50 protein-coding genes and 1 pseudogene (1 of these 51 running past the window's edge) are annotated in these 57671 nt (G+C 72.9%); 27 read left to right on the top strand and 24 right to left on the bottom strand.

The window, feature by feature from the left end:
- Positions 1-461, bottom strand: the 5' end (the start) of a protein-coding gene (locus ABT158_RS46740; RefSeq protein WP_352365176.1) for a sensor histidine kinase. It extends 772 nt beyond the left edge of the window; only the first 461 of its 1233 coding nucleotides appear in the window; the start codon lies at positions 459-461; its stop codon lies off the left edge, out of view.
- 212 nt (positions 462-673) lie between these two features.
- Between ABT158_RS46740 and ABT158_RS46735 the strand changes: the two genes are divergently transcribed.
- The 5 genes from ABT158_RS46735 to katG all read left to right on the top strand — a co-directional run bounded on the left by ABT158_RS46735 (position 674) and on the right by katG (position 6653).
- Entirely contained in the window at positions 674-1231 is a 558-nt protein-coding gene (locus tag ABT158_RS46735) for a GlcG/HbpS family heme-binding protein (RefSeq protein ID WP_352365174.1), read from the top strand.
- A 56-nt stretch (positions 1232-1287) separates the two neighbouring features.
- Positions 1288-1962 (top strand): ankyrin repeat domain-containing protein, encoded by a 675-nt coding sequence (locus tag ABT158_RS46730; RefSeq protein WP_352365172.1) that lies wholly within the window; start codon positions 1288-1290, stop codon positions 1960-1962.
- A 270-nt stretch (positions 1963-2232) separates the two neighbouring features.
- Entirely contained in the window at positions 2233-3858 is a 1626-nt protein-coding gene (locus ABT158_RS46725) for an ABC-F family ATP-binding cassette domain-containing protein (RefSeq protein WP_352365170.1), read from the top strand.
- Between the two features lie 94 nt (positions 3859-3952).
- Positions 3953-4390 carry a Fur family transcriptional regulator gene (locus ABT158_RS46720; RefSeq protein ID WP_352365168.1) on the top strand — a complete coding sequence of 146 codons (438 nt, stop codon included), beginning with the start codon at positions 3953-3955 and terminating at the stop codon, positions 4388-4390.
- A gap of 34 nt (positions 4391-4424) precedes the next feature.
- Positions 4425-6653 (top strand): catalase/peroxidase HPI, encoded by a 2229-nt coding sequence (katG, locus tag ABT158_RS46715; RefSeq protein WP_352365166.1) that lies wholly within the window; start codon positions 4425-4427, stop codon positions 6651-6653.
- A gap of 102 nt (positions 6654-6755) precedes the next feature.
- Here katG and ABT158_RS46710 read toward each other — a convergent pair whose 3' ends face one another.
- A complete protein-coding gene (locus tag ABT158_RS46710; protein ID WP_352365164.1) occupies positions 6756-7343 on the bottom strand; it encodes a TetR/AcrR family transcriptional regulator in 588 nt (195 codons plus the stop codon).
- Between the two features lie 110 nt (positions 7344-7453).
- Between ABT158_RS46710 and ABT158_RS46705 the strand changes: the two genes are divergently transcribed.
- Both ABT158_RS46705 and ABT158_RS46700 read left to right on the top strand, forming a co-directional pair.
- Positions 7454-9697 carry an arylsulfatase gene (locus tag ABT158_RS46705; protein ID WP_352365162.1) on the top strand — a complete coding sequence of 748 codons (2244 nt, stop codon included), beginning with the start codon at positions 7454-7456 and terminating at the stop codon, positions 9695-9697.
- 130 nt (positions 9698-9827) lie between these two features.
- Positions 9828-11012, top strand: a complete 1185-nt coding sequence (locus ABT158_RS46700) for an MFS transporter (protein ID WP_352365160.1) — start codon at positions 9828-9830, stop codon at positions 11010-11012.
- A gap of 20 nt (positions 11013-11032) precedes the next feature.
- Here the strand turns inward: ABT158_RS46700 and ABT158_RS46695 are convergent, their stop codons facing one another.
- The 3 genes from ABT158_RS46695 to ABT158_RS46685 are packed head-to-tail and all read right to left on the bottom strand — an operon-like array spanning position 11033 to position 13219.
- Complete coding sequence (locus tag ABT158_RS46695) at positions 11033-11365, bottom strand: ArsR/SmtB family transcription factor (protein ID WP_352365158.1); 333 nt, start codon at positions 11363-11365, stop codon at positions 11033-11035.
- Complete coding sequence (locus ABT158_RS46690) at positions 11352-11783, bottom strand: SRPBCC domain-containing protein (protein WP_352365156.1); 432 nt, start codon at positions 11781-11783, stop codon at positions 11352-11354. Before ABT158_RS46690 ends, ABT158_RS46695 begins: the two co-directional genes overlap by 14 nt.
- A 59-nt stretch (positions 11784-11842) precedes the next feature.
- A complete protein-coding gene (locus ABT158_RS46685; protein WP_352365154.1) occupies positions 11843-13219 on the bottom strand; it encodes an MFS transporter in 1377 nt (458 codons plus the stop codon).
- Positions 13220-13342: 123 nt separating this feature from the next.
- Between ABT158_RS46685 and ABT158_RS46680 the strand changes: the two genes are divergently transcribed.
- The 5 genes from ABT158_RS46680 (at position 13343) to ABT158_RS46660 (ending at position 20450) form a co-directional block, all read left to right on the top strand.
- On the top strand, positions 13343-14107 hold the full coding sequence (locus ABT158_RS46680) for an IclR family transcriptional regulator (RefSeq protein WP_352365152.1): 765 nt from the start codon (positions 13343-13345) through the stop codon (positions 14105-14107).
- Positions 14108-14132: 25 nt separating this feature from the next.
- Positions 14133-14981 carry a fumarylacetoacetate hydrolase family protein gene (locus ABT158_RS46675; protein WP_352365150.1) on the top strand — a complete coding sequence of 283 codons (849 nt, stop codon included), beginning with the start codon at positions 14133-14135 and terminating at the stop codon, positions 14979-14981.
- On the top strand, positions 14981-15994 hold the full coding sequence (locus ABT158_RS46670; protein WP_352365148.1) for a zinc-dependent alcohol dehydrogenase: 1014 nt from the start codon (positions 14981-14983) through the stop codon (positions 15992-15994). The genes ABT158_RS46675 and ABT158_RS46670 overlap by 1 nt, the downstream gene beginning before the upstream one ends.
- A 20-nt stretch (positions 15995-16014) precedes the next feature.
- The gene (locus tag ABT158_RS46665) at positions 16015-18804 is read left to right on the top strand and encodes an FAD-binding and (Fe-S)-binding domain-containing protein (protein ID WP_352365146.1); all 2790 of its coding nucleotides are present in this window, start codon (positions 16015-16017) and stop codon (positions 18802-18804) included.
- Positions 18805-18875: 71 nt separating this feature from the next.
- The gene (locus ABT158_RS46660; protein WP_352365144.1) at positions 18876-20450 is read left to right on the top strand and encodes a serine/threonine-protein kinase; all 1575 of its coding nucleotides are present in this window, start codon (positions 18876-18878) and stop codon (positions 20448-20450) included.
- Positions 20451-20499: 49 nt separating this feature from the next.
- On the opposite strand, the gene ABT158_RS46655 is transcribed toward ABT158_RS46660, so the two are convergent.
- From ABT158_RS46655 to thrC, 8 genes are all read right to left on the bottom strand, one after another.
- The gene (locus ABT158_RS46655) at positions 20500-21006 is read right to left on the bottom strand and encodes a DUF2690 domain-containing protein (RefSeq protein WP_352365142.1); all 507 of its coding nucleotides are present in this window, start codon (positions 21004-21006) and stop codon (positions 20500-20502) included.
- A gap of 98 nt (positions 21007-21104) precedes the next feature.
- On the bottom strand, positions 21105-22289 hold the full coding sequence (locus ABT158_RS46650) for a sensor histidine kinase (RefSeq protein ID WP_352365140.1): 1185 nt from the start codon (positions 22287-22289) through the stop codon (positions 21105-21107).
- Complete coding sequence (locus ABT158_RS46645) at positions 22286-22966, bottom strand: LuxR C-terminal-related transcriptional regulator (protein WP_352365138.1); 681 nt, start codon at positions 22964-22966, stop codon at positions 22286-22288. The genes ABT158_RS46650 and ABT158_RS46645 overlap by 4 nt, the downstream gene beginning before the upstream one ends.
- 107 nt (positions 22967-23073) lie before the next feature.
- Positions 23074-24051, bottom strand: coding sequence for a prolyl aminopeptidase (gene pip, locus ABT158_RS46640; RefSeq protein WP_352365136.1), 978 nt, complete (start codon positions 24049-24051; stop codon positions 23074-23076).
- Between the two features lie 64 nt (positions 24052-24115).
- On the bottom strand, positions 24116-25111 hold the full coding sequence (locus ABT158_RS46635) for an FAD binding domain-containing protein (RefSeq protein WP_352365134.1): 996 nt from the start codon (positions 25109-25111) through the stop codon (positions 24116-24118).
- Complete coding sequence (locus ABT158_RS46630) at positions 25108-25623, bottom strand: (2Fe-2S)-binding protein (protein WP_352365132.1); 516 nt, start codon at positions 25621-25623, stop codon at positions 25108-25110. Before ABT158_RS46630 ends, ABT158_RS46635 begins: the two co-directional genes overlap by 4 nt.
- A gap of 163 nt (positions 25624-25786) precedes the next feature.
- Complete coding sequence (locus ABT158_RS46625; RefSeq protein WP_352365130.1) at positions 25787-26209, bottom strand: nuclear transport factor 2 family protein; 423 nt, start codon at positions 26207-26209, stop codon at positions 25787-25789.
- 98 nt (positions 26210-26307) lie between these two features.
- A complete protein-coding gene (gene thrC, locus ABT158_RS46620) occupies positions 26308-27372 on the bottom strand; it encodes a threonine synthase (protein WP_352365128.1) in 1065 nt (354 codons plus the stop codon).
- A 55-nt stretch (positions 27373-27427) separates the two neighbouring features.
- Here thrC and ABT158_RS46615 point away from each other — a divergent pair, with 55 nt between their 5' ends.
- Entirely contained in the window at positions 27428-28240 is an 813-nt protein-coding gene (locus ABT158_RS46615; RefSeq protein WP_352365126.1) for a MurR/RpiR family transcriptional regulator, read from the top strand.
- Positions 28241-28367: 127 nt separating this feature from the next.
- Here ABT158_RS46615 and ABT158_RS46610 read toward each other — a convergent pair whose 3' ends face one another.
- Together ABT158_RS46610 and ABT158_RS46605 are read right to left on the bottom strand one after the other, a co-directional pair.
- The gene (locus ABT158_RS46610; RefSeq protein ID WP_352365124.1) at positions 28368-28556 is read right to left on the bottom strand and encodes a hypothetical protein; all 189 of its coding nucleotides are present in this window, start codon (positions 28554-28556) and stop codon (positions 28368-28370) included.
- 91 nt (positions 28557-28647) lie between these two features.
- Positions 28648-29478, bottom strand: coding sequence for a helix-turn-helix transcriptional regulator (locus ABT158_RS46605; RefSeq protein ID WP_352365122.1), 831 nt, complete (start codon positions 29476-29478; stop codon positions 28648-28650).
- Between the two features lie 84 nt (positions 29479-29562).
- On the opposite strand from ABT158_RS46605, the gene ABT158_RS46600 reads away from it, so the two are divergent.
- Positions 29563-31017, top strand: a complete 1455-nt coding sequence (locus tag ABT158_RS46600; protein WP_352365120.1) for an MFS transporter — start codon at positions 29563-29565, stop codon at positions 31015-31017.
- An 88-nt stretch (positions 31018-31105) separates the two neighbouring features.
- Here the strand turns inward: ABT158_RS46600 and ABT158_RS46595 are convergent, their stop codons facing one another.
- Entirely contained in the window at positions 31106-32038 is a 933-nt protein-coding gene (locus ABT158_RS46595) for a LysR family transcriptional regulator (RefSeq protein ID WP_352365119.1), read from the bottom strand.
- Between the two features lie 104 nt (positions 32039-32142).
- Here ABT158_RS46595 and ABT158_RS46590 point away from each other — a divergent pair, with 104 nt between their 5' ends.
- Positions 32143-32859 carry an MBL fold metallo-hydrolase gene (locus tag ABT158_RS46590; RefSeq protein WP_352365117.1) on the top strand — a complete coding sequence of 239 codons (717 nt, stop codon included), beginning with the start codon at positions 32143-32145 and terminating at the stop codon, positions 32857-32859.
- 58 nt (positions 32860-32917) lie between these two features.
- Here the strand turns inward: ABT158_RS46590 and ABT158_RS46585 are convergent, their stop codons facing one another.
- Genes ABT158_RS46585 through ABT158_RS46560 form a run of 6 tightly spaced genes read right to left on the bottom strand, consistent with a single transcriptional unit; the run spans position 32918 to position 41263 of the window.
- Positions 32918-34135 (bottom strand): alpha-L-fucosidase, encoded by a 1218-nt coding sequence (locus ABT158_RS46585; RefSeq protein ID WP_352365115.1) that lies wholly within the window; start codon positions 34133-34135, stop codon positions 32918-32920.
- Entirely contained in the window at positions 34132-36345 is a 2214-nt protein-coding gene (locus ABT158_RS46580) for a right-handed parallel beta-helix repeat-containing protein (RefSeq protein WP_352365113.1), read from the bottom strand. The genes ABT158_RS46585 and ABT158_RS46580 overlap by 4 nt, the downstream gene beginning before the upstream one ends.
- The gene (locus ABT158_RS46575; protein WP_352365111.1) at positions 36342-37712 is read right to left on the bottom strand and encodes a M1 family metallopeptidase; all 1371 of its coding nucleotides are present in this window, start codon (positions 37710-37712) and stop codon (positions 36342-36344) included. The genes ABT158_RS46580 and ABT158_RS46575 overlap by 4 nt, the downstream gene beginning before the upstream one ends.
- A 2-nt stretch (positions 37713-37714) precedes the next feature.
- On the bottom strand, positions 37715-39382 hold the full coding sequence (locus ABT158_RS46570; protein ID WP_352365109.1) for an extracellular solute-binding protein: 1668 nt from the start codon (positions 39380-39382) through the stop codon (positions 37715-37717).
- Between the two features lie 26 nt (positions 39383-39408).
- On the bottom strand, positions 39409-40296 hold the full coding sequence (locus ABT158_RS46565; protein ID WP_352365107.1) for a carbohydrate ABC transporter permease: 888 nt from the start codon (positions 40294-40296) through the stop codon (positions 39409-39411).
- Entirely contained in the window at positions 40283-41263 is a 981-nt protein-coding gene (locus tag ABT158_RS46560; RefSeq protein ID WP_352365105.1) for an ABC transporter permease, read from the bottom strand. The genes ABT158_RS46565 and ABT158_RS46560 overlap by 14 nt, the downstream gene beginning before the upstream one ends.
- 189 nt (positions 41264-41452) lie before the next feature.
- Between ABT158_RS46560 and ABT158_RS46555 the strand changes: the two genes are divergently transcribed.
- From ABT158_RS46555 to ABT158_RS46525, 7 genes are all read left to right on the top strand, one after another.
- The gene (locus ABT158_RS46555) at positions 41453-42472 is read left to right on the top strand and encodes a hydroxyacid dehydrogenase (RefSeq protein ID WP_352365103.1); all 1020 of its coding nucleotides are present in this window, start codon (positions 41453-41455) and stop codon (positions 42470-42472) included.
- Positions 42469-43548, top strand: coding sequence for a LacI family DNA-binding transcriptional regulator (locus ABT158_RS46550; RefSeq protein WP_352365101.1), 1080 nt, complete (start codon positions 42469-42471; stop codon positions 43546-43548). Before ABT158_RS46555 ends, ABT158_RS46550 begins: the two co-directional genes overlap by 4 nt.
- Positions 43549-43660: 112 nt before the next feature.
- Positions 43661-44980: a M60 family metallopeptidase gene (locus ABT158_RS46545; protein WP_352365099.1), complete on the top strand. Its 1320-nt coding sequence runs from the start codon at positions 43661-43663 to the stop codon at positions 44978-44980.
- A 9-nt stretch (positions 44981-44989) separates the two neighbouring features.
- Positions 44990-46627 (top strand): M60 family metallopeptidase, encoded by a 1638-nt coding sequence (locus ABT158_RS46540; RefSeq protein ID WP_352365097.1) that lies wholly within the window; start codon positions 44990-44992, stop codon positions 46625-46627.
- A complete protein-coding gene (locus ABT158_RS46535) occupies positions 46624-48981 on the top strand; it encodes a polysaccharide lyase 8 family protein (RefSeq protein WP_352365095.1) in 2358 nt (785 codons plus the stop codon). The genes ABT158_RS46540 and ABT158_RS46535 overlap by 4 nt, the downstream gene beginning before the upstream one ends.
- Before the next feature lie 3 nt (positions 48982-48984).
- Entirely contained in the window at positions 48985-50964 is a 1980-nt protein-coding gene (locus ABT158_RS46530) for a DUF2264 domain-containing protein (RefSeq protein WP_352365093.1), read from the top strand.
- On the top strand, positions 50961-52055 hold the full coding sequence (locus ABT158_RS46525) for a right-handed parallel beta-helix repeat-containing protein (protein WP_352365091.1): 1095 nt from the start codon (positions 50961-50963) through the stop codon (positions 52053-52055). The genes ABT158_RS46530 and ABT158_RS46525 overlap by 4 nt, the downstream gene beginning before the upstream one ends.
- 61 nt (positions 52056-52116) lie before the next feature.
- Here the strand turns inward: ABT158_RS46525 and ABT158_RS46520 are convergent, their stop codons facing one another.
- Positions 52117-52407 carry a hypothetical protein gene (locus ABT158_RS46520; RefSeq protein WP_352365187.1) on the bottom strand — a complete coding sequence of 97 codons (291 nt, stop codon included), beginning with the start codon at positions 52405-52407 and terminating at the stop codon, positions 52117-52119.
- On the opposite strand from ABT158_RS46520, the pseudogene ABT158_RS46515 reads away from it, so the two are divergent.
- The 3 genes and pseudogenes from ABT158_RS46515 to ABT158_RS46505 all read left to right on the top strand — a co-directional run.
- Positions 52363-52557 (top strand): annotated as a pseudogene (locus ABT158_RS46515) (transposase); the annotation flags it as partial. The gene ABT158_RS46520 and the pseudogene ABT158_RS46515 overlap by 45 nt on opposite strands.
- A gap of 561 nt (positions 52558-53118) precedes the next feature.
- A complete protein-coding gene (locus ABT158_RS46510) occupies positions 53119-53931 on the top strand; it encodes a GntR family transcriptional regulator (RefSeq protein WP_352365089.1) in 813 nt (270 codons plus the stop codon).
- A complete protein-coding gene (locus ABT158_RS46505; RefSeq protein ID WP_352365087.1) occupies positions 53924-54487 on the top strand; it encodes a GNAT family N-acetyltransferase in 564 nt (187 codons plus the stop codon). The genes ABT158_RS46510 and ABT158_RS46505 overlap by 8 nt, the downstream gene beginning before the upstream one ends.
- Before the next feature lie 316 nt (positions 54488-54803).
- Here ABT158_RS46505 and ABT158_RS46500 read toward each other — a convergent pair whose 3' ends face one another.
- Positions 54804-55055 (bottom strand): hypothetical protein, encoded by a 252-nt coding sequence (locus tag ABT158_RS46500; protein WP_352365085.1) that lies wholly within the window; start codon positions 55053-55055, stop codon positions 54804-54806.
- Between the two features lie 101 nt (positions 55056-55156).
- Here ABT158_RS46500 and ABT158_RS46495 point away from each other — a divergent pair, with 101 nt between their 5' ends.
- Both ABT158_RS46495 and ABT158_RS46490 read left to right on the top strand, forming a co-directional pair.
- On the top strand, positions 55157-56383 hold the full coding sequence (locus tag ABT158_RS46495) for a helix-turn-helix domain-containing protein (RefSeq protein WP_352365083.1): 1227 nt from the start codon (positions 55157-55159) through the stop codon (positions 56381-56383).
- 332 nt (positions 56384-56715) lie between these two features.
- On the top strand, positions 56716-57615 hold the full coding sequence (locus ABT158_RS46490; RefSeq protein ID WP_352365081.1) for a hypothetical protein: 900 nt from the start codon (positions 56716-56718) through the stop codon (positions 57613-57615).
- Positions 57616-57671 lie beyond the last annotated feature (56 nt).

Genomic DNA, 57671 nt, shown 5'->3' with positions numbered 1-57671 from the left:
CTCTCGCGCTGCAGCTCCCCGAAGATCACCGCCGTCATGGCCGCGATGCCGACCGGCGCGAGGATCAGGCTGACGTCGAGCTCGCGGGCGATCTCCAGCTGCGCCACGATCACCACCAGCGTCAGCGCCGCGGCGGCCACCGCGAAGCCGTGCGCGTTGAGCAGCCGCAGGCACAGGAAGAGCAGGGGGACCGCGCACCAGCTGAACGACGGCGCCAGCACCACCAGCGCCAGCCACACCGCCGCCACGCCGCCCAGCCAGACCAGCCGCCCCTGCCGGCCCAGCCGGTGCCACCAGACGATCCCGGCCGCGTACGCCAGCGCGAGCAGGCCGCAGACGGCCAGCGACGTCACCGTCTGGGCGCTCATGCCGTGACGGGACACCAGCCGCAGAGCCGAGGCGGCGAGCAGCAGGTAGAAGCCGACGTGCATGGCCCAGTTGAGCCAGGTGCGCTCCCTCATGGCCCTCCCCGTCGCCGCGCCCTTCGACACTATCCCCTGCCCGAGCATGGCCCCCACCAGGGCGGCCGCGCATCAACCGATCGGTTGACCCGGCCCTCGACCGCTCGGCGCGCGGGGATCGCCCGTGCTCCCGATGGCCCGCGGCGGCCCGCCCGGAAACCTGGAGGAGTCCGACGAGGTGTCCGACTTCGCCCTGACGAACTGGAGAAACCATGAACATCCGTACTCGCCTGGTCGCCGGCTCGCTGTCGGGGCTGGCCGTGCTGGCCGGCGCCGTCGCCGCCACCTCACCCGCCCAGGCCGCCGACGCCGCCCACAGCGCTCGCCTCGCCCGGGTCGCCGCGGCCGAGCCCGTCGTGCAGACCGGCACGCTCTCCGCCGACGCCGCGCTGAAGATCGCCGACGCCGCCCTGAAGGAGGCCGTCAAGCAGAAGCAGCGCGTCACCGTCGTGATCGTCGACCGGTCCGGCGCGACCCGGCTGGTGCTCAAGGGCGACGGCGCGGGCCCGCAGACCGAGGAGTCGGCCCGGCGCAAGGCGTTCACCGCGGTCTCCTTCGGCCGGACGACGTCCGAGCTGGGCAAGGGCATCAACGGCGGCGGGCCGTCCATCGCCGACATCCCGGGCACCCTCTTCCTCGGCGGCGGCGTGCCGGTCGCCTCGGGCGGCGCCCCCGTCGCGGGCATCGGCGTCGGCGGCGCCCCCAGCGGCGACATCGACGAGTCCATCGCCCAGGCGGGCCTCAAGGCGGTCGCCGGGCAGCTGCGCTGACCGGCTGGACCGGCCCCGGCGCGCCGCCGGGGGCGGGCGGACGGAAGGATGAGGGGATGAACCGCCGAGCCATCCTGACCTGGGGACTCGGTCTGATGCTCGCGGCCTGCGGCGGGCGCGAGGTGAAGGGAGCGGGAATGGCCGACGAGGAACTGCTGGCGGGAGCCGCGCGCGGGGACGCCGCCGCCGTCCGGGACGCGCTCGGCGCCGGGGCCGACGTGGAGGCCCGCGACGGGCAACGCCGTACGGCCCTGCTGCTCGCGGCGGCGGCCGACCACGTCGAGGTGGCCAAGGTGCTCGTCGCGGCGGGCGCCGACCCCGACGCCCAGGACGCCAGGAAGGACACCCCCTGGCTGGTCACCGGCGTCACCGGGAGCGTGGCGATGCTCAGGGCGCTGCTGCCCGCCGGGCCGGACCTGACCAGGCGCAACCGGTACGGAGGCGTCTCCCTCATCCCCGCCTGCGAGCGCGGGCACGTCGAGTACGTGCGCGAGGTGCTGAAGACCGGCATCGACGTCGACCACGTCAACGACCTGGGCTGGACGGGCCTGCTGGAGGCGGTCATCCTGGGCGACGGCGGCGAGCGCCACCAGGAGGTGGTCCGGCTGCTCATCGCCGCCGGCGCCGACGTCGACCTGGCCGACCGCGACGGCGTCACGCCGCTCGCCCACGCCGTCTCCAAGGGCCAGCGGGAAGTGGCCGCCCTGCTCCGCGCAGCCGGAGCCCACTGACACGGCGGGGCCCGGCGCCGGTGGGCGCGCGGGAGGCAGGCGTCCGGAGCGCGGCGGGCGCCTGCTAAGGTGTGAAATGCTTGTGATCCTCAGCTAGGAGACCAGACATGGCAGGTGACGACGACATCTCCGGGTGATACCGGAGGTCGATCGGCCCCGGCGTGAGCGCGTGAGCGCCGCCGGTGTGGCCGCGTTCGTCGTTTCCCGAATCCCTGTCCTTTCACCGGGCGGCTTCGGCATGCCCGCGTTCTCCGTCGAGGTCTTCTTCACATGTCCGACGCGTTCATCGTCTGCTCCAACCTGTCCTTCTCCTGGCCTGACGACACCCCCGTCTTCAGCGACCTGTCCTTCAGCGTGCCCGGCGGCCGTACCGGCCTGGTCGCCCCCAACGGCGCCGGCAAGAGCACGCTGCTCAAGCTGATCGCCGGGGAGTACCGGCCGCGCTCGGGCGGCGTGTCCGTCAACGGCGTGCTCGGCTACCTGCCGCAGAGCCTGCCGCTGGCCGGCGACCTGACCGTGGCCGAGGTGCTGGGCATCGCCCCGGTGATCGCCGCGCTCAACGCCATCGAGGCGGGCGACACCGCCGAGGAGCACTTCACCACCATCGGCAACGACTGGGACATCGAGGAGCGCACCCGTGCCCAGCTCGACCGGCTCGGGCTCGGCCACCTCGACTTCGCCCGCACCCTGCGCACGCTGAGCGGCGGGCAGATCGTCTCGCTCGGCCTGGCCGCGCAGCTGCTCCGGCGGCCCGACGTGCTGCTGCTCGACGAGCCCACGAACAACCTCGACCTCGACGCCCGCCACCGGCTGCACGCCGTGCTCGGCGACTGGAAGGGCTGCCTGCTCGTGGTCAGCCACGACCGCGCCCTGCTCGACCGCATGGACCGCATCGCCGAGCTCGACCGGGGCGAGGTGCGCTTCTACGGCGGCGACTTCACCGCCTACGAGGAGGCCGTACGCACCGAGCAGGAGGCCGCCGAGCGCAACGTGCGCACGGCCGAACAGGAGCTCAAGCGCGAGAAGCGGGAGATGCAGCAGGCCCGCGAGCGCGCCGAGCGCAGGGCCGGCAACGCCGCCCGCAACCTCAAGAACGCCGGCCTGCCGCGCATCTTCGCCGGGAACATGAAGCGCGGCGCCCAGGAGTCGGCCGGCCGGGCGGGCCAGACGCACGCCGCCCGCGTCAGCGACGCCAAGGCCCGGCTCGACGAGGCGGGCCGCGCCCTGCGCGACGATCAGCGCATCTCCCTGCAGCTGCCGGGCACCAACGTGCCCGCCGGGCGCACGGTCTTCCAGGGCGAGCACCTCATGGCCCGCGGCCTGTTCGCCGAGCCCGGCATCGACCTGGTCGTCCGCGGGCCCGAGCGCATCGCGCTGACCGGCCCCAACGGCGCCGGCAAGTCCACGCTGCTGCGCCTGATCACCGGCGACCTGGAGCCCGACGGCGGCACCGCCAGGCGGGCCGACGGCCGGGTGGCCTACCTGTCGCAGCGGCTCGACCTGCTCGACGACGAGCTCACCGTCGCCGAGAACCTGGCCGCCTTCGCCCCCGCGATGCCGGCCGCCGAGCGGATGAACCTGCTGGCCCGCTTCCTGTTCCGGGGAGCGCGCGCCCATCTGCGGGTAGGTGTGCTGTCGGGCGGCGAACGGCTGCGCGCCACGCTGGCCTGCGTGTTGTGCGCGGAGCCGGCGCCCCAGCTGCTGCTGCTGGACGAGCCGACCAACAACCTCGACCTGGTCAGCGTGGGCCAGCTGGAGAGCGCGCTCGGCGCGTACGAGGGGGCGTTCGTGGTGGTCAGCCACGACGAGCGGTTCCTGGCGGAGATCCGGGTGGGCCGCAGGCTGGAGCTGTCCGGCGGGCGGCTGCTGGAGGGCGGCGGGCCGGAGCTGGGGTGACGCCCTTCTAGGGGGCTATTTCCGGACATATTACTAAACTTGGATGGTTCGTTCTCTTGTGTCATTCAGGTTTGTATAGGTAGGTTTGGCGGCTATGACCGCATCGAACGCTCCGACGACCGCCGAGGAGCTGCGCGGCGCCGGGCTGCGGGTGACCGCCGCCCGGGTCGCGCTGCTGGAGACCGTCCGCGAGGGTGACCACCTCGGGGTCGAGGCGATCGCCTCCGGGGTGCGCGAGCGCGTGGGTCATATCTCGTTGCAGGCCGTGTACGACGCCCTCCACGCGCTCGCCGCCGCGGGGCTCGTCCGCCGCCTCGACCCCCCGGGCAGCTCGGCCCTGTACGAGGGCCGCGTCGGGGACAACCACCACCATCTCGTGTGCCGGTCCTGCGGCGCCGTGGCCGACGTCGACTGCGCCGTCGGCCACGCCCCCTGCCTGACCGCCTCCGACGACCGCGGCTTCGCCATCGACGAGGCCGAGGTCATCTATTGGGGCCTGTGCCCCGCCTGTTCCACCGGCAGCAGTTCCTGAGCACCCAGATTCCGCCTCGTCCGGAAGGATTCCCATGTCTGAGAACCATGATGCGATCGTCACAGACGCCAAGTCGGAGGACTCGGGCGGCTGTCCGGTCGCGCACGAGCGCGCCCCGCACCCGACCCAGGGCGGCGGCAACCGCCAGTGGTGGCCGGAGCGGCTCAACGTCAAGATCCTGGCCAAGAACCCGGCCGTGGCCAACCCGTTCGGCGAGGACTTCGACTACGCCGCGGAGTTCAGGACCCTCGACCTCGCGGCCGTCAAGCGGGACATCGCTGAGGTGCTGACGACCTCGCAGGACTGGTGGCCGGCCGACTTCGGCCACTACGGCCCGTTCATGATCCGGATGGCCTGGCACAGCGCGGGCACGTACCGCATCAGCGACGGACGCGGCGGCGCCGGGTCCGGGCAGCAGCGCTTCGCGCCGCTCAACAGCTGGCCGGACAACGGCAACCTGGACAAGGCCCGCCGCCTGCTGTGGCCGGTCAAGAAGAAGTACGGCCGCAAGATCTCCTGGGCCGACCTGCTGATCCTCACCGGCAACGTGGCCCTGGAGTCGATGGGCTTCAAGACCTTCGGCTACGCCGGCGGCCGCGTGGACGCCTGGGAGCCCGACGAGGACGTCTACTGGGGCCCGGAGTCCACCTGGCTCGACGACCAGCGCTACACCGGCGACCGCGAGCTGGAGAACCCGCTGGCCGCGGTCCAGATGGGCCTCATCTACGTCAACCCCGAGGGCCCCAACGGCAACCCCGACCCGCTGGCGGCGGCCCGCGACATCCGCGAGACCTTCCGCCGCATGGCGATGAACGACGAGGAGACCGCCGCCCTCATCGTGGGCGGTCACACCTTCGGCAAGACGCACGGCGCCGGCCCGGCCGACCACGTCGGCCCCGACCCCGAGGCCGCCCCGATCGAGCAGATGGGCCTCGGCTGGCGCAACAGCTTCGGCACCGGCAAGGGCGGCGACGCCATCACCAGCGGTCTTGAGGGCATCTGGACGAACACCCCCACGACCTGGGACAACAGCTTCCTGGAGATCCTGTACGGCTACGAGTGGGAGCTGTTCAAGAGCCCCGCGGGAGCCAACCAGTGGCGGCCGAAGGACGGCGCCGGCGCCGGCACCGTGCCCGACGCCCACGACCCGGCCAAGCGGCACGCCCCGACGATGCTGACGACCGACCTGGCCCTGCGCGTGGACCCGATCTACGAGCAGATCACCCGCCGCTGGCTGGAGCACCCCGACGAGCTCGCCGACGCCTTCGCCCGCGCCTGGTACAAGCTCACCCACCGCGACATGGGCCCGCGCGCCCGCTACCTCGGCCCGGAGGTCCCGGCCGAGACGCTGCTGTGGCAGGACCCGCTGCCCGCGGTGACGCACGAGCTCGTCGACGCGGCCGACGTCGCCGCCCTCAAGGAGCAGATCCTCGCCACGGGGCTGTCGGTGTCCGAGCTGGTCTCCACCGCGTGGGCCTCGGCCTCCTCCTTCCGCGGCAGCGACAAGCGCGGCGGCGCCGACGGCGCGCGCATCCGGCTGCAGCCGCAGAGCGCGTGGGAGGTCAACGACCCCGACCGGCTGGCGACCGTGCTGGGCACGCTGGAGGGCGTGCAGAAGGCGTTCAACGGCGCCCAGGCCGGCGGCAAGCAGATCTCGCTGGCCGACCTGATCGTGCTGGCCGGGTGCGCGGGCGTCGAGCGGGCCGCCAAGGAGGCCGGCTTCGACGTCCAGGTGCCCTTCACGCCGGGACGCGCGGACGCCACGCAGGAGCAGACCGACGTGGAGTCGTTCGCCGCGCTGGAGCCGGTCGCCGACGGGTTCCGCAACTACCTCGGCAAGGGCAACCGGCTTCCGGCCGAGTACCTGCTGCTCGACCGGGCCAACCTGCTGACGCTGAGCGCGCCGGAGATGACCGTCCTCGTGGGCGGCCTGCGGGTGCTGGGCGCCAACCACCGGCAGTCGACGCTCGGCGTCCTCACCACGACCCCGGGGACGCTGACCAACGACTTCTTCGTCAACCTGCTCGACCTGGGCACGACGTGGCACTCGACCGAGGACGCCAACCTCTTCGAGGGCCGCGACGCGGCCACCGGCGAGGTGCGGTGGACCGGCACCCGCGCCGACCTCGTCTTCGGGGCGAACTCCGAGCTGCGCGCGGTCGCCGAGGTCTACGCCGCCGACGACGCCAAGGAGAAGTTCGTCCGTGACTTCGTCGCGGCGTGGGACAAGGTCATGAACCTCGACCGGTTCGACCTGGCCTGAGCGTGACCGGAACGCCCGGGGCGGCCGCCCCGGGCGTTCCGCGTGCCCGGAGACTCGCGTGGCGGGGCGGGACGCCTTCCGGCGGGCCCTCGCTTCCGGGCGTCAGGCGGTGAGCAGGGCCTGGGCGGTGAGGCGCAGGTCGGCGACGGCCGACCTCGCCCGCCCGGCGTCGAAGGCGGGGTCGCCCAGGCGCTGCTCCAGGTCGGCCAGCACCACCACGATGTGCAGGTTGAGCACCCGCAGGCGCTCCCGCGTCAGGCCGGGCAGCCGCCGCCGCAGCAGGGCGGCCAGCTCGGCGACCCCGGGATGGTGGTCGCTGGAGTAGGGCCAGGAGCGGTAGCCGCCGGACAACACGTAACGGCTGGTGAAGCGCAGGTACCAGCTCGTGCCGGGATGGGCTAGCACGTGCTCGGCCAGCGGGGCCAGGTACGCCGCGACCAGGGCGGGAAGGTCCTCCTCCAGGCCGCGGGCGCGCAGGTCGCCGATCAGCTCGCGGCGGCGCTCGTTGAGGGGGGTCATGCGGTGGGCGTACAGGGCGTCGATCAGGCCGGCCTTGCCGTCGAAGTGGTACTGGACGGCCGAATGGTTGCCCTGCCCGGCCGCGACGGCGATCTCCCGGAGCGAGACGTCGAGGCCGCGCTCGGCGAAGAGCCGTTCGGCCGCCAGGAGAATCTTCTCTTTGGCCTGCATTCCCACCTTTTCCGGATCACCGAGGTATCGTCGCGGATTAAGACAACCTGTCTTACTCTCGTGCCGTCTGCTGTCCAAGACCGTACGCCTCTCCTGGCAGGAGCCTCGCCGTGACCGCAGAACCGATCTTCCGCCGGGCCGGCCGCCCGCCGGAGCACGCTCCGAACGTCCTCGCCGTCGTCCTGGACGACACCGGCTTCGCCCAGCTCGGCTGCTTCGGCTCCGGCATCGCCACGCCGCACATCGACCGGCTCGCGGCCGGCGGCCTGCGCTACAACCGGTTCCACGTGACCGCGCTGTGCTCGCCGTCGCGCGCCTGCTTCCTCACCGGGCGCAACCACCACGCCGTCGGCATGGGCTTCCTCGCCGACATCCCGCTCGACCACCCCGGCTACACCGCCCGCATCCCGCGCTCGGCCGCGACCCTGCCGCGCATCCTGCGCGACCACGGCTACTCCACCATCGCCGTCGGCAAGTGGCACCTCACGCCGCGCTTCGAGCGCTCGGCCGCCGGCCCGTTCGGCCACTGGCCGCTCGGCCAGGGCTTCGAGCACTACTACGGCTTCCTGCAGGGCGACACCAACCACTACGCGCCCAACCTCGTCCGGGACAACCACTACGTGGAGCCGCCCGCCACCCCCGAGGAGGGCTACCACCTCACCGAGGACCTCCTCACGCAGGCCGTCCGGCACCTCGACGACCAGCGCCACGCCGCCCCCGGCAAACCCTTCTTCCTCTACCTCGGCCTCGGCGCCACGCACTCCCCGCACCACGTCCCGCCCGAGTGGAGCGAGCCCTACCGGGGCCGCTTCGACCAGGGGTGGGACGCCTGGCGGGAGGAGATCTTCCGGCGGCAGACCGAGACGGGCGTCGTCCCGCCCGGCGCCGTGCTCACCCCGCGCCCGGAGTGGGTGCCCGCCTGGGACGGCCTCACCGCCGGCCGCCGCCGCCTGTACGCCCGCCAGCAGGAGGTCTTCGCGGGCTTCCTCACCCACGCCGACGCCCAGCTCGGCCGCCTGATCGCCCACCTGGAGGAGACCGGGCGGCTCGACGACACCATCGTCGTGATCTTCTCCGACAACGGCGCCAGCGCCGAGGGCGGCGTGGACGGCAGCGTCAACGAGCACCGCTTCTCCGCCGGCATCCGCGAGTCCCCGCAGGACAACGTGGCCCACCACGACGACTGGGGCGGGCCGCGCACCTACAACCACTACGCGTGGGGCTGGGCGTGGGCCGGGAACACGCCGTTCCGGCTGTGGAAGCGCTACACCTGGCTCGGCGGCACCCGGACGCCGCTCATCGTCCACTGGCCGGCCGGGATCGGCGGCGGCGGCGCGGTGCGCGACCAGATCGTGCACGTCAACGACCTGTTCCCGACCCTGCTGGACGCGATCGGCATCCAGGCGCCCGACGTCGTGGACGGGATCGAGCAGCAGCCGGTCGACGGGGCCAGCTTCCTGGCCACCTTCGCCGACCCCGGGGCGCCCGCGCCGCGCACCACCCAGTACTTCGAGATGCTGGGCTCGCGCTCCCTCATCCACGGCCGCTGGAAGGTCACCACCGACCACGTGTCCACGGGCGTCCTGGACGAGGAGGAACTGCTCACCGGCAGTCGCGACCTCGACGCCGACCACTGGGCGCTGTTCGACCTGGCGGCCGACTTCTCCGAGGCGGCCGACGTGTCCGCCGGGCATCCGGAGGTGGTCGCCGAGCTGCGGCGGTTGTGGGACAGGGAGGCCGGGCGCAACAACGTCCTGCCGCTGTACGACGGCCTCGTGGCCCGCTTCGGCGCGCTCATCGGGCCGGCCTGGCCGCCCGGCGACGACCGCACGTTCCGGCCCGGGGCCTCGCCCGTGTGCGACGAGTCGCTGCCGCTGCTGTTCGGCGGCTTCCGCTGGACGGCCGAGATCGAGGCGGCCCGCGAGCCGGAAGGCGTGCTGTTCGCGCTGGGCGACTGGAACGGCGGCTTCGCCCTGTACGTCACCGGAGGCCGCCTGGCCTTCGCCTTCTCCCGCGCCGGGGAGCCGCTGGAGCTCACCGCCGACCGCCCGCTGCCCGCCGGCCGCCAGTCCGTGGACGTCGTCCACACCACGGGCCCCGCGGGTTCGGCGTTCCACCTGTCGCAGGGCGGGGTCGTGGTGGGCACGCTGGCGTTCGACGGCCTGCTGCCGGTCGCGCTCCAGCACGGCGGGGCCGGGCTGCGGCTCGGCCACGACCTCGGGCTGCCCGTCTCCGGCCGGTACCGCGTCCCGGCGCGGTGGAACGGGCGGCTGTTCTCGGTCCGGCTCAGGACGCCGGGCGCCGCGACCCCCGACCTGCTCGCCGGCCTGCGGACCGCGCTGCACGCCGACTGACGGGCCCTTCCCGCGCATCGCGCCGTCGTCGGGGGCGGTTGACGGTGTGGTCCGAAATCGGCCGGTGGCGGGGACGTCGCGGCTGGTTGGCTGGTTCGCCGTAGATCAACCCCTGTCCTGGAACGGAACCATGGCCACCACCACCCTCGCCCCGCCGCGCCCGCCGCTGATCTCCTGGCTCGCGGTCGCCTCGATCACCCTCGGCATCTTCGCCATCGTCACCAGCGAGATCCTGCCCATCGGCCTGCTGACGACCATTGGCGCCGACTTCCGCGTCACCGACGGCACCGCGGGGCTGACCATGACGTTGCCGGGCTTCGTGGCCGCCGTCGCGGCGCCCGTCCTGACGGTGGCCACCGCCCGGCTGGACCGCCGGGTGATGCTCTGCGTCCTGATGGCGGTGCTGGCCGCCGCCGACGTGCTGGCGGCCGTGGCCGGGGCCTACTGGGTGGTGCTGGCCTCGCGGGTGCTCGTCGGGCTCACCATCGGCGGCTTCTGGTCGATCGCGGCGGGGCTGGCGTCCCGGCTGGTGCCGCCGGCCGCCGTGGGCGCCGCGACGGCGGTGATCTTCTCGGCCGTGCCGCTGGGCTCGGTGCTCGGCGTGCCGGCCGGCACCTTCGTCGGCCACCTGGCGGGCTGGCGGACGGCGTTCCTGGTCCTGGCCGGGCTCTCCGTCCTCGTGCTGGTCGCGCTGCTGCGCGTGCTGCCGCCGCTGCCCGCCCGTCAGGTCACCGGCGCGCGCGTCCTGCTGGACCTGCTGCGGGTGCGCGGCACCGGGATCGCCCTGCTGGGCACGTTCCTCGTCGTGCTGGCGCACTTCGGCACCTACACCTACGTCACGCCGTTCCTGGAGCACGTCACCCGGCTGTCCCCGGCCGCCGTCAGCGCCGTCCTGCTGGCCTACGGCGCGGCGGGCGTCGCGGGCAACTTCCTGGCCGGCCGGGCCGTGGCCACCGCCCCCCGCCTGGCCTTCGCCGTCTGCGGCGGCCTGATCGCGGCGGCCACCCTGCTGCTGCCCCTGGCCGGCGCCTCGCCGGCGGGCGCGGTCGGGCTGCTGGTGGTGTGGGGGCTGGCCTACGGGGGAGTGCCGGTCTGCTCCCAGGCGTGGTTCCTGCGGGCCGCGCCCGGCGCGCCGGAGGCGGCGACCGTCGTGTTCACCTCGTCGTTCCAGGCGACCTTCGCGCTCGGCGCGCTGCTGGGCGGCACGGTCGTCGACGCCTTCTCGGTCTCGGCCGCGATGGTCGCCGGCGGGCTGGTCGCGCTCGTGATGGCCGGGTCGTTCTCCTGGCTCACCCGTCCCCGCCGGGCCGCGTGAAGGGGGGAGGGGACGGGCGGTCAGCCGTCGAGGTGGTCGCGCAGGGCGTCGAGGCGGCCGTCCCAGTCGCTGGCCAGCGCGGCCAGGAACTGCTGGGCCACCCGCATCGGAGCCGAGCGCAGCCGGTAGCGGACGCGGCGGCGCTCACCGGGCTCGGCCGTCACCAGACCGGCCTCGCCCAGCAGCGTCAGGTGCTTGGCGATCGCCTGCCGGGTGATCGGCAGGCGGGCGGCCAGGTCGGTCGCCGTGGCCGGGCCACGCGAGGCCAGCTCGGCCAGGACGGCGCGCCGGCTCGGGTCGGCCAGGGCGACGAAGACCTGCTCGGCCACCGCCTCGATGTCAGGCGGCGTCAAGGTGCCCGGCCAGTTCGCCCAGCTCGCTCGCCCACCCCTCGGTGTGGGCGTCGTACGCCTTGCGGTGGTGGTCGTCCGGCAACTGGGCGAAGCCGGTCTCGACGACGGTGAGCCGGGTGCCCGTGCCGGCCGGTTCGAGGGTGAACTCGACGTACGTGCGGCGCGGGTCGCCCTCCGGCATGCCGAAGACCGGCCAGGTGAAGCCGAACACCGACGGCTCCTCCACGCGCTCCACGCGCAGGTCGACGGTGTGCCCGTCGCTCCAGCTCATCCGCGCCGGCCCGCCGGGACGCAGCTCGATCGCCGCCTCCTGGCCGAACCAGGCGGCCAGCCCCTCGGGGGTGGTGAGCGCCGCCCACACCTTGCCGGGCGGGTGGGCGAGCTCGACGGTGCGCTCGACCCGATCGGGGAATCCCATGACGACCTCCATATGCGGCAGGGAAAAGGTTGCCACACCTCGTGGCGACAGGTGGACGGTCATCGCTCCGGCCGCGGGTGCCGGCGCAGGCCGTAGGAGACGAGGACGACGGCCGCGAGCGTCACCGCGACGTCCACCAGCAGGGCCAGGCGGATGCCGGCCGGTTCCCCGGCGCGCGTGGCGGCGACCGCGCCGAGCAGCGGGATGCCGACGGTGACGGCCACCTGCTGTGTCATCGACGTCAGCCCGGTCGCCAGCCCCTGCTCCTCGTCCGGCAGGCCCGAGGTGCCGGTGACGGTGTAGGCGACGATCGCCGTGACGTGCCCGAAGAAGCCGACGAACAGCGCGGGGACCAGGATCGCCAGCACCGTCCAGCCGGTTCCGAGGAAGACGGCGGGAAGCGTCGCGAGCGCCTGGACCGTCATGCCGGCGACCAGGACGCGGCGGCTGCCGTGGCGTCCGACGAACCGCCCGGCGATCACCCCGGCGACCACCGAGGCCAGCCCCGGGATGCCGAACACCAGGCCGGTGACCAGCGGCGACAGGCCCAGCACCCGCTGGAGGTACACCGTCACCAGGAAGATCATTGCCGGCTCCATCGTGAAGATGACGAACCCGGCGAAGTTGCCCCACTTCACCGTGGGCCGCCGCAGGATGCGCACCGGCGCGAGCGGCGCCGGCGCGCGCAGCTCGATCAGCCAGAAAGCGCCCAGCAGCAGCACGCCCGCGACGGCCGCCAGGAGGTTCGTCTCGACGGCCGCGTAGATCACCGCCAGCAGGCCACCGGTCACGGTGACCGCGCCCGGCAGGTCGAGCCGCACCCGCTCGGGCAGCACGCTCTCCCGGATCAGGAACGGCGTCAGCACTGCGATCGCCACCGCGACCGGCACGTTGAACAGGAACGCCGCCCGCCAGCTCAGCAGGCTGACCAGGGCGCCGCCGAGCAGCGCGCCGACGGTGAAGCCGCCGGACAGCAGGGCGCCGTTCAGCCCGAGGACGCGGGCGCGCAGCGGGCCCTCCTTGAAGGTGGTGGTGAGCAGCGACAACGCGGCGGGCACCGTCATCGCCGTGGCCAGGCCCTGCAGCACCCGGGCGGTCAGGAGCGTCGCGGGCCCGCCGGCGAAGCCGCCGAGCAGGGAGGCGCCGGCCAGGACGACCATGCCGGCGAGGAACAGCCTCCGCCGGCCGAACAGGTCGGCCGTCCGGCCGAACACCAGGGTGAACCCGGCCGCCGGCAGCGCGTACGCCGAGGTGATCCAGGGCCACTGGGCCGGGCTCAGCCCGACGCCCGCGCCGGTCTGGGGAAGGGCGACGTTCAGGATCGAGAAGTCGACCGCCAGCATGAAACCGGCGCCGAGCAGGACGAACGCGATCAACCGCTGTCTGCCGTCGAGGCGCGGCGGGGCGGCCTCGACGGTCGCGACAGGAACACTCATTGCGGCCTCCAAGTAATAGCAACCAATCGGTTGCCATAGTATGGCAACCGATTGGTTGCGTCAACGCTGGGGTCGATCGGGGCAAACTTCCGTTTTCCGGAACGGTGGTCTAACCTTCGGAACATGTCCGACGGTGACGCCAAGCTGGTGGGGGCCGACCGCGTGCTGGCCGTGCTGGCCGAGCTCGCCCGGCACCCCGACGGCATCGGCCTGGAGGAGATGGCCCGCGCCGTGTCCAGCCCGAAGCCGACCGCCCACCGCGCCCTGGCCGCGCTGCGCCGCGCCGGGCTCGCCGCCCAGAACGGCCACGGCCGGTACGTACTCGGCGACGAGTTCCTGCGCATGGCCTTCGCCCACCACGAGGCCCGGCCCGACCACGTCCGGGTCACCCCGATCCTCCAGGCGCTGTGCGACCGCTACGGCGAGACCGTGCACTACGCCGTGCTGGAGGGCACGTCCGTGGTCTACCGGTCCAAGCTCGACCCGCCGTCCGGCGCGGTCCGGCTGACCTCGGTCGTCGGCGGGCGCAACCCGGCCCACTGCACCGCCGTCGGCAAGATGCTGCTGGCCGAGACGCTGCGGGACGAGGCCGCCGTGCGCGCCTGGGTGGGCAACCGGCGGCTGGAGCGGCCCACCGAACGCTCGGTCGGCACCGCCGAGGAGCTGCACGCCGAGCTGGTACGCGTCCGCGAGCAGGGCTACGCGGCCGACGACCAGGAGAACGAGCCGGGCGTCAACTGCGTGGCGGTCCCGGCGTACCTGACCTCGCCCACCGTGCCGAGCGGCGCGGTCAGCATCAGCGGCCTGGCCTACCGCACCCCCTTGAGCGTGCTCGTCGAGGACGTGCCGGCCATCCGCGCCGTCGTCGCCGGGCGCCACCTTCCCTGACCCGTACAGAACCGGAGAGATCCCCTTGTACCTCATGCGCATCGGCGCGCCCGGCGCCGAGAAGCCGGTCGTCCGCGTGGACGACGACCACTACGTCGACGTCTCCGACCTCACCCCCGACTTCGACGAGCGCTTCTTCGCCGCCGGCGGCCCCGCCCTGCTCGCCGAGCGGGTCGCCACGGGCCCGCGGCAGGCGTTCGCCGGCGAGCGCGTCGGCGCGCCGATCGCCCGCCCGCACCAGATCCTGTGCATCGGCCTGAACTACCGCGACCACGCCGCCGAGACCGGCCAGGCCGTGCCCGCCGAGCCGATCCTGTTCACCAAGTCGCCCAACACCCTGGTCGGCCCGGACGACGACGTGCGCATCCCGCGCGGCGCCACCAAGACCGACTGGGAGGTGGAGCTCGGCATCGTGATCGGCCGCCGCACCTCCTACCTCGACTCGCCCGAGGAGGCCGCGGCCGCGATCGCCGGCTACTGCGTGGTCAACGACGTCAGCGAGCGGGCCTTCCAGATGGAACGCGGCGGCCAGTGGAGCAAGGGCAAGTCGGCCGAGACGTTCAACCCCGCCGGCCCCTGGCTGGTCACCCCCGACGAGCTGGCCGACGTCCGCGACCTGGGCATGTGGCTCGACGTCAACGGCGTGCGCCGCCAGACCGGCAGCACCAAGACGATGATCTTCGACCCGTACGTCATCGTGCACCACCTGAGCCAGTTCATGGTGCTGGAGCCCGGCGACCTGATCAACACCGGCACCCCGCCGGGCGTCGGCATGGGCCACGACCCGCAGATCTGGCTGCGGCCGGGCGACGTCATGGAGCTAGGCATCGACGGGCTCGGCAGCCAGCGCCAGCGGGTCGTGGAGCCCCGGTAGTGCGGGCGCTCGTCCTGACCGGGCCGGGCGCGGCCGAGGTCCAGGAGGTCGAGCCCCCGTCGGCGGGGCCCGGCCAGGTGGTCGTGGACGTCGAGCGCGCCGGCGTGTGCGGCACCGACATGGAGCTGTTCAGCGGCGGGATGAGCTACCTGCGCACCGGCCGCTCCCGCTACCCGCTGCGCCCCGGCCACGAGTGGTGCGGGCGCGTCGCGGAGCTGGGCGCGGGCGTGGACCCGTCGTGGCTGGGGCGGCGGGTCGTCGGCGACACCATGCTCGGCTGCGGGCGCTGCGACCGCTGCCGCCAGGGCCGCCACCACGTGTGCCCCGACCTGGCCGAGCTCGGCATCAGCCGGGGCGCCGCGGGCGCGCTGGCCGAGCGGGTCGCCGTCCCGGTCGCGGCGCTCCACCGGCTGCCCGATACGGTGGACGCTACCTCGGGCGCGCTGGTCGAGCCCGGTGGCAACGCCTTACGCGCCGTTCGCGCGGCGGGGCTGGAGGCGGGGGAGCGGTTGCTGGTTCTGGGCACGGGCACGATCGGGCTGCTGGCCGCGCTGTTCGCGCGCGCCGGCGGCGCCGAGGTGCACCTCATGGGCCGCGCCGAGCCCGACCTGCGCCTGGCCGCGGGCCTCGGGTTCCGGCACACCTGGACGCGCGCGACGCTGCCCGCCCTGCCCTGGCACGCCGTCATCGACGCCACCAACGCCGCCGCGATGCCCGCCCTCGCCCTCGGCCTGGCCGAACCGGCCCGCCGCGTCGTCTACATCGGCCTGGCCGGCACGCCGTCCACGCTCGACACCCGCGAGCTGGTGCTCAAGGACGTCACCGCGGTCGGCGTCCTGGGCGGCTCGGCGGGGCTGGCCGGGGCCATCGACGCCTACGCCGCCGGCTCGGTGGACGCCCGTCCGCTGGTGGCCGCCACCGTCGGGCTCGCCGAGACGGCCGGCGTGCTGGCCGGACGGCGACCGCCCGGCGCCGGCCCGGGGCCCAAGATCCACATCGATCCCCGGCAATGAACCTGGAAGAGAGCACGAGCATGACCCACCGTGAACCGCGACGGCTGAACGCGCCGGACGCCGCCGTCCTGGCGGCGGTCGAGACGGCCGTCCCGGGGATCACCCGCGCCCGCGCGAGCGACCGGCTCGGCATGGCCCACGACGCCTCCCACTACCTGCTCACCCCGCAGGCCGTGCTGGTGGCCGAGAGCGCCGGCCAGGTCGCCGCGCTGCTGCGCACCGGCCTGCCGCTGACCTTCCGCTCCGGCGGCACCAGCCTCAGCGGGCAGGGCGTCAGCGAGCACCTGCTCGTGGACACCCGCCGGCACTTCCGCTCGATCGAGGTGCTCGACGACGGCGCCCGGGTACGGGTCCAGCCCGGCGCGGTGCTGCGGCAGGTCAACGCCCGCCTGGCCCCGTACGGGCGCAAGCTCGGCCCCGACCCGGCCAGCGAGTCGGCCTGCACCATCGGCGGCGTCGTCGCCAACAACTCCAGCGGCATGACCTGCGGCACGCACGCCAACACCTACCGGACGCTGGAGTCGATGACGCTGGTGCTGCCGAGCGGCACCGTCCTGGACACCGGCGCCCCCGACGCCGACGAGCGGCTGCGCGCCCTGGAACCCGACCTCGCGGCCGGTCTGGAACGGCTGCGCGACCGCGTCCGCGGCAACCCCGGCTCGGTGCGGCGCGTCCAGGAGCAGTTCTCGCTGAAGAACACCATGGGCTACGGCCTGAACAGCTTCCTCGACCACGACGGCCCGGCGCAGATCCTCGCCCACCTGGTCATCGGCAGCGAGGGCACCCTCGGCTTCGTCGCCGAGGCCGTCTTCCGCACCGTCCCCGCCCACCGCCTGGCCGCCACCGGCCTGCTCGTCTTCCCGACGCTGCGCGAGGCGATGGCCACGGTGCCGGAGCTGGTCGCCGCCGGGCCCGCCGCCGTCGAGCTGCTGGACGCCGAGTCCCTGCGCGTCGCCCAGACCGACCCCAAGGCCGACGGGACGCTGCGCGCGATGGCCGTCGCCGAGCACGCCGCGCTGCTGGTCGAATGGCAGGAGTCCGACGCCGGGCTGCTCACCGAGCGGGAGCGGACCGCCGAGCGGGTCTTCGCCGGGCTGCGCCTGGCCGCCCCCGCCCGGCTGAGCAGGGAGGCCGGCGGCCGGGCCGCGCTGTGGCACATCCGCAAGGGCCTGTACGCCACCGTCGCCGGCGCCCGCCCCAGCGGCACCACCGCCCTGCTGGAGGACGTCGCCGTCCCCGTGCCGGCGCTGGCCGACCTGTGCGACGACCTGACCCGGCTGTTCGCCGAGCACCGCTACGAGCGCAGCGTCGTCTTCGGCCACGCCAAGGACGGCAACCTGCACTTCATGCTCAACGAGCGGTTCGCCACCGACCTCGACCGCTACGCCGAGTTCACCGAGGACATGGTGGAGGCCGTCCTGGCCAGGGGCGGCACGCTGAAGGCCGAGCACGGCACCGGCCGCGTCATGGCCCCGTTCGTGCGCCGCCAGTACGGCGACGAGCTGTACGAGGTGATGCGCGAGGTCAAACGCCTGTGCGACCCGGCCGGCACGCTCAACCCCGGCGTCGTCCTCACCGACGACCCCGAGGCCCACCTGCGCGACCTCAAGACCGTCGTGACCGTCGAGCCCGAGGTCGACCGCTGCGTCGAGTGCGGCTACTGCGAGCCCGTCTGCCCCAGCCGCGACCTGACCACCACCCCGCGCCAGCGCATCGTGCTGCGCCGCGAGCTGGCCGCGGCCCAGGCGGCCGGCGACCACGCCCTGGCCCGCGAGCTGGAAGACGCCTACGCCTACGACGCCGTGGACACCTGCGCCGTGGACGGCATGTGCGCCACCGCCTGCCCCGTCCTCATCAACACCGGCGACCTGACCAAACGCCTGCGCGCCGAGCGCCACGGCCGCGCCGCCGAGCGCGCCTGGACGAGCGCCGCCCGCCACTGGGACGGCGTCACCCGCGCGATGAACCTGGCCCTCGACACCGCCGCCGCGGTCCCGCCCGCGCTGCCCGAGGCCGCCTCGCGCGCCGCCCGCGCCCTGGCCGGCGCGGACGACGTCCCGCGGTGGAGCCGCGACCTGCCGCGCGGCGGCACCAGGCGCCGCCCGTCCCCGGCGGACGACGCCGACGCCGTCTACCTGCCGTCCTGCCTGAACACCCTGTTCGCCCCCGCGGACGGCGGCCCCGGCGTGATGACCGCCTTCCAGCGCCTGGCCGCCCGCGCCGGGCTGACGCTGCACGTCCCGGAGAAGATCGCGAGCCTGTGCTGCGGCACCCCGTGGTCGTCCAAGGGCTTCGCCGGCGGCCACGAGGCCATGGGCGAGCGCGTCCGGGACGTGCTCGCGCGCGCCACCGACGGCGGCCGGCTGCCCGTGGTGAGCGACGCCGCCTCCTGCACCGAGGGCTACGCCCACCTGGTGCCCGGTCTCCAGGTGGTCGACGCGGTCGCCTTCACCGCCGAGCACGTCCTGCCCCGCCTGCCGCAGGCGCGCCGCCTGCCGTCGCTGGCGCTCCACCCGACCTGCTCCTCCACCCGCCTCGGCCTGGACGCCGCCGTCACCCGCCTCGCCGAGGCGGTCGCCGAGCAGGTCGTGGTCCCGGACGGATGGCAGTGCTGCGGCTTCGCCGGCGACCGCGGCCTGCTGCACCCCGAGCTGACCGCCTCGGCCACCCGCGCCGAGGCAGCGTCCGTGGCCGAGGCGGGCTGCGCCGCGCACGCCTCGGTCAACCGCACCTGCGAGCTGGGCCTGACCCGCGCCACCGGCCGGACCTACCGGCATCTCCTGGAGCTCCTCGACGAGGCGACCGCCTGAGGGGGGCGCGCTTTACACCGATGTGTCAATAAGATCGTCGCTGTTGCGAAGATCCGGCGATCGGGAGCACGATGAGCGACCCCGGCGGCTTCGGCCCCCTGGAGATGGACGAACGCGAGCGCATCGGTCCGTACCGGATCGTGGGCCGCATGGGCGCGGGCGGCATGGGCGTGGTCTACGCCGGGGTCGCGCCCGACGGCGGGCGGGTCGCGGTCAAGGTCATCCATCCGGGGCTGGCCGCCGACCCGCACTTCCACGACCGGTTCGTGCGCGAGGTCGAGGTGTTGTCGCGGGTGCGCGGGCGGTGCACGGTCGCGGTCCTGTCCGCCGACACCGCCGCCTCGCCGCCGTGGCTGGCCACCGAGTTCGTGCCCGGCCCCACGCTGACCGAGCACGTACGCGACCACGGGCCGCTGCCGCCGGACGACCTGGTCGCGTTCGGGGTGGACATCGCCGAGGCGCTCACCGACATCCACGGGGCCGGGATCGTCCACCGCGACCTCAAGCCGGGCAACGTGATCCTGGCCGCGTCCGGGGCCAAGGTGCTGGACTTCGGGATCGCCCGCGCCCTCGACGAGAGCGGGCTGACCGGCACCGGCGCGCTCATCGGCTCGCCCGGCTGGATCAGCCCCGAGCAGTACCGGGGCGACCAGGCCGACGCCGCCGCCGACGTCTTCGCCTGGGGCGCGCTGATGGTCTACGCCGCGACCGGGCGGCCGCCGTTCGGCATGGGGGCGCCCGACGTGCTCGCCTACCGGGTCATGAGCGTCGATCCCGACCTGTCGGGGGTGCCCGAGGGCGTGCGCGACCTGGTCCGGGCGGCGCTCGCCAAGGACAGGGCGGCGCGTCCCGGGGCGGCGGAGCTGCTCGGCGCGCTCCGGTCGGGCACGCTCCTCCTGCCGCGGCCCCCGTCCGGCACGCTCCCTCTGACACCCCCGCCACCCCCGCCCGGCACACTGCCCCTGACGCCGCCCCCCTCCGGCGGGCAGGGGCCGCTGGGGCCACGTTCGTCCGGCGGGCAGGGGCCGCTGGGGCCGCCGCCGTCCGGGGGGCGGGCGCGGGCGTGGCCGGTGGCGGCCGCCGTGGTCGCGGTCGTCGCCGTCGTGGCGGTCGGCGCGGCGTTCGCGCTGAACGCGGCCGGCACGCCGGAGGCGCTGCCGTCCCCGGACGACCGGTCCACCTCCGCCTCCACCGACCCGCCCGCCACCTCCGCGGACCCGCCCGCCACCCCGGAGGAGAGCGAAACCCCCGAGGAGAGCCCCACCCCGGAGGACACCCCGACCGAGACCGGCACGCCGGAGGAGACGCCCGAGGAGACGCCCGAGGCGACGCCCAGCAAGAGCAGGCCCCGCACGTTGCCGTGCGCCTCCTCGGGCTCGATCCTGCGCGAGGCCGCCGCGCAGAACGGCGGCAGCCTCCCGCAGGACGCCGTGGTCGCCCGCAAGCGCTGCGTCGGCTCCTGGGTCGCCGCCGAGCTGTCCTCCCCGAGCGTCGGCGCCATCGACCTGATCGCCCGGCGGAACGCCTCCCGGTTCCTCGACGCCCAGATCGGCAGCAACTTCTGCTCCCTGGAGGGCCGCCCGGCGCTGGTGGCGAGCGCGCCCGCGTCGATCAAGAGCTTCCTGTGCCCCGACGGCTTCGGCTGATCCACGGCGCGCCTCCCACCCCCCACCGGCGGGAGGCGCGCGGGCCGGGTCAGACGGCGTCCGTGCAGACGGACGAGCCGGCGGCGCGGCGGCCGCGGGCGGGCTCGACGCAGGCCCGCGCCGGGACCTCGGGCGCGTACACCTGGTCGGAGTAGATGACCCCGGTGCCCTCGTCGCCGCCCGAATACTGGGTGAGGTTCTTGTCGTCGTAGCCGGCCGAGCGGCCGACCGGCCTGCGCTCCACCCACACGTTGTAGTCCGCGCCCTGCCCCTGCTTGGTGAACCTGGCCCAGTTGACCTGGCAGGTGCCGTTCTTGCCGGGGCCGTAGCGCAGTTCGAGGTAGCCGCCGAAGGCCCGGACCCACTTGGACGCCACGGTGGAGGAGCCTGTCGTGCAGCCCGTCAGCGCCGGGTCCTTGCCGTCGCAGGCCGTGCCGGAGCAGCTGCGGGCGGCCGGCCGGCCGTTCGCGGGGCCGTCGTCCGCGGTCGCCCCCGTGACCGGGAACAGGGCCAGGGCCGCCGCCGCCAGCACGGCCGCCGTCCGGTGTGATCGCATGTCGCCACCTCCAGGGAGAGATCGGGTTCGTCGGCACGATTGTGGACCGGCCGGCCCGCCCGGATCTGTCATGCGACCTGTGGTGCGTTGGCGGGACGTCATTCGCCCGACGGCAAGGGGATGCGCACCGACACCAGCGTCCCCTCGCCGGGAGCGGTCTCGACGTCGGCGCTGCCGCCCACCGCGCGGGCGCTCTCCCGGATGGAACGGGCGATGCCGAGGCCGGTCGTCGGCGCGTCCGGGTCGAAGCCGCTGCCGTGGTCGAGCACGCTGAGCGCCAGCGTCCCGGCCCGGCACTCGGCCCGCACCACGGCGTGCCGCACGCCCGCGTGCTTGCGCACGTTCGTCAGCGCCTCGCGCAGGATGCCGCTCAGCGCCTCGACGACCTCGGCCGGCATGCCCTCGCGTTCCGGCGCCGAACGCAGCCGGCCCGCGTTGAACTCCACCCGCAGCCCGCTGCCGACCGCCTGCCGCACGACCTCCTCCAGGGCGGCCACGACGTCCTCGGAGGGGTCGCGGTCGTCGCCGCGCAGGAAGGCGCGCAGCCACTGCGACTCCTCCGCCACCCGCGCCCTGACCGAGGCGTCGGCGATCCAGCCGTCGCGGGTCAGCGCCTCCATGGTCTGCAGGATCCGGTCGTGCAGCACGCGGGCCGTCCTGCCGCGCTCGCGCTCCTGCGACAGCTGCGCCGATCGGCGCAGCTCCTCGGCCCTGGCCCGGTCCAGGTCGCCGGCGGTCCTGAACAGGATGCGCATGACGTACGCGGCCATCGTGGCGTTCGTGGTCAGCCCGGCGACGTGCGGCAGCCCGGCCCACCACGCCAGGTCCGCCTGGACGTACCCGAGGACCAGCGCGCCGCCCAGCGCCGCCGTCCACGCCAGCACGACGGGGAACGTGCGGAAGGAGATGCCCGCCATGATGCCGACGAGCAGCACGTACGGCAGGACCGTGCCCGGCCAGCCGTCGGTCACCCGCGAGCCCGCGTAGTGACCGGCGGCCAGCACCGCCACCGTCACCAGGCCGAGGTCCGCGCAGAGCAGCGCCCGCGGCGCGAGCGCGGCGCGGGCCGCCGTGACCACGCACACCAGCAGGCTGACCGCGCCCATCGCCCCCAGCAGGTACGGCAGCGGCCCGAGCGTCAGCCACCGCCCGTCGCCCAGCACCTCCAGCGACCCGCACAACACCAGCGCGCCCACCCGGACGACCACCATGGTGAGGGCCCGGCTGCGCTCCATGCCGGCGACCGCCGTCCCGGGCGGGCGCGGCGGGCGCGGGGGGCTCACGGCCGGTCGCGGCGTTCGAGCCGGTTGAGCGCCGCGCGGGTGAGCTCGGCCTTGTTGCCGACCTGCAGCTTGGCCCTGATGCGCTCGACGTAGGTGTCGACTGTGGCCTTGCTGACGCCCATCCGGCGGCCCACCTGGGCGTGCGTGAAGCCCTGGGCGATGTAGGAGAGGGTCTCCTCCTCCCGCGCCGACAGCCGGGGCCGGGCGTCGCCTGCTGAGTCGCCCCCCGCGCCGCCCTCCGAGCCGTCGGCTCCGGCGGGCGGGCGGGTGTTGTCGTCCAGTTCGCTCTGCAGGATGTCGGCCAGGCCCGCCGACAGGTAGAAGCCGCCCGCGGCCACCGTGCGCACGGCGGCGACGATGAGCTCGGAGGGGGCGTCCTTGGTGACGTACCCGTTGGCTCCGCAGCGGATCGCCGCCAGCACGTCGGCGGGCCGTCCGGAGGCCGACACGATGAGGACCCGCGTGACGGCCGACAGCTCCTTGACCGCGGCCAGGCACGGCCGGTCCTCGGCCAGGTAGAGGTCGAGGATCAGCACGTCGTACCCGGCGTCGAAGCCGCGCAGGTCACCGACGGACGAGCCCCGCAGCACCACCTGCAGGTCCTCGTGCCGGTGCAGGAGGTACTCCAGCCCATGGCGGATCAGCTCGTGGTCGTCGATCACGGCGATCCGGATCACGTCTTGCTCCGCGGCAGGCTGCGAACGAGGTGACATGTCAACAACGGTGAGCAGAAGTGCGCAAGACCAGCAAGTCCTGCAAAACCACTACAAGTTCGTATTGTAGATCATGAATCCTGTGGTGCACGGGCGTTCGGACGGTAGCCGTCGGTGGCCCTGACGAGCTCGTGCAGCGTGCCCGGTTCGGCGCCGCCGTGGCCGGCGTCCTCGACGATCCGCAGCTCGGCCTCCGGCCAGGCGCGGTGCAGCTCCCAGGCGGCGTCGGGCGGCGTCTTCATGTCGTAGCGGCCGTTGACGATGACGCAGGGGACGTCCCGGATCGCCGCCACGTCGAGCAGCTCGCCCTCCCGCAGGAAGCAGCGCCGGGTGAAGTAGTGCGCCTCGATCCGGGCGAAGCCCAGCACCTCCCGGTCCGTCAGCGGAGGGGGAGGTGCGGGCAGCAGCGTGTTGGCCGCCAGCTCCCACGCCGCCCACGCCCGCGCCGCCGGCAGGTGCACCTCCGGGTCCGGGTCGAACAGGCGGCGGTGGTAGGCGCCGAGCAGGTCGTCCCGCTCGGCCTGCGGGATCGCGTCGCGGAAGGCCGCCCACTCCGCCGGGAACAGCCGGGCCGCCCCCGAACCGGTGAACGCCCACGCCTCGTCGGCCGCGCCGGCCAGGTAGACGCCGCGCAGCACCAGCTCGGTCACCCGGCTCGGGTGGCGGCGCGCGTACGCCAGGGCCAGGGTCGCCCCCCACGAGCCGCCGAACACCTGCCAGCGGTCGATCCCGAGCCGCCGCCTGAGCAGCTCCATGTCCGCGACCAGATGCCAGGTGGTGTTGGCCGCCAGCGACACCCCGGGGTCGGCGGCGTGCGGGCGGCTGCGCCCGCAGTTGCGCTGGTCGAACAGGACGATCCGGTAGGCGGCTGGGTCGAAGAACCGGCGCTGCACGGGCAGCAGCCCGCCGCCCGGACCGCCGTGGAGCAGCACGACCGGTTTGCCGCCGGGGTCGCCGCAGGTCTCCCAGTAGATCTCCTGGCCGTCGCCGACGTCGAGCAGGCCGCTCTCGTAGGGCTCGACGGGCGGGTAGAACGTCATCTGCGTCATGGCTACCAGACCTACTCGCCCCGGCCGCCCGGCGCGCGGCCGATTCGCGCAAGTGCGGGCGCTTTCATGACGGGCGCGCGAGCTCGGCGAGCGTGCGGCGGAGCAGCCGTGCGGCCAGCACCGGCTTGACGGCGTTGTGCCGCAGCGGGCGGGCCTCGGCCAGCGCCACGCCGGCGGCCCGCGCGAAGGCGGACGCGTCCGGCACGGCGCCGGTCAGCAGGTCCTCGGCGGCGTGGGCGCGCCACGGCTTGTGCGCCACCCCGCCGAGCGCGACCCGCGCGAACACGATCCGGCCGTCCTCGACGTGCAGCAGCGCGGCCGTGCTCACCAGCGCGAACGCGAACCCGGCCCGGTCCCTGACCTTCGCGTACGCCCCGCGCCCCGGCGGGGCGGGCGGCAGGTCCACGCTCGTGACCAGTTCGCCGTCCCGCAACACGGTCTCCACCTGCGGCGTCCGGCCGGGCAGGACGTGGAAGCCGGTGAACGGCACGCTCCGCGCCCCCCGCGGCCCCGTCAGGTTGACGGTCGCGTCGAGGGCGGCCAGGGCCACGCACATGTCCGAGGGGTGGACGGCGACACAGCTCGGGCTCGCCCCCAGGACGGCGTGCGCGCGGTTGAAGCCCTCCAGCGCGTCGCACCCCGCGCCGGGCACGCGCTTGTTGCAGGCGGCGGCGGTGTCGTAGAAGTAGCGGCAGCGCGTACGCTGCAGCAGGTTGCCGCCCACGGTCGCGCGGTTGCGCAACTGCGGCGAGGCGCCCGCCAGGATGGCGCGGGCGAGCACCGGATAGCGCCGCCGCACCCGCGGGTCGGCCGCGACCTTGGTGTTGCCGGCCAGCGCGCCGAGCCGCAGCCCGCCGCCGGGCAGGTCCTCGACGGCCGACAGCGGCAGGCGCGAGATGTCCACCACCCGGCCCGGCCGCTCGACCTCCTCCCGCATGAGGTCGACGAGGTTCGTCCCGCCGGCCAGGTAGCGGGCCGGGCCGCCGTCCGGCGGCGTCGCGGCCATCATCGCGACGGCCTCCGCCACACTGGACGCCCGCAGGTAGGCGAACTCCCTCACCTCGCGGCGACCTCCCGGACGGCGGCGGCGATGTGGTGGTACGCCCCGCACCGGCACAGGTTGCCCGCCATGCGCTCGCCGAGCTCGGCGTCGGTCAGCTCGCGCGGGGGAGCGGTCAGGTCGGGCGTCGCGGCGCTGGGCACGCCGTCCCGCAGCTCGGCCAGCAGGCCGGCGACCGAGCAGACCTGGCCGGGCGTGCAGTACCCGCACTGCAGGGCGTCGTGCCGGACGAACGCCTCCTGCACCCGCGCGCCCACCTCGTCGTCCGCCAGGCCCTCGACGGTGACGATCTCCATCCCCTCGCACTGGACGGCCAGCAGCAGGCACGCGTAGACCCGCAGGCCGTCGGCCAGGACGGTGCAGGTGCCGCAGGCCCCCTGGTCGCAGCCCTTCTTCGTGCCGGTCAGCCGGAGATGCTCGCGCAGGAAGTCGAGCAGGGACACGCGCGGGTCCGCCGGCGGCTCGTGCGGCCGGCCGTTGACGCGCAGGGGGAGCGGGGCGCGGCCGTCCATCCCATCCCTCCGGCCGTACGGACTGTGGCGATCACCGTAACCCGCACCGGGCGGGGCGACGTGGTCCATGCGCCGGCCGAGGGGCAAAACGGTGGCGGGCATTGCCGAATGCGGATCATCGGGCGAGGATCCCGCCGTCGCCCGCACCGGCATTCCCCGGGGCTCACCCCTTGGCGGTCATGGCCTCCGCGACCGTCAGGCTGTCCTCGTAGATGTGGCTGCGCGTGATCAGGCCGCCCTCGACGGTCAGGTGCAGCGCGAACGGCGTGCTGTAGGAGACGCCGGTCGCGCGCACGGTCTGCACGATCTGCCCCAGCACCACGGCGTCCGGCCCGTCGACCAGGATCTGCCGCACCGTGGTGCCGTTCAGCTCGGGCACGTGATGCGACGCCAGCGAACGGTAGTGCTCGGCCACCTCGGCCCGCCCGGACCGGGGCCGGATCCACGGCACCGCCGGATGCCCCTCGACGGGCCAGCTGAGCTGCCAGTCGACCGGCTCGGCGAACAACTCCGCCGTCCGCTCCGGATCGCCCGCGCCGATCCGCCGCAACAACTCCTGCACGATGTCCCGCGTGTCCCTCTCCATGCCCCCAGTCTCGCGACCCGCCTGAACGCCGTCGATTACCCCGGAGGTAACCGCCGGCGGCATCCCGGCGGCGCGCAGCCGCTGGGGCGCGCCCGGGATCAGGCGGCGAGGCCGAGGGCCTGGGCCACGGCCGAGGTGGCCGAACTGGTTTCCGTGGCGGTGTAGCCGTCGCGCAGGGAGGCGTCCTGGTCCTTCAGGCCGTTGCCGCTCAGTGTGATCACGATCCGCTGGCCCGGCGCGAGGTTGCCCCGGGCGTGCTGGTCGAGGAGGCCGGCGATCCCGGCGGCCGAGGCGGGCTCGGCGAAGACGCCGTCGCGCCGCGCCACCAGCTCGTACGCCTCGAAGATCTGCGCGTCGGTCACCGCGGCGATCAGCCCGCCGGACCGGTCGCGGGCGTCGAGCGCGCCGTCCCAGGTGGCCGGGCTGCCGATGCGGATCGCGCTCGCCGCGGTCTCGGGGTCGGCGACCGGCGTGCCGTGGACGAGCGGCGCGGCCCCCGCCGCCTGGAAGCCCCACATGCGCGGCGACCGGCCGGACAGCCCCTCCTGCTCGTAGGCCTGGTAGCCGCCCCAGGTGGCGGTGATGTTGCCGCCGTTGCCGACCGGCAGGCAGTGGATGTCGGGCGCGTCGCCGAGCGCGTCCACGATCTCGTAGGCGACCGTGCGCTGCCCCGCGAGCCGCAGCTCGTTGCCGACCGAGTTGACCAGCGCGATCGGGTGGTGGGCGGCCAGCTCGCGGGCGACGCGCAGGCAGTCGTCGAACGTGCCGCCGATCTCGACGATCCGCGCGCCGTAACGGACCGCCTGCCCGAGCTTGGCGAGCGCGACCTGCCCCTTCGGCACGAGCACGGCGGCCGTCAGCCCGGCGCGCGCGGCGTAGGCGGCGGCCGAGGCGCTGGTGTTGCCGGTGGAGGCGCACACGGCCAGCTCGGCCCCGGCCTCGGCGGCCCTGCTGATCGCCACGGTCATCCCGCGGTCCTTGAACGACCCCGTGGGGTTGGCGCCCTCGACCTTCAGCCAGACCTCGCAGCCGGTCACCGCGGACAGGTGCGCCGAGCGCAGCAGCGGGGTGTTGCCCTCGTTGAGCGAGACGGCGGGCGTGCCGGGGGTGACCGGGAGCCAGCGCCGGTAGCCGCTGTCGATCAGTCCGTTCCAGGTACTCATACCGGCGACCGTAACATTTGTTTCGTGTGCTTCGCCACGTGTAACATTTGTCAGCATGGATGAGGATCCCGTGACGACCCGGCTCAACGCGGTCTACCCCGAGCTGCCGCCGGGGGAGCGGGCCGTCGTGCGGGTGCTGCTCGACGACCACCCCTTCGCCGCGCTCGGCTCGCTGCGCGCGCTCGCCGAGCGGGCCGGGGTCAGCCCGCCGACCGCCTCCCGGCTGTTCGACCGGCTCGGGTACGCGGGATTCGCCGGGTTCCAGGCGGCCGTGCGCGACGGCGTCCGCGACCGGTCGCGCCTGCGCGAGTTCGTCGCCCGTCCGCCCGGCACCCGGCGGGCCGCCGAAGACCTGCGTGCCGGGCTCGACAGCACCCTCGCCGCCGTCACCGAGCCCCTGCTCGACGCCGTCGGCGACCTGCTGGCCGGAGCCGCGTCGGTCTGGGCGCTCGGCGGGCCGCTCAGCGAGCTGGCCGCCGAGTACCTGATCAGGCAGCTCGCCGGCCTGCGTCCGGGGGCGCATCGGGTGCCCGACTCGGCGTCCGCGCGTGCCCGTACGCTGCTCGACCTGGGCGGTTCCGCGGCCGTGGTCGCGTACGACTTCCGGCGTTACTCCCCCGCGACGGCCCGCTTCGCCGAGGCCGCGTGCGCCCGCGGGGCGCGGCTGGCGCTGATCACCGACGCCTGGGAGTCGCCGCTCGCGGCGCGGGCGGAGGTGCTGATCAGGCTGCCGCGCGAGGCCGCAGGGCCGCTCGCGCCGCTCGCGCACCAGATCGCCGTCACCGAGCTGCTGCTGGTCGCCGTGGCGGCCCGCCTCGACCCGGCCGGACGCCTGGCCGACCTCGACGCGCTCACCGAGACGTTGTGAGCCGCCTGCAGAAGAGCAGGCTCACGCCCCGGCCCGCAGCAGCCGCGACAACTCCCGGCCTCGCGCCTCGCGGTGGACGAGCAGCTCGGCGATCTCGCCGCGACGCCGCGGCCTGCGCTCGTAGGGGTTAGAAGCAGTCCTTTCGGGGGGTGCGTCCCGAAGCCTCGATCTCGACGGTCTTGGACTTGGAGCTGCCGGGGGCCGTGAGGATCATCGCGATGTGCAGCTTCCCGCCGGAACCGGTGCCGCTGCCGCTGCCGCAGACCGAGCGCGCCTGCCTGGTGAGATGGTGGAAGCGGTAGATGACCTGCGCCACCCTCCGGTGCCCAGACCTCGGTCTCCGTGCCGTCCGGTGCGGACCGTGCGGTCTGTGTAACGATCGGTCCGCTCGGTCGCGGCAGGCGGTCTCAGACGGGCGCGGTGACGGAGCGCAGCCAGGCGAGCTTGTCGGCGGTGTCGGTGCAGGGCAGCGGGTTGTACAGCACCATGGTCAGGTCGGGTCTGGCGGGCAGCCTCATCTGGCTGCTCTCGAAGGTCAGCGTGCCCACGACGGGATGATCGACCTCGTTGATCCAGATTCCTGCCGCCTGGACGTCCTGTCGGGCCCACAGCCGGGCGAACTCGGGACTGGTCGCGTCCAGTGCGCGGACCACGTCGTGGATGTCGTGATCGCGGGGCTGCTCGGCCGCCGCGGCGCGGAAGGCCGCCACCACGGTCGGCGCCAGGTCCTGCCAGGCCCGCTCCCGGCGTCGGTACCGCGGGTCGTGGAAGAAGCCCACCAGGCAGTTGCGCTCGGCCTGCGTCATGTCCAGCGCGAGCCGGGCCGACTCGTTCCAGGCCACGTGGTTCCAGGAGGCGTCCAGCATGGTCGCCGGCTTGGGGTCCCAGGCTTCGATCAGTCGTTGCAGTCCCTCGCAGTAGGCGTGCGGGTGTCCGGCCGGAGGCGGCGGATTGAGCCCGGCCAGCGTGTACAGGTGCCGCCGTTCGGCCTCGTCCAGCCGCAGGACCCGGGCCACCGCGTCCAGCACCTGGGCGGAGACGTTGATGTCGCGCCCCTGCTCCAGCCACTGGTACCAACTCGGGCTCACCCCGGCCAGCACCGCGACCTCCTCACGGCGCAGCCCGGGCGTGCGCCGCCGCCCGCCCGCCGGCAGGCCGGCGGAGTCAGGGCTGACGCGGGCCCGCCTGCTCACCAGGAAGTCGCGCAGGTCCCGGCGGCGTTCCTCGCCCGACCTCACCGCGCACCGCTTCGACTGGTGGTGCCACCACCGGTGTCACCACGCTCTCCCCGCGCGGACGGGTGATGGCCGAGCGTGGACGCCATGACGATCGACCCCTTGTCCAGGGACGCCGAAGCCGGTGCCGGAACCTCCGCCGGGGAGCACGGCGCCCGGTTCACCACGCGTGCCAAACTCATCCTCGCCGTCCTGTGCGCCGCGCAATTCATCATTTCTTTGGATTTTTCGATTCTAAATGTGGCCTTGCCCGATCTCGGCCGGGATCTGGGGATGGAACAGGCCGACCTGCAATGGGCGGTCACCGCCTTCGCGCTGCCCTCGGGCGGATGCCTGTTGCTGTTCGGCCGCATGGCGGACCTGTACGGCAGGCGCAGGCTCTTCCTGGGCGGCGTCCTGCTGTTCACCGTGGCCTCCGTGGTGGCCGCACTCGCCTGGAACCCGGGGGTGTTCGTCGCGGGGCGGGTCCTGCAGGGGCTGGGGGCGGCCGCCGTCGTTCCCACCGGCATGTCGCTGCTGACGACGACCTTCGCCGAAGGGCCGCAGCGCAACCGGGCGCTCGGCGTCAGCGGGTCGGTGCTCTCGCTCGGCTTCACCGTCGGCATGCTGGTCGGCGGCGCCATGACCGACACGCTGGGCTGGCGTTCGACGATGGCGCTGCTGGCCGTCGCGGGCGGCGTCCTCGCCGTGGCGGCGCCCGGCCTGCTGACCGAGAGCCGGGGCGCCCGCGCTCCCCGGCTGGATCTGCCCGGAGCCGCCACCGTCAGCGGCGGCCTGGTCTGCCTCATCTACGCCCTGTCGGCGGCGGGAGCGGTGAGGGCGGTGGCGATGGCGGCGGCCGTGCTGTTGCTGGGCGGGTTCGTGGTCATCGAGTCGCGAGCCGCGCAGCCGCTGGTCTCGCTGACGATGTTGCGCAGGCCCACGGTCGCCTTCGGCAGCCTGGGCGGCCTGGTCACCTTCTCCATGATGAGCTCGTTCATCTTCCTGCTGACTCTCTACCTGCAGGACGTCGTGGCGCTGTCACCCCTGTGGACAGGTCTGTTCTTCGGCGGCCAGGGCGTCGTCCTGGCCGTGACGGGCATGGTGTCCTCCTCGGTGATCCGGGTGCTGGGCGCGGGGCGGACGCTGGTCGCGGGGCTGGCCCTGCAGGGCGTCTGCACCGCCGCGATGACCGTGACCGAGGGTGCCTGGCCGGCCTTGGCCGTGATCTGCCTGGCCTCCGTGGGCCACATGTCGGTGGTGGTCTCCTACGGCGTCACCGTGACGTCCGGGCTTCCCGACACGGCTCAGGGGCTCGCGACCGGGCTGGTGACGAGCGCCCAGCAGATCGGCATCACCGTCGGCACCCCGATCCTCAGCGCCATCTGCATGGCGCATGTGTCCGCGCTCCGGGCCGCCGGTCAGGCCCCGGCCCCGGCTCTGCTGAGCGGTGTCCGGCTGGCCGCCGCCGTGGACGCCGGCGTGGTGCTGGCCGGCTCGCTGGTGATCGGGTACGCCCTGCTCCGCGCCACCTCTCGCCGGCCACGAAGGACGCACGCGTGAACGGCCCACATGCCGCCGGTCAGGCCGCGCCCGGCGTCTCCCGCGCGGTCTGCCGGCCGGGGTCCGGCCGCGGAGGCGCCGGGCGACCCTATGGAAGGGCGCGGTCGGCGTCGGGGATCCAGTGCCGCCCGTCCGAGGGGTCCGGCGGGCTCACGCGTGGGAGCCGGCCGAGCAGCGTACGGAGCAGCGGGTGCGGGTTGCGGCGGTGCCAGACCACCCACCACGGCAGGAGCGGGATCGGGTCCACGATGGGGATGCGGCGCAGCCCGCTCCCCGCCGCGCCGATGCTCCACTCACCCAGGCCGACGGCGCTCTTCTCGCGCAGGAACTGCTGGACCAGGTGCCCCTGGCCGATGGCGGGCTCGGTGAAGCGCAAGGGGACGCCGAGGCGGCCGGCGAGGCGTCCCAGATAGGCGCGCCATTCGGCGGCGCCCGCCGGGTCGGGCATCGCGATGCCGCCCGCCCGCAGGTCGGCGGGCCGCAGCTCGCTCAGGTGCGCGAGCGCGTGATCCTCCGGGACGAACGCGGCCAGGGGCTCCAGGTGGACCAGCCGCCGGGCCAGCTCTTCCGGCCACGGCAGGTCGCGCGCCCGTCCGAAGGCCGCGTCGATCTCCTGGCGGCGCAGCGCCGGCAGCGCCACCGCGAGCCCCTGCCGCATGCTCACCTCCACGCGCAGCCGCGGGTCGCGCTCGCTCGCCTCCCTGACCATGCGCAGGGGCGTGAAGCGCTCGTCGTAGACGTCCACGCGGACGGGGCTGTCCACCACGCGGACCGCCCCCACGGCCTCGTCGAAGGCCGCCACCGCCGCCACGGCCAAGGGCAGGAACCGCCTTCCGGCGGCGGTCAGCTCGATGGACCGGGTGGTCCGATCGAACAGCGGCGTGCCGAGGGCGTCCTCCAGCCTGCGGACGCGTTTCGACAACGCCTGCTGGGTGATGAACAGGCGCGCGGCGGCCCTGCCGAAGTGCAGCTCTTCGGCGGTCGCGATGAAGGCGCGTACGCCGGAGACGTCTGCTTCCACGCCCAGACCCTGCACCGACAACCATCGGTTGTCAATCCGCGGTCCCATGGGTGTTGGACAGTGCCGTCGGCGGACCGGTTACCTGTTGCCTGACATTCGTGCTGATGAGAGGGGGTCCCGCGATGGAGGTCGTGGAGGTCGACCGGCGCCTGCACCTGCTGCGGCTGACGTTCGGGCAGGCGTACCTGTGGAACGACGGCGGTGCGCTCACCCTGGTGGACACGGGCATCGCCACCTCGGCCGGGGAGATCGCCGCGGCGATCGGCCGGCTCGGGCTGCGCACCGACGCCGTACGGCGGGTCGTCCTCACCCACTACCACGAGGACCACTGCGGCGGCGCGGCGGACGTGACGGCGTGGGGCGAGGTCACGGTGATGGCCCATCGCCTGGAGGCCCCGGTGATCCGGGGGGACGTGCCCGCCCCGCCGCCGAACTTCACCGACGAGGAGCGGGCCCTGCATCACAGTCTGGGCGCCGATCTGCTGCCGCCCGCGCCGCCGTGCCGGGTGGACCGCGAGCTTGCGGACGGCGACGTGATCGACTTCGGCGGCGGGGCCCGGGTGATCGCCACCCCCGGGCACACCGCCGGCAGCATCGCCCTCCACCTGCCGGAGCACGGCGTCCTCTTCACGGGCGACACCGTGGCGCACGTGTCCGGGCTGGTCATGCCCGGCGTGTTCAACATGGACCGTGCGGAGATGCTGCGCTCGTTCCGGCGGCTGGCCGGCCTGGACGTCCGGACGGCCTGCGTGGGCCACGGCGACCCCGTCACGGACGCCGGCGCCGCCCTCCGGAAGGCAGCCGCCGGCATCCCCGCCTGAACCCGCTGCTCAGCCGTCCTCTTCAGGCGCCGGCCATGCGCCGGGCCCGCCCCAGGGGCTAGCCAGGTCGCAGGAACAATTCGACGACCGGGATCGTCACGTCGGGGCGGGTGATCGGCAGCCGCAGGGTCAGGGTGTCCTCCGGCAGGCCGCGCAGGTAGTGGTGGAACGGCTCCTTCGGGTCGATCTCGACGAACGGCACCTCCGAGGCGTCGTGCAGGAACTGGGCGTAGGCCACCCGGCCGCCGAGGCCGGGCAGGTGCACGTGCTGCATCGGCCACGACAGCAGGTGCAGGTAGAGCCGGTCGCCGCGCCGGGTGTAGCGGCAGTCGGGCGGGGCCTCGAACTCCGCGGGCCCCGCCCCGTGGATGGACCGTGCGTGCAGGCGCATCCACGCGCCGATCCCGCGCAGCCGTTCCAGGGCCCGCGGCTCGAACTCGCCCCGGGCGTTCGGGCCGACGTTCAGCAGCATGTTGCCGCCCTTGGACACGGTGTCGACCAGCATCTTCACCAGCAGCTCGACCGGCTTCCAGTCCTGGTTGTCGCGGTGGTATCCCCAGCTGCCGTTGAGCGTCTGGCACGCCTCCCACGGCCGGTGGCCGGGCACGCCGCCGGGCGGCATGACCTGCTCGGGCGTGGTGAAGTCGCCGCCGCCGAGCCCGAGCCGGTTGTTGACGAGGATGCCCGGCTGCAGCTCGCGGACCATCCGCTCCAGCTCGGCCGAACGCCACTCGTCGGGGCCCTTGGCGCCGAACCCGCGCCCGGCGTAGGAGAAGTCGAACCACATCGTGTCGATGCGGCCGTAGCGGGTCAGCAGCTCGCGGACCTGGCCGTGCAGGTAGTCGGCGTACTTGGCGATGTCGCGTTCGCCGAGGTCCTCCTCCCGGCGGGGGTGGTAGAGGTCGTTGGGGAAGTCGGGGTGGTGCCAGTCGAGCAGGGAGTAGTACAGGCCGGTACGCAGGCCGCGCTCCCTGAAGGCGTCGAGCATGGGGGCGAGCAGGTCGCGGCGGGCCTTGAAATCGGTCAGCGCGGAGTCCCACAGGCAGAAGCCGTCGTGGTGCTTGCCCGTCACGACCAGGTACTTCATCCCGGCGTTGACGGCCTCGTCGGCCCAGGTGGCCGGGTCGTACAGGTCGGGGTCGAAGTGGTCGAGGTAGCGGCGGTAGCGCTCGTCGTCCATCTTCTCGTACGACTGCACCCACTCGTGGCGGGCGGCAGCCGCGTAGATGCCCCAGTGGATGAACAGGCCGAACCGGGCCTGCGTGAACCAGCTCATGGGTGCACCATGACGGCCGACAGGCCGATCCTGCCGGTGCCGGTCCGCTGGATCCGCACGTACCGGCCCTCGGCGTCCACCGCGACCACGGACGGGCGCAGCGCCCGGCCCGGCAGCGGCACCCGGGTGGCCTGCGCGAAGTCGGGCGTGGCCGAGACCAGCAGCTCGGCGTCGGCCGTGGTCATCGAGGCGTCGTTCCAGATCTCCACCGTGCCGATCCGGTGCGGGCCGCCCAGATCGACCTGCCACCAGGAGCCGGGCGCGGACGTCGTCCTGGTGTCGGTCACCGTGGAGCCGTCGAGGGCGCCGGCGGCCGCCGCGGTGCCCTCGGTGGCGGACTGGGTCGCGGTGCCCGTCCTGGCCAGGTCGGGTTCGAGCTGCTCGACCGGGCCGGGACGCGCGCCCGCCGCCGCGGCGACGGCGAGCGCCGCGTCGGGCAGCCGGTCCAGGGCGGTGTGGTTGTCCACCTGCCGCGAGCCGCGGCCGGACAGCTCCGGCGCGGTGGTGTCGGTCCAGTTGCCGGTGGCGAGGTTGTCGATGCCGTACCCGGCCCAGTTGGAGATCCACTTGTAGCCGACGCGGGTGATCACGTTGCCTTCGACCGTGATGTGCGAGCTCTGCTCGTCGAGGTAGACGCCGTTGCCGTCGCGCTCGGTGTTGCCGTACGCCGACCGGTTGAGGTAGTTGCCGGAGATCACCGTGCCGGGCTGCGGGCCCTGGGTGTAGATCGCGCCGCCGTCGTGCTGGTCCTCGGCGACCATCATGGCGTCCACGATCCTGTTGCCGGTGATCCGGTTGTCGCGCATGTCCGGGTTCTGGGCCACCGGCTGGTTCCAGCCCCACCCGACCGACACGCCCGAGTACGGCAGCTTCTCCAGCGTGTTGTGGTCCACGCGCAGCCCGGACTCGTAGCCCGCCCAGACGCCCACCGCGTCGGTGAACTCGCGGCCGGTCCAGGTGATGGTGTTGCGGGCCACGGTGTTGCGCTCGCCGCGCAGCTCGGCCGGGGGAGTGGGCTCGGTGTCGCCGACGTAGACCGCGCCCGAGGACAGGTCGGTGAACGTCGAGCCGGTGACCGCCGAGTCCTTGGTGCCGCCCTCCAGGATCACGCCGGCGCCGCCGAGGCGCGCGAACGCGGCTCCGTCGACGGTCACGTCCCGGCCGCCGCGCACGACGACGGCCGCGGCCGGCTTGGTGTAGAAGCGGCCGGCGTGGTCCTCGGGGCCGGTGGCGCCGGTCAGGGTGAGGCCGCCCTGCGTGCCCGCGTACCCCTCGGCGGTGTCCGGCTGCCGGTAGGCGGCGTGCTCGAAGCCCAGCCCGGCGACCCTGACCCGGCTCGCGCCCTCCAGGCGCAGCAAGGTCTCGGTGGCGGGCGCGATCACGTCGTCCAGTCGCTCGCCCGGCCGGGGCAGGTAGGAGACGGTACGGGCGGTCCGGTCGAAGACGAACTCGCCCGGCTCGTCGAGCAGCTCGGCGGCGTTCTCGAAGGAGGACACCTTGGAGTACCGGGAGGAGTCGACCGTCGTCGAGTCCCACGCGGGCCCGGTGCGGCCGGTGCCGCTCGCGGAGTTCGTCCAGCACGGCTGGACGAAGGTGATCACGTCGCCGTCCACGCGGTCGATGCGGCAGCGGTAGTTCCGCCACCTGACCTTGATGACCGCCTCGGCGTTGGCCGGGTCGGCCCAGCCCGCGACCCCGCTCTGCACCGCGCCGGTCATGCCCGTCTTCGTCGCGTCGCAGGTCGAGGCCGGGCACGACCCGCCGCGGGCCCGGACCGCGCGTACGCCGCCGACGAAGAGCTGCCGGGGCGAGAGGCCCTCGGGAACGGGCGCGACCTGGAGGCGTCCCTCCTGCCGCCAGCCGGTGATCGGCACGCCGCCGGACAGCACCGGACGGGCGCCGGGGGCGGCGGTCCAGGTCACCGTGTGCCCCTCGGGGCCGGAGTCGCGCCGGTCCAGGACGAGCGGCGCGGCCATCCGGTAGACGCCGCCCGCCAGGCGGACCTCGACGTCGCGGTCCATGCCGCCGGCCAGGGCCTCGCGGACCTTGTCCCGCGCGGTCTCCAGCGAGCACGGGTTGACCTGGTTGCAGGCCGCGGACCGGCCGTCCGGGGCGACGTGGAAGACCTTCGCGGCCGGGGCGGCCGGGGCGGCCGCGGGGGTCGCGGGGGGCAGGGCCAGGGTCAGGGCGAGGGCGATCGCGGTGTTCACATTCCCTCCAGCGGGGGGTTCTGGGGGCCGTAGAGCCAGGCGCGCAGGAATCCGTCCAGGGCGGGACGGTGGGCGGTGGCGGCGGCGTGGGCGATGAAGTCCTCGGTGGAGGCGTTGCCGTCCTTGTTGCGCTGCACCCACCGGCGCATGATCCGGTCGAACGTCTCCTCGCCGACCTCGGTGCGCAGGGCGTACAGGACGAGGGCGCCGCCGTCGTAGATGTTGTAGCCGCCGAGGCCCTTCGGCCTGCCGGGCGGGCCGTCCTTGGCGCGGACCTCGTCGAGCTTGGCGTACACGCCGCGCATCCTGTCGGCCAGCGGCTGGCCGCCGTGCTCCTGCGCCCACACGGCCGCGTAGTAGACGGCCGGGCCCTCGTTCAGCCAGGCGTCCTGCCAGGTGGCGGGGGTCACCGAGTCGCCGAACCACTGGTGGACGAGCTCGTGCACCATCGTGTTGGAGTACGTGGGCCGGTCGAACCACCCGGTGCCGAACAGCGACAGCGTCTGGTTCTCCAGCGCGTCGCTGTACCCCGGGTAGATGTGCACCCCGTACGTGGAGAACGGGAACCGGCCGAACCTGGCCTCCGCCCAGGCGATCTGGGCGCCGGTCTCGGCGGCGATCGGCGCGTACCTGGCCTCCTGGCCCTGCGGGACGACGTGCCGCAGCGGGAGCGCGTGCGGGCCGGTGCCGTACACGTACGTGCCCTTGACCACGGCGAGGCCGATCAGCTCCGAGGCCATCGGCTCGCGCTCCTCGAACGTCCACGTGCCGCCGTCGCGGCCGGTCAGCTCGCCGTTGGCGGTGGCGACGTACCCCTCGGGGGCGGTGACGCGGAAGGTCCAGGTGGCCTTGTCCGACGGGTGGTCGTTGACGGGGAAGAACGTGTCGGCCCTGCTGGACTGCGCGGCGGCGGCGAACCCGCCGTCGGGGCCGAAGCGCCAGCCGGTCAGGCCCGCGCGCGGCGCCTTGCCGTTGCCGTGGAAGCGCACCTCGGCCGCGAACGGGACGTGCTCGCGCAGCGGCTCGGCGGGCGTGACGGTCAGCTCCTGGCCGCTCTGCCCGGCGGAGAGGGCCCAGGCGGCGGGCCGGCCGTCGACGGTGACGGCGTCGATCACGTGCCCGTCGGTGTCGAGGTTGAAGGACGACAGGGCCTGGGTGGCCTTCGCGGTGAACCGTACGACGCCGGAGAAGTCGTAGGTGACCGGGGTGAAGTCGAAGGAGACGTCGTAGTGGCGCACGTCGTAGCCGCCGTTGCCGAGCGTCGGGAAGAGCGGGTCGCCGACCCCGGGCGAGCCCGGCGACGGGGGTACGGCGGCGGCGGTGCCGAGCAGCGCGGCCGCGACGAGGGCGAGGACGGTCCGCTTCATGGTCAGCCCGCCTTCGGTGACTGCTTGAGTGCTTCCTCGAACTCGGCGCGTGCCTGGTCGCCGCCCTGCGCCCGCCAGTCCTTGACCAGCTTGTCCAGGTCGCTCAGCGGCGCCCGCCCGGCCACGATGGAGGTCACGCGGTCGGTGCGCATGGTGTACAGCGACTCGTACTTGTTCTCGTTGGCGGGGGAGTACAACCCGACCGTCGGGTCCTCCACGCCCACGGCGATCATCTTGCCGATCGCGTCGTGCATGATCTGTACGGCCTCCTTCGAGGAGGAGTCGAACAGCGCCTGCGTCGGCGCGGCGACGAACTTCCACGGCACGGCGGTGTCCCGCCCGCCCTGCTCGGTCAGCACCGGCGCGCCCTTGGCGTCGCGCGTGTGGTCGGTGCCCTCCAGGCCGTAGTTGAGCAGCGTGTACTCCTCGCTGCCGAACGGCGAGGCGAAGAAGTCGGCCACCCGCAGCAGCTCCTTGGCCCGCTGCTCGTCGCTCTTCTTCAGCATGGTGATCGAGACGACGATGTTGTTGAGGAACGCCTTGGCCTTCGGGCCGACCGGCGTGAGCGGCCGCGGATCGGCCGCCGGGTCGATCTTCTTGGACGTCTGCAGGTAGCCGGTGGGCCCGAGGTAGGCGGGCAGGCCGTCGTAGACCATCGCGGCGTGGCCGGAGTTGAACTCGTTCTTGCGCTTGAGGCCGTCGAAGCCCTCCGAGCCGGGGTAGACGACGCCCGCCTCGCGGAGCCTGCGGACGTACTCGACGGCCGCCTTGTACTCCTCGGTCTCGATGGCGTGGACGAGCCTGCCGTTCTCCAGCCGCCAGGAGTTGGGGGCGCCGAACAGCTGCGAGAAGATCGACAGGCCGTACACGCCGCCGACCATGGTGAGCACGCCCCACTGGTTGTCCTTGGGCCTGGTCACCTCCTTGAGCAGCTCGAACAGGCGGTCCATGTCGGAGATCTGTGACAGGTCGGTGACGCCGGCCTTCGTGAACAGGTCGGCCCGGTAGAAGCCGAGCCCGCCGACCATGTTGCGCGGGATGGGGATGCCGTACAGCTTGCCGCCGACGATGCCCTGCTTCCAGAACACCTGCGGGATCGCCGCCAGGTTCGGGTACTCCTTGACCGCGTCCCCGCCGAGCAGCGCCGTCAGGTCGGTGCACTGGCTGGCCGCGAACGCGGGCAGGTTGTTCACCCCCTGCGACTGGATGTAGGTGAACATGTCGGGCAACGTGCCGCCCGCGACCATCGTGTTGAACTTCGTCGGCCAGTCGTCGGACGAGACCGCCTGCACGTCGGCCGTCCCGCCGAGCCGCTTCTCCACCTCCTGCCACGCCGGGTTGTCCGCGCGGCCGGGCGGCGGCGGCAGGAACGTCTGCACCGCGATCTTCACAGTCCCGCCCGACATGGGCGGCTTGGCGACGGCCTTGAACAGCTTGTCCGGATAGGTGAAGTAGCCCTCGGGCACGCCCGTGGGGCTGCCCGGCAGGTCGGGGGTGAGCGTGCCGGCGAGCGGCGTGTACGTCGGCAGCTTGATGGTCAGCCCCTGCGCCTTGGCGGCGGGCGCGGCGGACCCGCCGCCGCAGGCCGCGAGGGCGGAGGAGGCGACGACACCCGCCGCCGTGGCGGCGCCGAGCCGCAGGAAACCTCGGCGCGAGACGCTTTCTCTCATGGGATCTTCCTTGGGGGGTTGGGGGGTCAGCCTTTGACGGCGCCGGTGAGCACGCCCTTGGTGAAGTAGCGCTGCAGGAAGGGGTAGACGAGCAGGATGGGCACGATCGCCACCACGAGCACGGCCATCTGGACCGCCTGCACGGGCGCCGGCGCCTCGGCGGCCGTCACGGTCTCCATCGAGCGGCCCTGCAGCACGAACGTGCGCAGGATCAGCGGGAGCGGGAACTTGTCGGAGTCGTCGAGGTAGAGCAGGGCGTTGAAGAAGGCGTTCCAGTAGCCGACGGCGTAGAACAGCGAGATCACCGCGAGCACCGCCTTCGACAGCGGCAGCACGATCCTGACGAGGATGCCGAGGTCGCCCGCGCCGTCGATGCGGGCGCTCTCCAGCAGCTCGCGCGGCAGCCCCATGAAGAACGAGCGCAGCACGACCAGGTTGAACGCGCTGACCAGGCTGGGCAGGATCAGCGCGCCGAACGAGTCGATCAGGCCGACCTGCTTGACCAGCAGGAAGTTGGCGATCAGGCCCGGGTTGAAGAGCATGGTCAGCAGGGCGACCATCAGGATCCAGCGCGAGCCGGTCACCTCGCGGCGGCTCAGCCCGTACGCCATGCCGATGGTGGCCAGCACGCTGGCGAGCGTGCCGACGGCCGTCACCAGCACGCTGACCAGCAGCGCCCGCGTCACCACCCCGCCGCTGAAGATCGTCGAGTACGCCGCCAGGCTCGGCGCGGACGGGACCAGCACGAACCCGCCCGCCCGCGCGATGTCGGACTCGGCCGACAGGCTGGTGCCGATGACGCCGACGAAGGGGTAGGCCACCAGCAGGACGACCGCGGTCAGGATCGCGCCCTTGAGGATCAGGCCGGGCGTGGAGGGCCGCTCCATCCAGGCCGGCCGGCTACTTGTCGCCACCGCGGTACACCCCCTCGTGGCCGAACAGGTGGGCCACCTTGTTCGCGCCGAGCACCATCGCGGTGCCGACGATGGTCTTGACCAGGCCGACCGCGGCCGCGGGCCCCCACTGGCCGTCCTTGACGCCGTTGAAGTAGACGAACGTGTCCAGCACCTCGCCCGCCTCGGGGCCGACGTTGTCGCGCTGGAGCAGGATCTGCTCGAAGCCGACGGACAGGATGCTGCCGAGGTTGAGTATCAGCAGCAGGATGATGATCGGCGTGATGCCGGGCAGCGTGACGTGCCACAGGCGGCGCCAGCGGCCCGCGCCGTCCATGGCGGCGGCCTCGTACAGGTCCTGGTTGATGGCGAGCAGGGCGGCCAGGAAGATGATCGTCGCCCAGCCGGCGTCCTTCCAGATCACCTGCAACGTCACCAGCAGCGGGAAGACGTCGGGGTCGGTCATCATGTCGTAGCGCGGCAGGCCGGCGCTCTGCAGGAAGTTCGGCAGCGCGCCCGCGCCGCCGAGGATCTGCTGGAACACCGAGACGATGATCACCCAGCCGATGAAGTGCGGCAGGTAGACCACGCTCTGCACGAACCTGCGCACCCTGTCGCTGACCACGCTGTTGAGCAGCAGCGCGAGGGCGATCGGCGCAGGGAAGAAGAGCACGAGCTGGGTGAGGGTGATCTTGAGGGTGTTGCCGAGGGCGTTCCAGACGCCGGGGTCGCCGAAGACGGTGGCGAAGTTCCGCAGCCCCACCCAGGCGCTGTCGATGAAGCCGATGTAGGGCTGGTAGTCCTTGAACGCGACCACGTAGCCGAACAGCGGCCCGTAGTGGAAGACCAGGAAATAGCTCAGCCCGGGCAGCGTCAGCAGGAGCATCACCCGGTCGCGCCGGAGGCGCCGCCACAGCGAGAGCCTGCGCGGCCTCTCGCCGGACGACGACGCTGTCCCGGCACGGGGGGCGTCGAGGGTAGCGGTCATGCGCTGGGTCCTTCCGGTTGGCGAGGAAGCTAGTAAGCGCTTTCATGCTTCGTCAAGACCCTGGCCGGAAGTCATGCCGTTCTCGGCTCGGCTTCTTGACCTTTGCGCAGGTGAAGCCCTAGCGTGCCGCAGCAGTGCGTAGAACGCGCTTACTATCGGGAGATGGACGTGGGCAGACAAGAGGCGCCGGTGAGACCTCCGCACACCCGGCCGAGACCGCGCGCCGTGCTGGCGATGGCGCCCGGGGTGCGCGAGGAGGTGTTCGGGCACGAGGCCCTGCGCCGCCTCGGCGAGCTGACCGAGCTCCACCACCAGGTGCTGCACGAGGTCGGCTCGCCGGACGCCCTGCGCGCCCTGGCCGGGGCCGAGGTCCTGGTGACCGGCTGGGGCTGCCCGAAGATCGACGCCGGGCTGCTCGAGCACGCCCCCGGCCTGCGCCTCGTCGCGCACGCGGCGGGCACGGTCAAGACCTTCCTCGACCCGGCCGTCCTCGAACGCGGCGTCCGGGTCTGCAGCGCGGCCGACGCCAACGCGGTGCCCGTCGCCGAGTTCACCTTCGCCGCCATCGTCTTCGGCGCCAAGCGGGCCTTCACCCTGGCCCGCCGCTACCGCGAGCGCGGCACCCGGCGCGACTTCTCCGGCCTGCCCTGGCTCGGCACCCGCGGCATCACGGTCGGCCTGGTCGGGCTGTCCAGGATCGGCCGGCGCGTCATGGAGCTGCTCGGCGGCCTCGACGCGGACGTGCTGGTCTACGACCCGTACGCCGACCCCGCCGGGATCGCCGAGCTCGGCGGCACGGCCGTCGACCTCGACACCCTGGTCAGGCGGTCGCACGTGGTCAGCCTGCACGCCCCCGAGACCCGCGAGACCCGCCGCATGCTCGACGCCAGGCGGCTGTCGATGCTCCGCGACGGCGCCGTCGTCGTCAACACCGCTCGCGGCGGCCTGGTCGACACGGACGCGCTGGTCAAGGAGGTACGCAGCGGCCGGCTCGACGCGATACTTGACGTCAGCGACCCCGAGCCGCTCCCGGCCGGCCATCCGCTGTTCGACCTGCCCAACGCGTTCGTGACCCCCCATCTGGCGGGCGCGCAGGGCAACGAGCTCGGCAGGCTGGCCGAGTCCACGCTCGGGGAGATCGCCCGTTACGCCGCCGGGCTGCCGCTGCTGCACGAGATCGATCGCGGCGAGCTCGACCGAATGGCATGATCGACAGCGAGGAGGTGCCGGTGACCGAGCCGAGCTTGGCGACGATGGCCGACGTGGCCAAACGCGCGGGCGTCTCCAGCGCGACCGTGTCCCGGGTGATCAACGGCAACTACCCGGTCTCGGCCGTCACGCGCCAGCGGGTCGAGCGGGCCATCGCCGAGCTGGGCTACGTCGCCAACGCCCACGCCCGCGCCCTGGCCGGAGCCACCAACAGGACCGTCGGGATCATCATCAACGACGTGATCGACCCCTTCTACGCCTACATCGCCCGGGGCGTCGAGCGCGAGGCCACCAGGCACGGCCGCCTGTGCATGGTCTGCTGCACCCACGGCAGCCACGAGAAGGAACTCGCGCTCATCGACCTGCTGCACGAGCAGCGGGCCGACGCCGTCATCCTGGTCGGCGGCGCCTACGAGGACCGCGCCTACGCCGCCCAGGTCGCCCGCCGGGCCCGCGCGCTGCACGCCAGCGGCTCCACGCTGGTGCTGTGCGGCCGGCCGTCACTCGGCGACGACGTGCCGACCCGGGTCGTCGAGTACGACAACGAGGGCGGCGCCTTCGCGATCACCGATCACCTCATCACGCAGGGGCACCGGAAGATCGTCTTCCTGGGCGGGCCGCCGAGCCTGTCCACGACCGTCGCGCGGCTCGCCGGGCACCGGCGCGCGCTCGCCTTCCGCGGCCTGCCCTACGACAAGGGCCTGATCCACCTCGGGCAGCTCAACCGCAGGTTCGGCTACGACAGGATCCGCGCGCTGCTGGCCGACAAGCTCGACTTCACGGCGCTGTTCTGCGCCAACGACACGGTCGCGGCGGGCGCGATGCAGGGGCTGGAGCTCGCGGGCGTGCCGGTGCCGGAGGCGGTCTCGGTGGTCGGCTACGACGACGTGCCGATCGCGCAGGAGCTGCGGCCGCAGCTGACGACCGTGCGCATCCCGCTGGAGGAGCTGGGCCGCCAGGCCGTACGCCTCGGCCTCGACGTCGGGGACGACGACGACTACCTCTCGCCCGTGCAGACGATGGCCAAGGTCGGCACGAGCATCGTGGTCAGGGCCTCGGTCGCGCCGCTGTCGTAGGAAGCGCTTACTGATCATGGCTCCGGATCGCGGCACCGACCAGGGATAGAAAGCCACAGAAAGATCTAGTAAGCCCTTGACCGGCATAGTAAGCGCTTACACAATCCCTGCCATGACCCCCCTCACACGCAGAACCTTCCTCGGCACCTCCCTCGGGACGGCCGGAGCGGTGGCGGGCGCGGCCCTGCTCGGCTCCCGCCCGGCCCTGGCGCGCACGGCCGGCCAGGAGGCGCGGCACACCGTGACGCTCAGGGCCAGGCCCGCGGCCGAGGGCGAACGCCTCCGGCTCCAGCAGGCGCTCAGGACCACCGAGTTCCACCCCACCCGCGTCCACCTGCCCGCCGGCACCCCGATGGCCGTCGAGGTGACCGCCCCCGACGGGGTGCTGCCCACCCTGTACGTCGGCGCACCCGACACCCACGCCGACGTCGCGTACAAGAACCCGCGCGCCTACCGGCTCACCGAGGGCGTCACCACCGTGACCGACCCCGGCGGCGGGCTCGTCTACCTGGCGCTGACCGGCGACGGGCAGCGCGCCAGGGTCAAGTTCCTGTCGGGCGGGGTGCGCGTGCCGACGTTCACGCTGGGGGAGAGCACCGAGGCCGAGTTCCAGGCCCAGCTCGACACGCTGACCGCCGCGCCGCAGGCCGAGCTGGTCTCGCCGCACGCCATCGTCACGATCACCCGCGACGGCCTGCTCGCCTGGCGCGACCAGGACCACGGGGAACTGCTCCGGCTCCTGGAGACGATCATCGCCTCGCACGCCGCGATCTCCGGCCTGTCCGCCGCCGAACGTTCGCCGCTGCCCTTCCACCTCGTCGAGGCCCCGCGCATGCCCACGGGCGCCGGCGCGTACGCCACCCACGGCTGGACCGCCTACCCGCGCACCTACCTCGACCGGCTCATCGCCGTGGACGGGCTGCGCACCCGGGGCTGGGGCGTCTACCACGAGCTCGGGCACCAGCACCAGCAGATGGCCTACAAGCCGGAGGACCTGACCGAGGTGACGGTCAACGTCTACGCGCTGGCCGCGCAGCGCACGCTGGCGCAGCCGTCCAACCTCACCAGGCCCGACGCCAGGACGGGGCTCACGCCGTACCAGAGCGCGCTGGCCAAGCTGCCCGCGGCCGACTTCCGGAAGCTGGGGGCGTACGAGAAGCTCGTGCCGTTCCGGCAGCTCGAACTGGCCTTCGGCGAGGACTTCCACCCGCGCCTGCACCGGCTGGTCCGCGAGGAACGTCCGGCCTCCGACTACACCGAGTCCGCCAAGCGGTGGGGCTACCTCACGATCTACACCTCGCGGATCGCGGGGGCCGACCTGTCGGGCTTCTGGACCCGCTGGGGCGCGCCGCTGACCGCCGAGTACCTGGCCCGGGTCGCCGCCCTCGGCCTCCCGGCCCCCGCCGCCGACCCCTCGACGCTCACCGACTAGGAGCCCCCCATGCCCCCCGCCCCCACACCCCCTGACGGGACCTCCGCCCGTCCCGCCTCGCCGTCCTTCGACGGGGGTTGCGCCCGTCCTGCCCCGGCGCCGCTTGACCGGGCCGCCGCCGGTCCCGTCCCCGCGTCCCCCGACGGGACGCCCGCCCGCCTCGCCCCGGCGACCCCGGACGGCACGTCCGCCCGTCCGGCGGCCCCCGAGCGGGCTTCCGGCCCGTTCCCCGATGAAGGGCCTTCTCGCAGGGGGGTGGTCGTGGGGCTGGCCGCAGCCGGGGGTGTCGCGTTGCTGGGCGCCCCCCGGGTCGCGGCCGCCGAGGTGCGGCGGGCCGCGGTGCCCGGGGCGCGTAGGGCCGTGGTGCTGCGGGGGCGGCCGGCGGCGGAGGCCGAGCGGCTGCGCATGCAGACCGTCTACCGGACGACCGAGTTCGTGCCGACCGGCCTGTACCTGCCGCCCGGCCGCCCCCTCACCCTGGAGGTGCGCGCCCCCGACGGCCCCCTGCCCACCCTGCACGTCGGCGCCCCGGACACCAACCCCGACACCGCCTACCGGTACCCGCGCGCCCACCCGCTCACCGAGGGCGTCAACACGGTCACCGACGCCGGCGGCGGCATGGTGTACCTGTCGTTCACCGGTGACCGCAGGGCGAACGCGGTCGTGCGGTTCGGGCCGGAGGGCGTCCCGGCGCCGACGTACGTGCTGGCGCCGAGCAGCGGCTGCGGCGACCCCGCGCTGGCGACGCGGGCGGCGTGGCAGGGCCGCCCGGCCTTCGCCGCGCCGGTGTTCGCGCCCGCGGGCACCACGGAGGCCGAGTTCCAGGCGCAGGTGGACGCGTTCACGCAGGCGCCCTTCGTCGAGCTGGTCTCGCCGCAGATGATCGTGACCGTCCGGCGCGAGACCTTCCTCCAGGTGCGCGACCAGGACCACGCCCAGCTCATGACCCTGCTGGAGCAGGTCGAGGACGTCGAGGCGGCGATCTCCGGCCTGGACGGCTCCGCCCCGCTGCACGCACCCACCCCGCTCGGCCGGCACCTGGTCAACGTACGCCCCGAGTACGGCCCCAAGTCCACCGCGTACGCCACCCACGCCTACACCGCCTACTACGACGCGTACGCCACGACCCGCCTGCTCCTGCCCGACAAGGTGCGGACCACCGGCTGGGGCGTCTACCACGAGCTCGGGCACCAGCACCAGCAGATGGCCTGGCGGCCGGGCGAGCTCACCGAGGTCACGGTCAACATCTACAGCCTGGCCGTGCAGCGGCACTTCGGCATGCCGTCCAACCTGGTGACCGGCAACGCCTACGAGACGGCGCTCGCCAAGCTGCCGGTCGCCGACTACGCCGGGCTCGGGGCGTTCGAGAAGCTGGTGCCGTTCCGGCAGCTCGAACTCGGGTTCGGCGACGACTTCCACCCCCGGGTGCACCGGCTGGTCAGGGAGGAGACGCCGCCGTCGTCCGCGGGGGACTCGGCGCGGCGCTTCACGCTGATGGCCCTGTACTTCAGCCGCGTCGCCGGACGCGACCTCTCCGGGTTCCTGCGCGCGTGGGCGTTCCCGATCCCGGAGAGCGGGTACGCCGAGCTGGCCGCGCTCGGCCTGCCCGCGCCGGACGCCGACCTGACCCGGCTGAGCGAGCGATGACCAGCCGCCGCGCCTTCCTCGGCGCCGTCGCCGCAGCGCCTCTGCTCGCCGCGACCCCGGCCCGGGCCGGAACCACCCGCCACACGGCGGCCTCGGGGGCGGACGTACCGGCGGGTCCCGCCGACTTCGCCGGGCTCCGGGCCAAGGCGGCCGAGCTGATCACGGGCGGCGACCTCGACCCCCGCGACCCGGCCTTCGCCGCGCCGCTGGCCCGCCTGGACGCGGCCGCCTCGGCGTACCGGGCGTCGATGAACCTGGCTCCCGGACGTACGCACCTGTGGCCGGACCTCCCGCTGACCGGCGTGTCCGGCGACATCGCGACCAGCCACCAGCGCCTGCGCGCGCTCGCCACCGCCTGGGCGAGCCGCGGCTCGGCCCTGTACGCCGACGAGACCCTGGCCGCGCAGATCATCGGCGGCCTCGACCTCCTCTACGAGCGCGCCTACAACGAGGGCAAGCGCGAGACCGGCAACTGGTGGCACTGGGAGATCGGCGCCCCGCGCGCGCTGATGGACACCTGCGTGCTCATGCACGACGCCGTCGACGCGGGACGGCGGGCCGCCTGGATCCGCGCCGTGGACCGCTTCTGCCCCAACCCCGACCGCCGGACGAACCTCACGAACTTCGCCGAGACCGGCGCGAACCGGGCCGACAAGGCGCTCATCGTGGCCCTGCGCGGCATCGTCGGCGAGAGCTCGGACAAGATCGCGCTCGCCCGCGACGGCCTGTCCGACCGGCGCGACGCCGGCAAGCACACCCTGTTCGGCTACGTCACCTCCGGCGACGGCTACTACGCCGACGGCTCGTTCGTCCAGCACGACGTCGTGGCCTACACCGGCTCGTACGGCGTCGTCCTGCTCCAGTCGGTGAGCGCGATCCTCGGCCTGCTCGGCGGGAGCGCCTGGCAGGTGGACGACCCGGCGGTACGGGTCGTGCTGGACGCGGTGGAGCGCACGTACGCGCCGTGGATCCACGACGGGCTGATGATGGACAGCGTGCGCGGGCGGGCGGTGTCGCGGCAGTTCAACCGGGACCACGACTCGGGCCGCGACACCGTGGACGCGATCCTGCGCCTGGCGGCCGGCGCGGGGGAGCCGTCCGCGGCGCGGTTCCGCGAGCTGGCCAAGGGGTGGATCGCGCGCGGCCGGTTCCTGGAGGGCGCGGACGTCGCGGCCACCGCGCGGGCCGTCGCCGTGCTGGCCGACGACGCGGTCGCCGCCGCGCCCCGGCCGAGCGGCCACCACGTGTTCGCCGACATGGACCGCGTCGTGCACCGCCGCCCCGGCTGGTCGTACGCGATCAGCCTGTCGTCGAAGCGGATCGCCCTGTACGAGTGCGGCAACGGCGAGAACTACCGGGCCTGGTACCAGGGCGACGGCGCGACGTACCTCTACCTCGACGCCGGCCACTACAGCGACGGCTACTGGCCCACGGTCGACTCCCACAGGCTCGCCGGGACCACCGTCGACACCCGCCCGCGCGACCCGGCCGTCTCCTCCGGCGGCACCGGCACGGTCCGCCCGAAGAACGCCTGGGCGGGCGGCGCCACCGCGGACGGGTACGGCGTCGCCGCGCTCGACCTGATGGCCGCGGGGACCACGCTCACCGCCCGCAAGACCTGGGTGTGCCTCGACGACGCCGTCGTCCGCCTCGGCGCCGGCATCACCAGCGCCGACGGCCGCGTGATCGAGACGGTCGTGGAGAACCGGCGCACCTCCGCCCCGCTCACCACCGGCGACGGCTGGGCGCACCTCGAAGGCGTCGCCGGGTACGTCTTCCCGTCCGGCCACCGGCCGCGCTCGCTCACCGAGCGCCGTACCGACACCTGGCGGTCGATCAACGACGGCGCGAGCACGCAGGGCACGGACGCCACCGTGACCTGCGACTACACCACGCTCTGGCTCGACCACGGGGTCAGCCCGTCCGGCGCGGACTACGCCTGGATCATGCTCCCGGGCGCCACGCCCGACCGGACGCGCGACTTCGACCGGGCCGAGATCCTGGCCAACACCGCGAGCGTGCAGGCGGTGCGCGCGCACGGGCGCTCGGCGGGCGGCGGCGAGCTGTTCGCGGCCACGTTCTGGGCGGCGGGGGAGGCGGGCGGGGTGTCGGCCTCGGCTCCCTGCGCGGTCCTGGTCCGGCGGGCGGCGGGACGGCTGACGGTGGCGGTCTCCGACCCGGGGCGTACCGTGGCGGCGGTGACGCTCGTGCTTCCCCATCCCGCGCACGCCCTGGTCAGGGCCGACGACACCGTCTCGGTCAGGACCGGCGAGCGGCCCTCCTTCACCGTCGATCTGGCCGGCTCCCGCGGCCGGTCCCACACCGCCGTGCTCGCCGTCGGCAAGAAAGGCTGAACGTTGATCCCTCCGTACCTGTCGCTGCCGCCGACCGACCGCGTGCTCTCCTCGCGCACCGGCTGGACCCGCGCGCACTGGGAGGCCCTCGCCGACCGGCTGCTCGGGGCGGTGACGCCGTACGCCTCGCCCGGTTTCGCGCAGATCCGGCTGCCGGGCCGGGCGAGTTGGTCGGGCGTGGCGCTCGACGGGCTGGAGGGGTTCGCGCGCACGTTCCTGCTCGCCGCGTTCCGCCTCGCGGGCGCGGCGGGCGACGTCCCCGGCCTCGCCGAGCGGTACGCCAGGGGCCTGGCCGCGGGCACCGACCCGGGCAGCGGCGAGGCGTGGCCCGAGCTGACCGACTGCTCGCAGCAGATGGTGGAGGCCGCCTCGATCGCGGTCGCGCTGCACGAGACCCGGCCGTGGTTGTGGGACCGGCTCGACGACGGCGTGCGGGACCGGGTCGCCCACTGGCTTGGCGGCTTCGTCGGCAAGCGCACCTGGGACAACAACTGGATGTTGTTCCAGACGGTGACGGAGGAGTTCCTGAAGTCGGTGGGCGGGCCGTACGAGCAGCGGGAGATCGACCGCGGCCTGGAACGCATCGAGGACTGGTACGCCGGCGACGGCTGGTACACCGACGGCGGCTCGCGCAACTTCGACTACTACTGCGGCTGGGCGCTGCACCTGTACCCGCTGCTGTGGACGCGCATGTCGGGCGACGCGGAGCGGGCCGGCGTCTACACGAGCCGCCTGCACGAATTCCTCACGACATATCAGCATTTCTTCGGATCGGACGGCGCGCCCGTCCATCACGGCCGCTCGCTCACCTACCGCTTCGCCGCCCTCGCGCCCGTGTGGCTGGGCGCGCTCACCGGCGCCACCCCGCTCGCGCCGGGCCAGACCAGGAAGCTCGCCTCCTCCGTGGCGCGCCACTTCGCCGAGCGCGGCGTGCCGGGCCCCGACGGGCTGCTCTCCCTCGGCTGGTACGAGCCGTTCCTGCCGGTGACGCAGGCGTACTCGGGGCCCGCGTCGCCGTACTGGGCGTCGAAGGGGTTCCTCGGGCTGCTGCTGCCGCCGGACCACCCGGTGTGGACCGAGCGCGAGCAGCCGCTGCCCATCGACGAGCACGACGTCGTCGCGGCCGTCCCCGCCGCCGGGCTGCTCCTGCACGGCACCCGGCACGACGGGATCGTCCGCCTGCTCAACCACGGCAGCGACCACGGCGCGCCGCCCGACGATCCGCACTACGCCAAGCTCGCCTACTCCACCCGCACCGCCCCCGAGGCGGCCGAGCACGCCTGGGCCCGCGACCTCGACAACCACCTCGCGCTGGTCGGGCCCGGCGGCACCCCCTCGCGCCGTACCGCGATCACGCCGCTGACGTGCGCGGACGCCACCGCCTCCTCCTCCCATCGGACGGCGGGCGGCGCGCTCGTCACCAGCACCTCGGTCGTCCGCGGCCCCTGGGAGCTCCGCGTCCACGAGATCACCGGCGGCGAGGGCAGTGGCGAGGGCGGCGGCGAGGGCGGCGGCGAGGGCGGCGGCGAGGGCAGTGGCGAGGGCAGTGGCGAGGGCGGCGGCGAGGGCGGCGGCGAGGGCGGCGGCGAGGGCGGCGGCGAGGGCGGCGTGCGTGAAGGTGGGTTCGCCGTGGCCGGGGACGTGCCGCCGACCGTGGCGACCGGGCGCGGATGGGCGATGGCGCGCCGCCCGGACGGCCTCACCTCCGCGATCGTCGCCCTGTACGGCTGGCGGCGGGCGAGCGTCGCGCGCGAGGTCGAGTCCAACGCCTTCGGCCCGCACTCGGCCGTCCCGTGCCTGCACGCCGACGAGCCCGGCCTGCACGTCTCGCTGGTCGTGCTCTCCGGCGACGCCGTGCACCCGGCCGCCCTCCGCGACGCGATCACCGTGGACGTCTCCGCCCGCGAGGTCGTCATCGGCTTCCCCGACGGCACGTCAACGATCTTGACACGGTCTCCTGATCCGGACCACAGTGCCTCATGATCGGAAGACGGACCTTTCTCAGCGGCGCGGCGGCCCTGGTCGCCGGCAAGGCGTTCACCTCGTTACCCGCCTACGTCAGCGGCTCGGAGATCCAGAAACTCCTCGACGCCGCCCGCGACGGCAAGGGCGCCAAGGACGCCGCCGGCCGGTACGTCGCCAAGGTGCCCAAGGCCACGTACCTGCTGACCGAGCCCCTCATCGTCTACCGCAACACCCACCTCGACGCCACGGACGCGCGCATCGTGTCCCGCTTCCCGGCCGACGGCGTGAAGCACACGATGGTGCTCAACTCGGTCGGCTCGACCACCGGCGGCTACGCCGGAGCCGGGAACATCGCCGTCACCGGCGGGAGCTGGGACCCGGTCTGGGACTTCGTCCAGCGCGGCGTGCTCGACGAGGCCCCGGCGATGAACGGCATCACGCTCGTGCACGCCTCCGACGTCCTCATCGAGAACGTCACCATGTGGAACGTCAAGTGGTGGCACGGCATCGAGCTCAACGCCGTACGGCGCGGCACGGTGCGCGGCTGCGCGCTCAAGGGCTGGATCAGCGACCCCGGCCAGGGGCTGTGGCACGGCGAGGCGGTGCAGCTCGACCTGCCCGCCGGGGCCAACACGTGGGGCGGCGCGAGCGACCTGACCCCGTGCACGGACATCCTGCTGACCGGCAACACCTGCGACGCCTCCGGCTCCCAGACCGGGTGGGGCCAGTTCACCGGCTCCCACACCTCCGACCCCGCCCATCCGCACACGAACGTCCGCATCCAGAACAACCTCGTGCGCAACACCCGCCACGACGGCATCGGCGCCTTCAACGCCCAGAACGTCCGCATCGCCGACAACCAGCTGGAGAACTGCGAGGGCGGTATCTACGTGAAGTCGGTCGCCGGCGCGCCGCTGCGCACTTTCGACATCACCGGCAACCAGGTGACCGGCACCGGCGCCCGCGACGCCATCGGCATCCGCGCCGACGCCGCCCCCATCACCGACGTCCTGGTCACCGGCAACACGGCCCCCTGCGAGAAGGTCCACTACTACGGCACGGTCACCCCGAGAACGGGCACCACCCTCGACTGCGCCCCCGCCTCCTGATCGGCCGCGCGGCCCGACCCGGCCCCACCGTCCAGGGCCCCTGGCCGGTGCGGGCATCGGGTCAGAACTGGCTGAGCTCGAAGACGCCGATGTCGTCGGCCGAGGTGCCCTCGCCGGGGGCGCTCTGGTTGAGCGAGGCTTCGACGCCGACCCAGCCGTGGAAGCCGCCCGCACTGTCGATGATCTGCTGCATGGGCTTGACGTGCGAGTTACCGGTGTAGCAGTGCTCGCCGCGGGCGTCGGCCAGCTCCCGCCGCCAGTGCCAGACGGTGTCCCTGCGGTCGACCGAGGTGGCGTTGGCCGTGGAGCTGACTTGGTCCGGTACGGCAAGATCCGCTGGCGGATCGAGCATGACTACCGCGAGCTGAAGACCGGCTTGGGGCTGGACCATTTCGAAGGTCGGTCCTGGACCGGCTGGCACCGCCACGTCACTCTTGTCGCCGCCGCGCACTTGTTCATCACCATGCTGCGACTCGACCCAAAAGCGGCTGCGCCGGCCTGACCCTCTACAAGGTCATCTGCGAGTTACAACTGCTGCTCGCGACCTGGACCGGCGCATGCCCTACCTGTCATCGAAGGCTGAAACCGTCACGCCGCAACAGCCATCAACAGACCTAACAAAGCACTACTAGTACCAGATAGCTATACATGCGGGTTCCTTCCGCAGCTTCTAGTACGGCTTCTGCCTGAGCCATCGTTAGGGCTTTGGATGGGCGTCCTTCCCTACCCTTCGGAATCGAGCAAAGCTCAACGATGTTCCGCTTCACCAGATCTCGTGCCATCGCACGCTTGATCGCTCGGTTGAGGTAGGAACGGATGAGCCGCAGAGTGCTGGTACTGAGTACCTTGGCCTTCGAGGAGAGCCACGTATCCACGTCATGAAGGGGCGCCGGGGTGCGGGACTGGTTTGGCGACTAGAGACCGCACCCCGGCTTCTTCGTTGTTTGGGCTGGTCAGCTGGGCTGATCATCCCCTGGTGCGTCTTATTTAAACAAGGCGAACAAGCAGCGTCAATCACTGCTGGCATACTTGTTTGAACAAGGTGAATGAGAGGGGCGCGAACATGCCCAGCCAGAGGCGGCGCGACACGCTCCGTGGAGACGTGTCGGCACGGATCGCCGAAGACCTACGACAGGCCATCCTGAGCGGCGAATACGCCGAAGGGGACCGGCTTCCCAGCACATCTGAGCTCATGGAACAGGAGCAGGTGTCGTCGCTGAGCGTGCGGCACGCGTACCAGGCGCTCATCGGTGAGGGCCTGGTGGTGGCGGTCCCGAAAAAGGGCTTCTACGTCCGCGAGTCGCTGTGCATGACCTGGCACATGACGAAGTGGCAGGACCCGCAACGCCTGGAGAACGTCCAGACGGACGGCTGGACGGCGGACGTCGAAGCCGCCGGCTACTCCCACCGGCAGACGATCAGCGTGAGCATCCTGCCCGGCAGCCACATGGCGGCTGGAACACCGGTCGCGGAACGCCTGGGCATCCCGGAGAGCGAGCGCGTCGTCGTACGCAGCCGCGTCCGCTACATCGGTCCCGGCCCAGGAGAGCCCGCCAACGAGCCCGAATCGCTGGCCGACTCCTACTACGCGTACAACTGCGTGAAGGACACCCGGATCATGGAGCCGGAGAGCGTCAACACGGCGCAGGTCCTGGCCGACCTGGGGTGCCCGATGCGCGACCACTTCGACGAGCTGACCCCGCGGATCGCCTCCCGCCAGGAGACGGAACGGCTCCAGCTGTCGGGCGTCATGGCCGTACTCGAAGTGGTGCGGACTACGTTGACCACATCGGGTAAGCCGGTACTGGTGCTGCATCAGATCAGACCGGGCAACGGGTCCAAGTACATCTACCAAGTGGGGTACGGCGATGGCTGAGCGCCCCGTCCTGGTGGCCCGCCTCGCCGTGGAGAGCGACACCGATCGCGTGATCGGGCTGCGCGCCGAGTCCGAACGCTGGTTGGCCAGACGTGGCATCCAGCAGTGGACGGCCAAGTGGGACGAGGTCGGCCGGGAGAAGATCCGCCGCAACATCGCCAACCGCGAGACCTGGGTGTTCGAGGACGACGGCGACGTGATCGCCACCGTCACCCTCAACACCCGGCCGGATCTCGACTTCTGGAACCCCGAAAGCGACGGGCCGGCCCTCTATCTGTACAAGCTCCTCCTGGCACGGAACCGCGCAGGCGAAAGCCTGGGGGCCGACATCGTGAACTGGTCAGTGAACCAAGCCGCAGTTCGTGGGTTCCCCTGGCTCCGCCTGGACGTGTGGCGCAACAACCACGGACTCCAGCGCTACTACCTGGACCAAGGCTTCGAACACGTCCGGACCGTCGAGGTGCCGGGACGCGACTCGGGGGCCTGCTTCCAGCGGCGGGCGGTCCCCACCCCCGTCGAGAACATCGTCGATGCCGACGCCCAGGCCGATGTCTGAGCCATCAGGGCTTCCGCTGCCCGTGCCTGTGCGCGGCGATCAGCGCGGCCCACACAAGGCGAGCGGTGGCGTGGCGCCCTCGGGCGGTCTCCTCATACCCGTTCTCCTCGCTGTGGCGACGGATGAGGAACTGCCCCGCCTCGCAGCACCACTCGTACTCACCACAGCACGAGATCTCCCGCACCCGGACAGGACGCGGACCGTACGGGACATGCGGCGTCCACACGTACATGAGGGCTTGCCTTCGGTTCGCGCGCAGGAGGCAACGGCGGTCGCCTCCTGCGTCGGCTGATCTGGCGTTCACGTCGGCTCGGCGTCAACCGTTGGCGACGGTGGTCGTCGCGCTGCGGAGACGCAGCACGATCGCGCCGTAGATGTAGGAGGGGTTCGATGCGTACCGGTCGAGATGCACGAGCTGGACCGAGCCCGTGGCACCGGGCGCTAACGACTCAAGCGCCTGCCGCAGAAGCGCGGCCGCCTGCTCGGCCTCACCGGTTATGCCGCACGACCCACGGCCGTACTGATCGCTAGCAGCCCACGAGTAGAAACCATCGATGTCCTGGTGCACGACTACATGAGAGCCACGCGCGGTACTACGTCAGAAGAGGACACTGAGCGGCGAACCCCGCTGTCCGCCCCCGTGTCCGCCTGTCCCCGGAGGTGCACCGGATGAGCGACAACGCCACGGCCCCTGTCTGGGCCGGCCGCCTGCTCGCCGCCCGCAACAGCAAGGGCTGGTCCCAACGCGAGCTGGCACAAGAGTTGGCCAAGGCGTCCGACAAACCCCTCCCCGAGCTGCCGAACGTCATCCGCCGCATCCGAGGCCACGAGACCGGCGAACACCGCCCCGACGCCTTCTACACCCAGCTCTACTGCAAGGCGTTCGGCCTGACCGAAGACCAGCTGTTCGGCACCATCATCAAGCCCGTCCCCGCCCTCGCCCTCCCCACGTTGGCCCCCGACCCCGACCTCTACGAACGCATCACCCGCGCCATCGAGCACCCCTCCCGCGTCGACCTGGCGACAGTGGAATGGCTGGAACACTGCCTCGCCGAACACCGCCGCGTCGAGGACACCATCGGCAGCCGCCCCCTCCTACCGCTGATCCACGCCCAGTTGTCCACCGTGGCCGACCTCGCCCGAGGAGCCCGCGGCCCCCTCGCCGACCGCGCCGTAGCAGCCCTGGCCCAGTACGCCCAGTTCCTCGCCTGGATGTGCCAGGACTCCCGCCAGCACGCTGCCGCCCTGGCCTGGTACGACCGCTCCCACGCCTGGGCCGTCGAGGCCGGCGACGCCTGCCTCGCCTCCACCACCCTGAACATGCGCGCCCACCAGGCATGGAGCCTCGGCGACGCCCAACGCTGCATCCGCCTTGCCGAAGCCTCCCGCTGGCACGACGGCCGCACCACCTACGGCGTCCAAGGCATGGCCGCCCAAATGGCCGGCCGAGGCCACGCGCAGATGGGGGAGGCAAACCAGGCCCGCACCCGCCTCGCCGAAGCCGAAGACCTCATCCGCACAGCAGCCGAACACCCCGAAGACGAACCACCCTGGATGTACTTCTACGACGAAGGCTGGTTCCTCATGCAACGCGGCATGGCCGAACTGGAACTCGGCGACGGCCGCCGCGCCACCGACTACCTCGAACGCGGCCTGTCCACCTTGCCCGAGTCTTACCGGCGGGACCGTGCTTGGTTCGGGGTATGTCTGGCACGAGCTCATATTCTGCAGGGCGACGCCGAAGCCGCAACCTCCACCGCCATGGACGTGGTCTCGGATGCCGTGGCCGTCAATGCCTATGCGGTGACTGAGCTCTATCGCGCAGCATTTGAACTGACGGAGGCAGGTGCTTCTGGCGCAAAAGCGATCAGGGACTCCCTGACGTCAGAGCACTGAGGGCCTGTCCCGGCTGTCCCGCTGTCCCTCCCGCGCCTCTGGGGTGCCGAAACATGAGCACCTACCAGGGACATCCCGCCGAGACGATGTCCCTGCCGTTCCGGATCTGTTAGTCAGATGGAGGGCTGTATTACCGGGGCCCGGGTCCCAAGTGTTTCAGCGCCCCGGACGTCTTGGATGCTCCGCTCGCAGTTACCGTTGTAGACGAGTTCGCGGTGGATGCTGCAACACTTCCGTGTATGTTATCGCTGCGATCGGCTGTCGCTCAGTACGGTCACACCTGGCGGAACATCCAAGCGGATGCGGCCCAGCTGTAGTGGGGTGTCGGAATTATGATTAAGAAACAAATCGTATCCGCGCAATCAACTGGCGGTGCTGGAACAATATTTGAGTACCGGATCGCCGCAATCATGCTTACACATCTCCTGACGGGCACGCATCCACCAGGACTATCAGTCCCCATGATAGCTCTAGCCTTGCAACAGCGGGTCAGAGGCCATCTGCTTGACGATATCGTCATCTATGGCGAGCGGCCTCCTCATGAGCTCTCCACAGAATTTCAGGTAAAACGCACGCTACGAGCATCGCCTGCTAACAAAGATTTCGTCGATCTGCTAACGCAATCTCTCCATGTTCTCGATGACAAACAACAAGCGGTCGCCCGGGGCGATATTGGCTTGGGGGCAGTGGCCGGTAAGTATGCAAGCGATATGGACCAGCTTGCGGAGCTAGCGGGCCGTGCCGCAGCGCATGCTTCGATGCGGACATTTGCCGAGTCGCTAGCTAAAGACGCCATTGATGAAAAGTACCGCAATCGTTTGAAGAACATTCGAGAGGCTATCGTTCTTGCTCAGCGCCAGGGAGCTCCTCGTCTCGGCGGCGCCGACGCCGCTACGCACACCTTCTTGCGGCATCTCCATGTATGGCGACCTCAGGCTGACGAGAGTGGGAGAGACTTTCTTGAGGCGCTTGACCGCATAGCTCCTCTGGCAGCCGACTTCGCACTTAGCCCCAGAAGCTTGTTTGAACACCTGGCCGGCTTGGCTCAGACGTGGGGGCCAATGGCAGGTGTAGTGGACGCCGATACCGTACTCCGTCACCTACGCAGACGTGGACTCAAATCCGGTTCAACGTCAGCATCGCCTAACGCATCAGACTACATTGATGTAGATGCGATCGTGCGTGGACCACTAGTGAATCGTCCCGGGTTCGGTGGAGACTTGATCTCTTGAGAGGATCGAGTCCATGCCAGGTAAGTCTCCCTATCCCGCCGAGCTGCGCCGTCGAG

The organism is Nonomuraea sp. NPDC001636 (genome assembly GCF_040298265.1).
Taxonomy (GTDB): Bacteria; Actinomycetota; Actinomycetes; order Streptosporangiales; family Streptosporangiaceae; genus Nonomuraea.
This window is presented reverse-complemented; position numbering and strand designations above follow the sequence as displayed.

Bases quoted from the DNA above. Each gene is read 5' to 3' on its own strand.
- ABT158_RS46685 (WP_352365154.1), bottom strand. From the start codon at position 13,219: ATGAGTGTTCCTGTCGCGACCGTCGAGGCCGCCCCGCCGCGCCTCGAC.
- ABT158_RS46700 (WP_352365160.1), top strand. From the start codon at position 9,828: ATGGCCACCACCACCCTCGCCCCGCCGCGCCCGCCGCTGATCTCCTGG.
- ABT158_RS46510 (WP_352365089.1), top strand. From the start codon at position 53,119: ATGCCCAGCCAGAGGCGGCGCGACACGCTCCGTGGAGACGTGTCGGCA.
- thrC (WP_352365128.1), bottom strand. From the start codon at position 27,372: ATGAGTACCTGGAACGGACTGATCGACAGCGGCTACCGGCGCTGGCTC.
- katG (WP_352365166.1), top strand. From the start codon at position 4,425: ATGTCTGAGAACCATGATGCGATCGTCACAGACGCCAAGTCGGAGGAC.
- ABT158_RS46495 (WP_352365083.1), top strand. From the start codon at position 55,157: ATGAGCGACAACGCCACGGCCCCTGTCTGGGCCGGCCGCCTGCTCGCC.
- ABT158_RS46660 (WP_352365144.1), top strand. From the start codon at position 18,876: ATGAGCGACCCCGGCGGCTTCGGCCCCCTGGAGATGGACGAACGCGAG.
- ABT158_RS46630 (WP_352365132.1), bottom strand. From the start codon at position 25,623: ATGGACGGCCGCGCCCCGCTCCCCCTGCGCGTCAACGGCCGGCCGCAC.
- ABT158_RS46545 (WP_352365099.1), top strand. From the start codon at position 43,661: ATGACCCCCCTCACACGCAGAACCTTCCTCGGCACCTCCCTCGGGACG.
- ABT158_RS46680 (WP_352365152.1), top strand. From the start codon at position 13,343: ATGTCCGACGGTGACGCCAAGCTGGTGGGGGCCGACCGCGTGCTGGCC.
- ABT158_RS46505 (WP_352365087.1), top strand. From the start codon at position 53,924: ATGGCTGAGCGCCCCGTCCTGGTGGCCCGCCTCGCCGTGGAGAGCGAC.
- ABT158_RS46550 (WP_352365101.1), top strand. From the start codon at position 42,469: ATGATCGACAGCGAGGAGGTGCCGGTGACCGAGCCGAGCTTGGCGACG.
- ABT158_RS46720 (WP_352365168.1), top strand. From the start codon at position 3,953: ATGACCGCATCGAACGCTCCGACGACCGCCGAGGAGCTGCGCGGCGCC.
- pip (WP_352365136.1), bottom strand. From the start codon at position 24,051: ATGACGCAGATGACGTTCTACCCGCCCGTCGAGCCCTACGAGAGCGGC.
- ABT158_RS46585 (WP_352365115.1), bottom strand. From the start codon at position 34,135: ATGAGCTGGTTCACGCAGGCCCGGTTCGGCCTGTTCATCCACTGGGGC.
- ABT158_RS46575 (WP_352365111.1), bottom strand. From the start codon at position 37,712: ATGAAGCGGACCGTCCTCGCCCTCGTCGCGGCCGCGCTGCTCGGCACC.
- ABT158_RS46560 (WP_352365105.1), bottom strand. From the start codon at position 41,263: ATGACCGCTACCCTCGACGCCCCCCGTGCCGGGACAGCGTCGTCGTCC.
- ABT158_RS46625 (WP_352365130.1), bottom strand. From the start codon at position 26,209: ATGGAGAGGGACACGCGGGACATCGTGCAGGAGTTGTTGCGGCGGATC.
- ABT158_RS46590 (WP_352365117.1), top strand. From the start codon at position 32,143: ATGAGAGGGGGTCCCGCGATGGAGGTCGTGGAGGTCGACCGGCGCCTG.
- ABT158_RS46730 (WP_352365172.1), top strand. From the start codon at position 1,288: ATGAACCGCCGAGCCATCCTGACCTGGGGACTCGGTCTGATGCTCGCG.
- ABT158_RS46690 (WP_352365156.1), bottom strand. From the start codon at position 11,783: ATGGGATTCCCCGATCGGGTCGAGCGCACCGTCGAGCTCGCCCACCCG.
- ABT158_RS46655 (WP_352365142.1), bottom strand. From the start codon at position 21,006: ATGCGATCACACCGGACGGCGGCCGTGCTGGCGGCGGCGGCCCTGGCC.
- ABT158_RS46525 (WP_352365091.1), top strand. From the start codon at position 50,961: ATGATCGGAAGACGGACCTTTCTCAGCGGCGCGGCGGCCCTGGTCGCC.
- ABT158_RS46665 (WP_352365146.1), top strand. From the start codon at position 16,015: ATGACCCACCGTGAACCGCGACGGCTGAACGCGCCGGACGCCGCCGTC.
- ABT158_RS46725 (WP_352365170.1), top strand. From the start codon at position 2,233: ATGTCCGACGCGTTCATCGTCTGCTCCAACCTGTCCTTCTCCTGGCCT.
- ABT158_RS46710 (WP_352365164.1), bottom strand. From the start codon at position 7,343: ATGCAGGCCAAAGAGAAGATTCTCCTGGCGGCCGAACGGCTCTTCGCC.
- ABT158_RS46735 (WP_352365174.1), top strand. From the start codon at position 674: ATGAACATCCGTACTCGCCTGGTCGCCGGCTCGCTGTCGGGGCTGGCC.
- ABT158_RS46535 (WP_352365095.1), top strand. From the start codon at position 46,624: ATGACCAGCCGCCGCGCCTTCCTCGGCGCCGTCGCCGCAGCGCCTCTG.
- ABT158_RS46540 (WP_352365097.1), top strand. From the start codon at position 44,990: ATGCCCCCCGCCCCCACACCCCCTGACGGGACCTCCGCCCGTCCCGCC.
- ABT158_RS46490 (WP_352365081.1), top strand. From the start codon at position 56,716: ATGATTAAGAAACAAATCGTATCCGCGCAATCAACTGGCGGTGCTGGA.
- ABT158_RS46520 (WP_352365187.1), bottom strand. From the start codon at position 52,407: ATGCTCGATCCGCCAGCGGATCTTGCCGTACCGGACCAAGTCAGCTCC.
- ABT158_RS46615 (WP_352365126.1), top strand. From the start codon at position 27,428: ATGGATGAGGATCCCGTGACGACCCGGCTCAACGCGGTCTACCCCGAG.
- ABT158_RS46600 (WP_352365120.1), top strand. From the start codon at position 29,563: ATGACGATCGACCCCTTGTCCAGGGACGCCGAAGCCGGTGCCGGAACC.
- ABT158_RS46570 (WP_352365109.1), bottom strand. From the start codon at position 39,382: ATGAGAGAAAGCGTCTCGCGCCGAGGTTTCCTGCGGCTCGGCGCCGCC.